We start from the raw sequence: 57,671 nt of genomic DNA on the forward strand, positions 1-57,671 counted from the left end.
CCCTTGAATTAATGCACTCAAACTGCATTTACACAGAATTATTTACAGGCTCCGAAAAGTAGTAAAGCAAGGTACAGTTATTTATTCAACCGTTCGACCTTATCTCCTTAATATAGCTGTAATTGATGAGGACTTCTTGCCTGAGCCTATTGCTAGTACGGCATTTGCAATTATTCATCCATATTGTTCAATGCCACCAAGGTATTTTCTTTGGTTTTTTCGTAGCCCTGTATTCGTTCGTTATGTCGAATCAGTTCAAATGGGAATTGCATACCCTGCTATTAATGATGGTCAATTTTTTTCCGGATTGACTCCCCTGCCACCTCTAAATGAACAGCACCGCATCGTCGCCAAAGTGGATGAGTTGATGGCGCTATGCGACCAATTGGAAGCCCAACATAACAACGTCGCAGAAGCTCACGAAAAGCTCGTGAGTCACTTGCTAGGCACCCTCACTCAATCGCAAAATGCAGAAGATTTTAGCGCTAACTGGCAACGCATCAGCGCGCATTTTGATGTGCTATTCACCACCGAAGCCAGCATCGACGCCCTTAAGCAAACACTGCTCCAATTGGCTGTGATAGGCAAACTGGTTCCGCAAGACACAAACGATGAACCGGCCAACGAACTCCTAAAACGCATACAAGCCGAGAAAGCCAAACTGATCGCAGAAGGCAAACTCAAAAAAGAAAAACTGCTTGCACCGATAAGTGAAGATGAAAAACCGTTTGAACTGCCGAAGGGTTGGGAGTTTGCAAGATTACATAAACTTGGGAAGTTGGAAAATGGTGATAGAGGAAAGAACTATCCCAATAAAGATGCTTTAGTTCAAGAAGGCGTTCCATTTGTAAACGCAGGCCATTTAGTTAATGGGTTTGTGAATAAGTCTGAAATGACTTTTATAACAGACGAAAGATATAGTTTATTGAGTGGCGGAAAGTTTACTGAAAACGATATTTTATTTTGTCTTCGTGGTTCGCTGGGAAAATGCGCAATCGTGAAGGGCATATCTAAAGGCGCAATAGCTTCATCATTAGTAATTATCAGAGTTAACTCTAATATCCACTTAGATTACTTCTACCATTATTTAATAAGTAACTTGCTTATGCAAAGTGTCAGAAAATACGATAATGGAACTGCGCAACCAAACTTGTCCTCGACTGATTTAGCAAAATTTGTTTTACCAATACCACCAGTTGCTGAACAACACCGCATCGTCGCCAAAGTCGATGAACTCATGGCGCTGTGCGACCATCTCAGCACCCGCATTCAACAAGCCCGCCAGCAACTGCAGCTAATTGCCGATGCGCTGGTGGCGCAGGCGGTGACAGCCTAGTAAATCACAACAGATAACTTTGGAAACATATTATTATGAAGCATAAAAGTCGGCTACTTGCTCCGTCAATCATTCCTATTTCATTATGGGACCCAACAAGGGATGTTTTAAAGCTGCCAGCATTAATATCAGATACTTACATCAACCTTGTAGATACAATGGGATTGCGTGAACTTGGTACTACTCGTGATCCGAAGTCCGGCCCAGTTGGTGGAATATCAAAAGAAAGTACTGAACAGCATTTTGCTCAAGCTTTTGACGGATCTGCTGCGCGAGCATTGTTAGCACTATTAGATCCAAAACTTGAAGCGGGGTCGACCTCAAATACATTTATTCGATGTACTGCTGGAAATCGCATCAGTTTAACTGATGCTCCATGCGGAGCAGGTGCCGCTTCATTTACATTTTTATCTGCTTTGGCAGAACTTAGAGCTGAGAAAATTCTACCTAGGTTACCACTTGATGTTCATCTAATTGGTGCAGAGCTGTCCATTCATGCTAGAGAGCTTGCCGCAAATATTCTTGCTCAAATAAACCCATCACTCATAGAACAGGGGATTTTTGTAAGCTCTGAATTTGTATCTTGGGATGTAACTAATCAAAATAGTAATACTGATTTAGTAACGAAGTGTATTCAAACATCCACCAAATCAGATTACAAATTACTTGTAGTAGCAAATTTCAGTGGTTTTCTAGAAAGAGAAAGCAAGAGAAAGGATGCGAAGAAACAATTGGACGAACTTTTTCGCTATGCATCAGGAGAACGTAGTTTTGCATTATGGATTGAACCACATATGAATTCTGCCACCTCTGGAGGTGGTTTGCTTTCATGGATTCATCGACAATTTACCACCATTTGGAAAGGTTTTGGTACTACGGAAGTTAATGGTGAAGATGAAAACTCATATATTTCAGAATCTCGCTTCCTATTACCTTTACAGCCATCACAAACTGCCAGGGTAGGCCTCGCGGTTGTCCCAATAATACTTGATAGAAAATCATGAAACATCAAAGTCCAGAAACCTTTGCAATTCGCACTGTGAACCAATACAGGCGACGTGATGTAATGCCATATATCGGGCTTCGCTATTATCTAGAAAATACAGCAGCACGCTCAGATAATTGGGCTAGAGATGTTGCTGTAGATCTTGTAATTCATCGAACTATTCCAAGTTATCTCAAGATTAACCATTTCAAAGATATAGATGAAAGAGGTCGGATTGGACATCGAGAAATGTTTGTTCCTGGGCCAAATGAGGCTCTATCGGAAGCGGTTTTAGTTAATGAATGCGCCCTTAGAGGCGGCCCATTTGCGCTTTCCAACCAAGTATTTAGCTACATTCCTGCTAGAGATGGAGATGCATCTGGAATATTTAAGCACTATATGCACGGCTTAAAAGCACGACATGATGCAATTTCAGATACTTGTCGAAAAGAGCCGGATGCGATTGTTAAATTTTTTGATATTAAACGTTTTTATCCTTCAATTTCTATTGAAACAGCAAGTAAAGTTTGGACCAAGTCGTCCGAAGAAGCTGGATTAAATCCAAGATTAAGTGAGTTAGGTACAAAGCTACTTTTTGATCATGGAAATGTAAATCAGAATCAAAAAGGCAAGCTTCTAACTGGACCAATGTTTAGTCATTTGATTGGCAATCTTGTTCTAGGAAAGGTGGATGAAGCTCTTACAAATGCTCCCGCGCGATACTTCCGTTATGTAGATGACGTTGTGCTTATTGGAACAAAAGAACAGGTCAGACTATCTGCAAACCTTCTGAAAAGTCTTCTTAATGACTTAGAGCTGGAGCTGCACGATGAGAATTCGCACAAAAGTTTATTAATTAGTTCTTCTGATTGGATGAAGGGCGAACTTGACTTCACTGATAGTGGTAATAAGGTGTCATGGATGACGCTAGTAGGTGATCTAAAACGACTTCTACTCTGGTATCCAAATCACACAGCAGAAATGAAAGATGCCTTTATATCTGAGGGATTTAGAATGCCATTACCTGACTATAGTGGCGCAATAAAAGATGCCGGATTTCTATCAAGTTCAAGCCGGTTGATTAAGAAAACATGGTTCTGTAATAAAATTCGAAAAATTACTCCAGCCAGCATATTAAATCAGGCGCGCATACTTAGAACTCAATATGACTCGGAGCTTGTAGAGCTTATAGATCAGCTATCAAATGCAAAAGGGTTCTCTGCCAAGCGCATATTACCGAAAGTGAGGTACCGTATTGGGCGCCTTGCCTATCTTGCGACTCCAGATAGATTAATTGCAATTACAGACATAGTTTCAGCAATACCTGCACTGTACTTTCAGTCTGAGGTTACACGTGCGATAGGCACAGGTAATATTGATAACGTAATTGCCTTGGGTACTAATGCAGCACAAGCTATAGCTCAACCGATGCGAATGTCATCCCAAAAAATAAAACTTTCTAGAGTTCCCAAAAATGATGCTGAAATGCAATCATTGGCAATTATTGCAATGAACGGTGTGTCCATTGACGTGCCATCTTCCGATCAAAATAATCACGAGCTATTTGAATTTGCAAAACATGGAGCGAGCGAACAGTTAATGCGAAGTTCTGATGCCTTTATACGGGAACTTGCATGTCTTCATGGACTCAGCAAGTCTAGACATACCGATATATTTGACAGCGCATTCGATGAGGCAGAAGATTTTGCACTTGATGCAATTGATCAAACTCAATCATCTTTGTCATTATAATTGATAGCGCAATATAAATAGCTGTTCTTGAAAAGCATTAATACAATAGTCGTACTTTTTGAGCCCTGTAATTTACACGTACTATTGCATTCAGTCAGATTACTGTCTTATTTAGGCTATATTTTATTGAACACTAGCAATAAGTTCTATAACAACCTAAAAAAAATAATAACAAATGTTGCAAATGAAAATCCGGCATATTAACTTACAACTTATGATGCTGCACACACAATAATCGCAAGTTATGCCCTCTAAATCTTTCTAAATAGTTGCTAATCGCAGCTTATGCCAGCCTCAATCGCAGGTTATGCTACCCGAATCGCAACTTATGCCTCATCCAACAACGTAAACCGAATATGCCTCCCTCGAGAGGGTCACAAGCATTTACTCTCATCACAAATTAAATAAGTCAAACAACCATAAGCCCAATATGTACTTAAATTAATAAATATTTTTTGAAAGGCTTAGAGCAAAACTTATTCTCCTTATAATTTGCATTTCTTGATGGTTTAAAGGAAAAATCACAAGTTTGCTCACAAATTATTTCTAACCCCTTGATTAACCTTATTTGTGTAATCCATACATTGCACACAAAAAATCCTATCTATGAATGCAAAAACCCAGACTTTGCTGAATCCTACAACAATTTACTCAATTGTTTAGCTCTGCATTACCCACACTTACTTTCACCACAATTCAAACAAGTTAAACACCCATCCATTACTATCGAAGCCTTGGTATTACACTTATTACAAAGCTGTGCGCCTTTTGGAAAACCTTCCGCGCTCATTTCTTCGCCTGATTTTGCGTGTTTATCTAAATACTCGGCTTTTTTCTCATCCACTAATTTTTGTTGGTGTTGATCTAAACCTGGTCTTTTCAACATGCCGATTTCTTGCAAGTGTTGCTCAACCACTTCGCCGATTTCTGCTACCAAACTAGGCACAAATTTGCCGCCTTTTTTAAAGTAGCCGCCACTTGGTTCAAACACGCTTTTAAGTTCTTCTACCAAGAAAGTGACATCGCCACCTTTGCGGAACACTGCAGACATCACGCGTGTTAGCGCAACAATCCATTGAAAGTGCTCCATGTTTTTGGAGTTGATGAAAATCTCGAACGGACGGCGATGCTCTTGCGGTGTGCCTTCGTTCATCATCACGTCATTAATGGTGATATAAAGCGCATGCTCAGTCACTGGTGTTTTGATTTTGTAGGTGTTGCCTACAAGTTTGTCTGGGCGGCTTAGTGGCTCGCCTAGTTGGATAATTGTAGCTGCGGTATCTTTTTGCGCTTGTGCATCTGCCACTGCTTTGGCTTTATCTTCTTCATTAACTAGCTTGTAGCCAATGATTTTCTTTTCAATTTTAACTGCCATTTTGTTTTCTCCTTTTTTGGTAGGAGCGGCTTGTAGCCGCGAATGATTGTTTAATCAGATTGTTTCGCGGCTACAAGCCGCTCCTACATTAAAACTTGCCGTAATAGCCTTCTTTTAGGGCATCGTACAGATTAGCCGCTGAGTGAATCTCACCATCGTACTCAATCTCTTCGTTGCCTTTTACTTCTAGCTCGGTGCCATCGTCTAGCGTGAATTTGTAAGTGGTGTTTTCTAAATCTTTTTCTGTCACCAACACGCCTTGGAAGGCTTCAGGGTTGAATCTAAACGTTGTACAGCCTTTTAAGCCTTTATCGTAAGCGTATAGATAGATGTTTTTGAAGTCTTCAAAGTCATAATCTGTTGGCACGTTAATGGTTTTTGAAATTGAGCTATCAATCCATTTTTGTGAAGCGGCTTGAATATCTACGTGCGCTTTTGCCATGATGGTTGAAGAATCCAAGAAGTAATCTGGCAACTGCTCTTCTGGTTTGTCACTAAACGGCATGGCATTTGGGTTTACCAACTCGCGGTAAGCGAGCAACTCATAAGAGAATACATCGACTTTCTCTTTAGATTTTTTGCCTTCACGAATCACGTTACGTGCATAGTGGTGCGCGAATGATGGCTCAATACCGTTACTTGCATTGTTTGCCAATGAAAGTGAGATTGTGCCAGTTGGTGCGATTGAGCTGTGATGTGAGAAACGCGCGCCCTTAGTGGCTATTTGATTACGCAAACCTTCTGGAAACTGCTGCATGTAGCGACTGTATTTACCGAGCAAAACTTTACCTGCAATTTTTTGGCCCACTTTAATGCCATCTGCCGCCATTTCTGGACGTTTTGCTAGCATATCTGCGGTGACTTCGAATTTCTCGTCCATCAGCGGAGCTGGGCCTTTTTCTTCTGCCAATTGCACGCCTACATTCCAGCCTTCTTCGGCCATCACGCGAGTGACTTCATCGGTGAATTTAAGTGAATCTTCTTCACCGTATTTCATTTTCATCATGGTGAGGCTTGAACCTAAGCCTAAATAGCCCATACCGTGACGACGTTTACGCATAATCTCGTCGCGCTGTTGCTGCAATGGCAAGCCATTGATTTCAACCACGTTATCTAACATACGCGTGAAAATCGCGACTACTTCACGGTATTCTTTCCAATCGAAATGCGCTTCGTTAGTAAATGGGTTTTTCACAAAGCGCGTTAAGTTAACCGAGCCTAACAAGCATGCGCCGTAAGGGGGCAATGGTTGTTCACCGCATGGGTTGGTGGTGCGGATATTCTCACAGAACCAGTTGTTATTCATTTCATTTACGCGGTCAATCAAGATAAAACCTGGTTCAGCAAAATCGTATGTGCTGGACATAATCACATCCCATAACCTGCGAGCTTTAATCGTTTTATACACGCGGCAGGCCACTTTTCCAGCATCTACGCCATCTAATTTAGTGAGGTATTTACCTTTAACTGGCCATTCACGCCACACCACTTGGGTTGCATCGTTGGTATTTAAGCCATCAATAATCGCTTCTTTTTCTGTTACAGGGAAAGCGAGTTTCCATTCGCTGTCAGCTTTTACCGCTTCCATGAATTCTTTAGTGATGAGGCATGACAAGTTAAATTGGCGTAAGCGACCATTTTCACGTTTGGCTTTAATAAAGTCAGTCACATCTGGGTGTGAAATATCAAAGGTTGCCATTTGCGCACCACGACGGCCACCCGCGCTAGACACGGTGAAACACATTTTGTCGTAGATATCCATGAATGACAGCGGGCCACTTGTGTAAGCGCCAGCACCAGCCACAAATGCGCCTTTTGGACGCAATGTTGAGAACTCGTAACCAATACCGCAACCTGCCTTTAGCGTTAAGCCAGCTTCGTGCACTTTGCCTAAAATATCATCCATGCTGTCTGAAATTACGCCAGACACAGTACAGTTAATCGTTGAAGTAGCAGGTTTGTGCTCTAAAGCACCGGCGTTTGAAGTAATACGGCCTGCTGGAATAGCACCACGGCGCAATGCCCATAGAAATTTTTCATGCCACTCAGCACGTTTGTCTTCTGTGGTTTCAACATCGGCCAAGGCACGAGCAACACGCGCGTACGAAGCATCGATATCAGCATCTACATATTCACCAGATTTGGTTTTTAGGCGATACTTTTTATCCCAAATATCTAGCGATACAGCCTGAATTGGAATTTCTTTTTCAGAGTCTGCTTTAGACTTGCTTGCTGATTCGACTGCTTTTAGCATGGATGATTCTCCTTAACGGTAGACTGTGCGTTAATTATTAGATGTTTACGCTAAGTCTGTGATTTACAATTAAAAACTTTTATTCTTTTTGTATTCTCGTGAAAAATACTCGGCTAAACACTATATGTTGTGTCTAGAGCAGCAATTTATGCCTTTATTTTGTGTACGTCAATAGTAATTTTTATGTATCTTTTTGCACCATTTCGGGGAGTATTTTTGACGAATGAGGCCTGTATTTGCATTGAGGTACGGTGAGCAATAACTCACGCGTGTTTTCCTAGGTTAAAAAAATATAAAATAAATTTCTCGCATTTGCCTTATGTTTATGCGTGTAAGCATTAGACAAAAACAACAAGGATAGTTTTGTGAGAAAATACGCTATGAATCGTTTTTTCTATTCGCTGCTGCTGTATTTGGTGTTGCCTTTTGTGCCACTTAAATTACTTTGGCGCGGCATCAAGCAAGCTGAATACCGTCAACATTGGTTTGAGCGTTTTGGCTTTTATTCACTCGCCGTGAAAAAACCTGTGATATGGCTGCATTGCGTTTCTGTAGGTGAAACACGCGCCGCGGCACCGCTGATTAACGCCTTGCTCACCCAATACCCGAATCATCAATTATTACTAACGCACAGCACGCCAACTGGCCGCGCCACTAGCGAGCAATTATTTGGTGACAAGGTGATGCGCGTTTACTTGCCATATGACCTGCCATTTGCCGTGAAAGGTTTTTTAAGCCACTTTAAACCTGCGCTTGGCATGCTGATGGAGACGGAACTTTGGTTTAATCTGATAGCTGGCGCTAAGGCGCGAAACATGCCTTTATTGCTGATTAATGCACGACTTTCAGAAAAATCTGCGCGTGGTTACCGCAAGTTAAGTCTCCTTGTGCATGAAGGTTTACAAAAATTATCTGCGATTGCCGCACAAACTGAGCAAGATGCTGAGCGCTTAACACAGCTTGGTGCACGCAATATTAGTGTGGTGGGCAATTTAAAGTTTGAAGTGCATCCACCAGAGAATGCAACTGCGCAAGGGCAACAGTTGCGAGATTTATTTGGTCGCAATCGCCCAGTATTTTTAGCGGCAAGTACGCGTGAAGGGGAAGAGAGCATTATTTTAGATGCTGTAACGGCGCTACAAATTCCACACTTAATGACCATTATCGTGCCACGCCATCCACAACGCTTTAACGAAGTTGAGGCATTACTGCAAGAGCGCCACTTAACTTACCAAAGGCGCTCCAAATTGGTTCAAACAGCGAATGCTGATACGCGATTTATTCTAGGCGACAGCATGGGCGAATTGTTTAGCTATTACGCCAGCGCAGATATTTGCTTGGTGGGCGGCAGCGTGTTGCCATTCGGTGGGCAAAATTTAATAGAAGCGATGCGTATGGCCAAACCAGTAATCATTGGCGAACATACCTTTAATTTTACAGAAGTGTCTGAGCGTGCCATTGCGCAACATGCCGCTTGGCGGGTGAAAAGCCCACAGGAGCTAAAACAAGCTATTCAAACTTTGCTAGACAACCCCCAACAACAGTTTGAAATGGGTCAGGCCGGGCTAGCGCTGTGTATGAGTTCGCAAGGCGCTACGCAAAAGACCTTGGCGATTATTGCCAACTATCTATAATCCATTAGCTAACGCTAAGCTCCGTGACATAAACCACTTCACAAGCGCCAGCGCCTGTGTCTTCTCGGGTGAGAGAACTGCGCCAATGCCAACCATCTGCGCGTTTTGCTTCAATTAACTGACCCTTTATACTGACAACCTGCCCAGGGCGAATTTTGCTAAGTTGTCGTTTAATACTATCGTTTGCTGGAATAATATGTGTGTTTGCCGCATGAATTTCAATTTCACGTTGCGGGATGGGAAACTCATCGACATGCCAATAAAAAAAGCGGTTGCCTTGAGTAATCTTAATTTTATTTAGCACCGCTTCATCAGACATTGGCCCCCAGCCTAAAGCTAAATCGGTTGGTGATAGTTCTGCCTCTGTGCCCATAGAGTAATCTTCAGTTGAGAGCACTCTTGCTTTAATTGAGTAGTCCGCCAGCGGCGTCAGGGTGAAACCCTTAAACTGAATATCTGCGGTTCCCGTGCTGGTTTGAATCGGTTCGGCTGATGCAATTTCACCTACGCCATGCACGACAGGGCGATGCTGGTAATGTTGGTAAGCACCAAAAGCCACCAAACACATCAACACTAATAAAAACTTCTTATTCATCGGCAGCTTTTAACGAATAAGTTTGCTAATAGCTTTAAATGCGTCACCTTTCGCAATACCTAACCACTCAAACACGATAGATTCGGTATTGCTAATAATGCAACCAGCTTCGCGCATTCTTGCTAGCGCATTGGCTTTATTGGCTGGATTGCGTGAAATAACTGCGTCTTCCGCAACAAATACTTGTTTGCCTGCACTTAGCAAGTCTAGAGCAGTTTGCAATATACAAATATGTGCTTCCATGCCAGTCAGCACAATTTGTGAGTGATCTCGCGTGAGTTGACGGCTAAAAATAGGTTCTGCCATGCATGAGAAAGTAAGCTTTTCTACTGGTTTCACGTTTGGTAGCAACGCCGTTAATTCAGGCAAGGTATGTCCTAAGCCTTGAGGATATTGTTCTGTGATGATAGCTGAGACAGCTAAAAGCTTTGCGGCTTGCGCCAATATGCCTATATTTTTAACTATAGACTGCAACTCATCTTGAGGCATAGCAGTAATGAGCCGCGTTTGCGTATCCACAATAACCAACTGACTCAAACCTGCACTTACTTTCAAAGGAATTTTTATCATAATTTTTAGCTAAATGAATTGTTGAGTGAGAGATTTCTATAAAGAGTGCGCATTGTTGCTACTCAGCATGTTTGAGCTAATGAGTAAGCACTAATTGTTGATTAATATCTAGCAAATCCGCCTCAGCTAACACGCCAGAAGACGCTTTTAAACGAATAATATTCACCAAATAGTTATAGCGGGCTTGTAACAAATCTCGTTTCGCACTGAATAGTTGCTGTTCAGCGTTCAATACATCCACGCTTGTGCGTACACCGACTTCGTAACCCAACTTTGTGGAATCGACTTGGCTTTGGCTACTGATTAATGCTTGCTCTAGCGCCTTAATTTGCGCAATGGTAGTACTTAAATTTAGGTAAGCACTTTGTGTATCAAGTGCAGCTTGCCTGCGGGCGATTTCTACATCATCTTGGGCTTTTTGCTTATTTAGCACTGCCTGACGAACTCTTGAACTGATAGATCCACCTAGATATAAGGGGATTTGCAATTGCAAACCTATCACCCCTGTTTTAAGGTCATTACCTGCGCCAAAGACTGAAGCGCTACCTGTGGCATAGGACTCGGAGACGCTGGCTACGGCATCTAGAGTTGGTAAATGTGCTGCTTCTGTACGATCGATTTCTTGATCTAAAAATTTAAGTGTATCTTGCTGAATTTGTATATTGAGATTATTTTGTTCGGCAACTTCCAACCATTTATCAATTCCCTGTACCAGAACATTGGGCTGAATATCAGCTCTTACAGTGGCTAGTTTCGGTGGCCTAATGCCTGTAATAGCCTGCACATTGCGTTGCGCAATTTGATATTCATTCACCGCAGCAATTTCTTGCGCCACGATTAAGTCGTACCGGGCTTGCGCTTCGTTCACATCAGTAATCGTAGCCGTACCCACCTCAAAATTAGCGTTAGCTTGCTCTAGCTGGCTCAAGATTGCAGTTTTTTGTGCACCTATCAAATCAATTTTGTCTTGCGCGATTAACACGTCAAAATATCTTTGAGTTGTGCGCAAAATAAGATCTTGTTGACTCAAATGCAGTTGCTTATTCGCTTGGCTTACTTGAGTGTAAGTTTGCTCCATTTGCACAAGATTTTGCTTGCGATAGATTGGTTGGCTGGCGTCAATTGCCGCTCTATAAGTTTCAAAATTAGACTTCCCAGGCGGAGAATTAGAGTTTAAATAACGAATATCCGTATGGACGGCATTTGCCTCTGCATTAAAGTTAACCGTAGGGCGATACAGCGCTTTACCTTGCTCAATAATTTCTTGTGCGGCTTGGTTGGCACTTAAAGCTGAGGCTAGAGTAGGGTCATGCAAAACGGCTTGATGATATAAATCGAGCAAAGAGATTGTGTTATCGCGTGCATTAACAGGACTTATACTTTCTGGTTGCGCTATACCAACAGGCTGAGCGGCAAATGCAGATTGCGAAATTGATAAAGTGATACAAGCTAGAAAAATTGCACGATGTAACCGCTTAACATGGTATGACCGAACTAACTTGTCCATTCAATATTCTCTTTAAAACTCAAATTTAACAGATTGCGGTGCATTTTTAAGTGGAGGCAAGCATGTTTCAAAAAGCGTTTCTTTACGGCAGCTACCTTCATTCAAACGCTGCGTAAGTGTGGCTTGCATAATAGGCATTTCGCCAACCACAGCGAACATACGACCACCAATATTCAACATTTGTTCTGCCGTAGTTGGATGTAATTGCAAAGAACCTGCAAATACTATGACATCGTAAGTTTCATCTGTTGTGTAAGCACGGAAAGCATCAAGCACATACAAAGTGACATTATGGATATTTTGCTTTTGCAAACGAACTTCTGCTTGTTTTGATAGCTCTGGAATAATTTCTATTGAATCCACATGTTTCGCAAGTTTGGCAATCAACGCAGTTAAATAACCGCTACCTGTGCCAACCAGCAATACTTTATCGGTTTTTTTAATGTTAAGCGCTTGTAAAATACGCCCTTCAATTTTAGGCGAAAGCATGGTCTGACCATAGCCAATTGGCAACTCAACATCGGCAAAAGCTAAGCCTAATTGCGAAGCTTCAATAAAGTCTTCACGATGCACTTCGCCTAGCAAATCCAGTACCACTGGGTCTAGCACTTCCCATGTGCGAATTTGCTGCTCTATCATGTTGAAACGAGCTAAGTCTATTGAGTCATTTTTAGTAATTGGTTTAGTAATTGGTTGTGTTTGTGTCATGGCAAATATTTTCCTATCAATTTCCAATATTATATCGCATGCATGTGCTGTACAAACTGTTGATTAAAAAAGCTTTAACATTGATTACTGCCCGAGTGGTAAAGCTATGCGCAATTTAGGCTTATATCTTACTTAGGGACATTATTCGTTAACGTTGGATTTTGCATTAACATGCCTATTTTGGCTGTGCATATTTTTTCGTATAACTCAAACGACACCAATACAGAACAGAAAACATCGTCGTGGCTGAAAGAATCATCTTTATGTGGCAAAAGTTGCTCTTTTTTATAATCAAAATTCTTACCCATCCAAACAATCGCGGGCACGTGCGTTTGCTCTACTGGCGCCACCATATAAGGTGCTGAATGCAAATAAATGCCATGCTCGCCTAGCGACTCGCCATGATCGCTCACATACAGCATTGCAGTAGCGCGCTCATCCTCATATTTCTTAAGAAAATCAATCACATTAGACAAAAAATAATCGGTATACAAAATGGCATTATCGTAACTATTATCGATTTCCTCCTTTGTGCAATCTTTCAATTCACCCGTGGTACATACAGGTTTAAATTTCTCAAACTCTTTTGGATACCTTTTGTAATATTCAGGCCCATGATTACCCATTTGATGAAACACGATTAAAATATCTTTATCTTTTCGCGCTTCAACATACTGCTCTAAGCCAGACAGCATACCAATATCTCGACATTCAACGTCACATACAGGGTTCAATTTTGACGTTCTAAAATCCTCAGATTTCATGCGTGTTGCAACGCCTTTAGAATCCGAATTATTATCGCGCCATAAAATTTCTACACCATGATCCGCTAACACATCTAAAGCATCTTGTTGATTCAATGCAGTTTCTTTATCGTAGGCTTTTCTACCTAGCGAAGAGAACATACAAGGCACAGACACGCCAGTAGATGTGCCACAAGAGCTCACATTAGTTAAACTCACCACGCCTTGCTTAGTTAGCAATGGGTTGGTCGGTTTATGATATCCATTGAGAGAGAATCTGTCCGCACGAGCTGTTTCGCCTACCACCATAACCATTAATTCTGGTTTCCCATCAGAGCTTACAATCTCGGCATCTTGCGCAATGTGTTTTAGGGGCACCACTTTAGCAATGTTTATTTGTTGATTCACATATTTAACAATCGAAAAAGTGGAGTAGATTGGATTTGCATAAAAACGTGTTGCTTTATGCTGCCTGATAAAAGACGCATAACCGCCTGAAAACGGTGCCATAACCACTATAAGCAATAGCAGTAATATGCCTAATATGCGCAATCTAGGCAGAATCTCAGCAAAACCTCTCACGGATTTTGGAAAATACTTAATCACTAACCATGCTGGAATAATACCCAGCAATACTGTTCTAACAACAAGACTTACCGTCAATAAGCCAGCAAACTCCTGCACATTGGTTTGCATAATATTGTCTAGCATGCTGACATCGACCACCACCCCAAACGTATCCATGTAATAAGCGGTCTGAGAAACTATAAGCAGGTAAATAGCCAAAATCCATCGTGTTGCTTTGCCGTGGCAAATCAGTAAAAAGAAAAGCGCGGTGACTATTGTGAAAAATAAACTCAGCGACAATATAAATGGCAGATTGCTTAACGTGAACGGATAGTTTTCTACAATTCTGCCAAATAGCGCTAAATTACCAGTTAGCATGATATAAGCTACGACAAGAAAAATACCGCGTGTTTGGCTGGAAATTTGGTTAAATGATGAGGTTAATTTCTGGGAAATGTTTGGAAATGAAATCATTTAATTCTTCTGAATTTATTTTTTTGCTAATGAATAAGTGTTTGAATAATAACATTAGAAACTTACGACAAACTGACAACAAAAACTTATATCTCAGTTGTAGATGCCTTCGGCGGCCAGATAAGATATTGCACAAGCAATACCATCCATACTATCCAAGCCGTCCATAAATTGTGTGACATAAAATGCGCACCGCGCATCATTTGCCCCCAGCCCATGGCAAAACCGAATAGCAGTCCTAATAACAGTCCTGCATTTGCTAACTTAGGTAGCGAGTCTCTAAACCCAAAATAGAGTGCTATCAAAGCAAACCCTCCACTGGCATGCCCACCAGGAAAACAATGTCCCACTTTTCCGCCCGCCGGGAAATGCCCAAACAGTGGTATCCAAGGTTGAGTGCCGCCATAGACCGATAAATCCCAAGGGCAGCTATGCATACTTAGACGCTTTAGAACGGAAATAGCACTGGTGGAAATCACCATAGCTACAAATAACCACAAAAACTGGCGATGGTAAACCTTAGACCAATGGCTACCATTCTGGCTCTTAAATACAAAATGCCATATTTTCAAACCGAAAATCCAAAAACCGAGCATCATTAAGCTCACCACGATCATTAAATTTCTTAGGCCTTTGTGCATCACATCGTCTAGGAATCTGTCACTCTTTAATGGAAATGCCAACGCATGTGCGTCATAAAAAGGCTGAATTAACCAAGCATCTAAATTTGTGTTTGGATATATAAAGGCTAGTAATAATCCCGCAATGACAGGTAATACTAGATGAGAAAACCAAAATGACCGCGGCAATATGCGCTGAAAGTTGATGTTATTCAATTGTGGAATGGATGGAATTAAAGTGTTAAAGAAAAGTTGGATTGGCTGCTTATTCAGCATTACCTTTATGTGACTATGTTTAATAAACTAAGTTAAGCTTACATTTAATAGTTATCAAGCAAAGACAATTGAGCTAAGTCAATTGAGCTAAGTCAAAAAATTTAGGCTCACATTTTCTGTTAGTTTGAGTTTTCGGGAGTTCACTTTTATTATAAATATATAACAACTGGAAATACCGTCACAGCCAATACCAATATGAGCCACTCCATGCCCCAGCGCTCAAGTTGACCAGTAAAATGAAAAAATAGCGTCACAATTGCCACTAAGTAATACAGAAGATACAGAATTAAAGCCATACAACCCCCGAGCTTTTATATTTGATGTAATTATTAATCTATTATAACTAATAATAATGCTCAAAACTGAGGATTTAATGCCATTTTTTGTTTCCAGCATTATTACTATAAAGTTATTAAGAAATAAGTACTTAAATTACTATTTTTAGCTGCGGTTCAAATATTATGACTTGCAATTACTAAAGAATTAGCGTAATTTTCGTTCATTGCTAGGGGTCTATATTTGAGATTAATTGTTTTAGATTAATTTAAAGCATAGTGAGAAACACCCTTTGAACCTGACGCGGGTTATGCCGCCGTAGGAAAGCATGCAATGTGTCGCTACTATATCGTGGTGTATACATACGATGCTTTTCTATGTTGAACCACTCTATAGGAAAGCACAATGAACGCCACCGATAAAAATCTACAGAAAAACCTCTCTAAATTTGTGAGTGAAACCGCGGAAATTGATCCCGCAACCAAATTACCCTTCGCTAACTCACGTAAAGTTTATGTACAAGGCTCACGCCCTGACATTCAAGTACCATTTCGTGAAATTTCATTAAGCGATACACCTTCACAATTTGGCGCTGAAAAAAACCCACCAGTGGTTGTTTACGACACATCTGGCCCATACACAGACCCAAATGTGGACATCGACATTCGTAACGGTTTGCCTGCAATGCGCGCACCATGGATTATGGAACGTGGCGATGTTGAGCAATTAGATGGTCCAAGCTCAGAGTTTGGTCATCAACGTCTAGTTGACCCTGAATTAGCCGAAATGCGCTTTAACTTGCATCGCAAACCATTACGCGCAAAAGCAGGCGCAAACGTTAGCCAAATGCATTACGCACGTAAAGGCATTATCACGCCTGAAATGGAATACATTGCAATTCGCGAAAATCAACGCCGCGAAGGCATGAGTGAGATGTTACTTAAGCAGCATGCAGGTCAAGATTTTGGCGCGAGCATTCCTAAAGTCATCACTGCAGAATTTGTGCGTAGCGAAGTAGCGTTAGGCCGTGCAATTATCCCTGTGAACATTAACCATCCAGAAATCGAGCCTATGATTATCGGCCGTAATTTCTTGGTGAAAATCAACGCTAACATTGGTAACTCTGCGCTAGGTTCTTCAATCAGCGAAGAAGTTGAAAAAATGGTGTGGGGCACACGTTGGGGTGGCGATACCGTGATGGATTTATCTACAGGTAAAAACATTCACGAAACCCGCGAATGGATTATCCGCAACTCACCAGTGCCAATCGGCACTGTGCCTATCTACCAAGCACTTGAAAAAGTAAACGGCAAAGCTGAAGATCTCACTTGGGAAATCTTCCGCGATACATTAATTGAGCAAGCAGAGCAGGGCGTGGATTACTTCACGATTCATGCTGGTGTGCGCTTGGCTTATATTCCAATGACGGCAAAACGTATGACAGGTATCGTGTCACGCGGCGGTTCAATTATGGCTAAATGGTGTTTGGCGCATCATAAAGAATCATTCTTGTACGAGCATTTTGAAGATATTTGCCAAATCATGAAGCAATACGACGTTGCCTTTAGTTTAGGTGATGGCTTACGCCCAGGCTCAATTTACGACGCCAACGATGAAGCACAATTTGCTGAATTGAAAACACTAGGCGAGTTAACGCAAATCGCTTGGAAGCACGACGTGCAATGTATGATTGAAGGCCCAGGCCATGTGCCAATGCACCTCATTAAAGAAAATATGGAGCTTCAATTAGAGCATTGCGGAGAAGCTCCTTTCTACACATTAGGCCCATTAACAACGGACATCGCACCGGGTTATGACCACATTACCTCTGGTATCGGCGCCGCCATGATTGGCTGGTACGGCTGTGCAATGCTTTGCTACGTAACGCCTAAAGAGCACTTAGGCTTGCCAGATAAAGAAGACGTGCGTGTTGGTATCATCACCTACAAAATCGCAGCTCACGCGGCAGACTTAGCAAAAGGTCACCCAGGCGCGCAAATTCGTGACAATGCGCTTTCAAAAGCACGTTTCGAATTCCGTTGGGATGACCAATTTAACCTAGGTCTCGATCCAGAAAAAGCCAAAGAATTCCATGACGAAACATTGCCACAAGAAGGCGCAAAACAAGCGCATTTCTGCTCAATGTGTGGCCCACACTTCTGCTCAATGAAAATCAGCCAAGATGTGCGCGATTACGCAGACAAGCTAGGCGTTAGCGGTGAAGAAGCCCTAGCCAAAGGCATGCAAGAAAAAGCCATTGAGTTTGTGAAAAAAGGTTCTGAGGTTTACCAAAAAGTTTAAATAAATCTCACTCCTTAGATTAGCAAGTTAAGATTAAAAGCCAGCTTTTGCTGGCTTTTTCTTTTGCTAAATATTTAAAGTTTAAGTTTATGTGTTAGCTAGAGCACATTCAATCCCAGCAATCATGGATATCATCACAAATTGTTTTTCAATCAAGTTATTCACATTTGTGATTACCTCAAGGGCTTAGAGCCATTATCTAATTATCAAACGTTCCACATCACTCTTAAGGGAGAACCTAATGCACGTATCTTTTGAAGAAGCACAACATATTATTGAAAGCGCTGTCACAAAATCTAAAGAACTAGGGGTAAAAATGTGTATTGCCGTACTAGATTCTGGCGGCAACATTAAGGCCTTTGCACGCATGGATGACGCATGGGTTGGCAGTAGCGACATTGCCATTAAAAAAGCTAAAACTGCCTGTTACTTTGCCATGCCCTCTGGCGAAATTGGCAAATTGTCCTTACCCGGCTCCCCGCTTTATGGCATTGAACACTCGAACGATGGCCTAATTACATTCCCCGGTGGCGTACCCATTGTAGATAAAGAAGGCAACCTAATTGGCGCAGTTGGAGTGAGCGGCGACACGGTTGAAAATGACCATATTGTAGCCGTAGCAGGTGCAACAAAATGCGGCCAATGCGACATGCCGAAACACCCTTGGAGAACTTAAGGCGAGATTAAATGCAATTTTAAAAAGCCAGCGCTTGCTGGCTTTTTTATTATGTATGTGACTTATAGTCCGTGGCTAATAAAGTGATTTAACTGCAATATTTGATATTCAACATAATCTAAAAGGCAAAGTTTGATGGATAGAAAAACCATTTTGAAAGAAGCCAAAAAACTAGGTTTGCCTGCGCGTGGCACTACTAAAATTTTGAGTGAGAAAATTAAAATACTCAAAACTCACCCTTTAGATTGGTCTAAATTAGAGTTCGAGTTAATTATGAACGACTTGTCGATACATCAAGATTTTAGAGAAGGTGCTATTGAGCGCGTTGAATTAATTCTAAATCAAGGCCTAAATAGCGGCATGGTGGATTCTCTAGGCAATATGGTTACAGGAAGATGTTGGACATTTAGTAGGGGCTTGATTGGTAAACCTGCATATATATTTGTATCAGGAGCCTTAGAATACCGAGGTAAATCAAACCCATATTTAAAACCAGGTAACAAGCCTCTGTTTGCGATTCTCCCTTCAAGTATAGGGCAAGATATTTTTGAAGCGATAAGAAGTTCATCTACACAAAAAATTTAATGTTTTTAGCTTGTCGAATCGCTCGTATAGATTTTTCTAAATTAATAGCTTACATCTTCAAACTGATGATAAAGGTGTTTTAAATTTGGAATGCTTATTCTAAATTGACTGCGAGGTTTGCAAGATGGTTTTTCAGTACTGGCGTTCATCAATTTTGTGCCTGGGTCAAACACGACTAAGCCACGACTTAATGCAGATGAATAAAGATTAAAGTTCGTACCTTCGCCAAGTAATGCAGGGCTTAAGTATTGGTAGCAAGGCGGCGTTACTTTATTACTTATATAAGGCACATAGTCCGCTTGTGTATCTTTTTTGTTGCACTTTGTTAATACTTCTTCAAACCCCCACGTTATCACACATCAATTTGATTTGAGTTCAAACATATCATTGCTTTATTTAGTTTATTTAACTGTCGCTTCAAACCTAGCGGGGTGAGAGAGCGAAAGCGGTTGGGAATCATAAATTCCGCGGGCAAGTCATTATGTGGGACTTTTGTAATCAAATAACAAACATGGTTGAATTGGCGAATTCCGGGTGTAATCCATTGATGCGGGTTATTTGAGCCATCAATTACTGTCCAAACACAATTCCAATCTAAGCTTTTGACCAGCTTAAAATCCTCTCCGTATGTTTCTAAGCCAATTCCTCCCCAAATGTCATCATTTGCATTTGGATGCCTATATGGCAAAAAATACTCGTAAAAAGTATCTTCGTGAAACTGCAATGCTTCATTCATAGAGAGTGACACTACAAATTATCTAAAAAAATGCTGGCTCTATGTTGGCTTATAAAAGCTAGGCTAGGCATAAAGCGTTCTGGAAAATCAATTTTCCTACCCGAGAGCGGCATTAAAACATTCTGTACGAATGTATCTTCACTTTTTATTAGCTGACTAGAAATAATAATTTTGAAATCATCATCTAACGTAATAAATCCTTTATCAAAAGCTCTATCGTGAATTGCTGAAAGACACAATCCATTGCTAGGATTTAAGCGGTTTGTTTTGTCTTTACTCCACGGCACGATATGGCTGGCGATAAGTAATTTAGGTTCTGATAGGCCTGACATGCAACAGCGTCCTTTGTAACTACTCAATACTGCACGGCGAAAAAAGTTTTGCTTAATACGTTGAGTAGTAATCACTAAGCGAGTTTCGCCAGTAAAATCTTCTGGTATTAGCAAATCGTTATCAGATTCCAATTCTGGGGTTACTTCTTTGTCTAGCTGCTTCCGCAGCAGTTGGGACTCAACAGCCAATCGCTCCCAATCCTCATGAAACTCCGCCCATACTTCACGGTCAAGTGCAGAGGCATTACCCAAACCGACTCTGCCAGTGCTTGTTATTGCTGGGTCAAGGCTGGAAATATTGAGCATTTTCATCGCTACAGCACTTGGTGTGCGGCCAATTACATTGGCTAACGAAATGACTTCTTTATTTCGGCTGTCAATTTTTCCAAATGGAATTTGGCAATAAAGATGAAATGCGAGTTTTACTTGCTCTTTTGACCAGAGCTTAGAGTTTGTCATGTTTACAGGAATTTCTACCGCTACTTGTGCGATAGATACCTCATCCTTAATAATGAATGAAGCCATTAGTTTAGCAGTAACTTCTATCATTGGAACCATAGCGGCTTCAGCCAGTTGCTGATAAGCCCTTGTATCTGAAACTGGTATTCTAAAAGTATCGGCAAAGCCCATTAGCCTTGCACATTCACGTGGCGTTAAACGGCGTGGGTTCATACCTTCACCTTGAAACACTAATATTTCTGAGCCATCTTTGTGGTAACGAGCTGACAATGTCCGCGTTACACTCTCTCCCGTTACCAAGCCAAACCCAAAGCCATTGCCTTTTAGCCGGTGTTTTTCTGCATAATTTTGTAAATAACGCCAAAGGTTATCTGTTAGCGTGTATTTGGCGTGCTGTTGATTCGCGTTATGGTCAAAAAAACGACCCTCATCCCATGGTAGCACTGGCTCAGAACCATCTGTTTTATGCAAAATATCTTTGAGCTTGTGCGTGCCTTTTTGTGGTATCTGTAGTGCATCAAAATCAAATGCTGTAGGCTCTTTAAAACCAACAATTAAAATACGCTCACGGTGTTGTGGAGTAAAGTGTGCGCCATCTATTACGCGAGTATGGATAAAGTAACCTAGCTCTTCGGTAAGCGTGCGCTTAATCACATCAAATGTGCGACCTTTATCATGAGAGACTAAATTTTTGACATTCTCTAACAAAAAGGCGCGCGGTTTCTTTGCATCAATAATTCTCGCTACATCAAAAAATAATGTGCCTTGCGTTGCATCTTTAAAGCCATGTTCTTTGCCTAGCGAGTTTTTTTTGCTAACACCTGCGATTGAAAATGGCTGACATGGAAAGCCCGCCAATAAAACATCGTGGTCAGGTATGTCATTTGCATCTACTTGGGTAATGTCACCAGCCATGGTGTGATGCCCATTAAAGTTTTGCACATAAGTTTTCTGTGCATAGCTATCCCACTCACTCGTAAATACGCATTGCCCACCTATGCCTTCAAATGCTGTGCGGATGCCGCCGATACCTGCAAAGAGGTCGATAAATGTGAAACTACCAACTTTTTCTGGACTTGATTCAAACGGCAGTAAAGCCTGCAAGGCTTTTACGGCATAAGGTTTAATAGGTACTTGGCGCAACTCCCAACGACGCACCGTCCGAACATTCATTTGCAAATTGTCTGCAATTTGGTTCTGCGTGTAAAATTTGCGAGCTTGAATTAGATAATGCCATGCGGCATCTTCATCATTCGCAGTAGTAAGAACTGTTGGCATATAAAAAATTGTATCTGGTAATAAAAGCGGACATTACGCCCTTTATTTATCCTGTAAATCAATGAACTTGCACTTAAACATTAACCTCCAAGTTATCTTATTGCTAAGCTCGCATTGATTAATAGCAACCATTCGAATTAATAGTTTAGCTACGTTTAACTACTTTTATTAGGTATTTGATTTCACGCCAGCCGCATTAAGCTAGCACTTTACATTTACCTATCTGGCTGAGTTGTGAACAATATTGAATCCAGTATCGTTGCCGACTTTAGGCAAACCCTGCTTTGGCCTGTGCAGTTAATTTCAGAGTCAAATAGCCAAAAAATCCAACGCCCTTGGGATATTCTCAAAGCTGAAAATTGCGCTTGGCAAGAAATTCAGGATGAATTTTCATTAGCTAAACAATCTTTAAGTGAAGTGCGTTATCAAGAATTTGTCACTTTTATGCCGTTTGCACAGCGTTTTCTGTATGGCGAAGGTAAGCATGGGCGTGAGTCTGGCGGTTATGGTGAATCGCCTTTGCATATATTTTCGCGCTCCGATGTCAGTCAAGTGCGCATTACACTAAAACATGAAAACGCGCCTATCGTATTAAAAGTTGCACACATTGAGCTGTATTTCTTTTTTGATATCGACGTGGCTTTTTTAGCGCTCGAAGTCACGGGGCAAAACATTAAGCTTAACCATGCGATGGATATTCTTTACCGCTTGGGGCGAACTTACCCAAACTATTGGGAAGAAAATGGCGATGCAGGCCATTGCGCAAAAAGCATTGAATGGTTAGATAAGCAAGGCAATGTGCTTTCGCGCTCAGACTACCAAGACAAAACTCGTTATTTAGCTTTTGTAAAAGACAACCATGTGCCTTGCGTTTCATTGCATTGGGAATTTTTAATGGATCCCTTGGTGCAGCATTACTCCAGTCAAGAAGGCCAAATTCGCTATCGTGAGATTGAATACCAGCGCATGCCTTTAATGGCCTATCTAGCCTTTGAGGACATTAGCACGCTCACTCGTGGAGATATGATACGTTTAGGTTTGGTGACCCAGCCTTGGGATTCTGACACTCTGCCGTTTACCGAAGAGTTTTTAAGTAATTTTGAACAAAAACATTGTTATGACCGCTATTGGGACAGCAACAAATTTGACCCTTGGAGCAGCACGCGCATTATGTGCACAGGTCAAAATTTTATTGTCGTTGGTAGCCAACACCACCGCGTATACACCAATGACAAAACTGGTATTAAGCGCAATTATCAAAACCAATATTTCTTATTATTTTTAATTGCCCATTTTCAAAAAGCCGCGCTCTTAATGCTGTCAGACCGCATGGTGCAAGCTATTAGCCGCCTCAATATTGAGGATGAAAATTCCATCAAAGCCTTTAGACAAAGTATACGCAATGTCATGGGCGTATTTTTACGCTTTACGCATCGCTACTGGTTTGAAAGCGTATCAGACCAAGCCGTGGCAAAAGATGTATTTAGCATGATGCATAAGCAATTAGACACGGTAGATCTTTTTAAAAAAACGCGCAGCCGCATTATGGATATGGCTGAATATTTAGAAGGGGAAGAGATTAAGCGCCAAGCAGACACGGTAGTAAGGCTGACAGTGGTCACCATTTTAGGCTTAATCGGCACCATGACCAGCGGCCTGCTAGGCATGAACATTTTCGACTTTAGCCAAGCAAGTAGCCTAGAAAAATTCAGCTACTTTATTGGTATTTTTATCCCGGTTGGCATACTCACGTTTTACACCGTAGTTAAATCGCGCAGACTATCGCTATTTTTAGATGCGCTTTCAAATGAAAATACTGGCTTGTTGTATAAACTAGCTAAATTGAAAAGTGTATGGTTTGGTAAGGTAGAAAATTAAGTTTATAGCTAGCAAATCTATAAGCAAACGTTTTACTTAAACCCTTTAGTTTCTTGAGAAACCATCACTGCAATATCAAAGTAAAGTGCTGGATACAACACGGACATCTCTTCTATTAACAAACTTAACGCTCTACTACGATTTTTGCCTGCATCCTGCGCCTCACTTTTCTTAGCAGCCACTTTATCGAGAATCATTTTTCTGCACCTCATTAAGATTATTGAGCATTTTTAATGCCTTTAAAAATTCTAGCGTAATAATCACAATGCAAAGACCATGCCCATATTTTTAATGGAAATAAAATAATTTAATATATTGATTTAATTGACATATTAGAAACTTATCTTAAGATCTTATGTTGAAAATTTAATATCAACGTTGATTTATCAGCAAATTTTGGAAAGTCTTATGGCTTACTTAGCTATCGTTAAGTGGCTAATATGGGGCGGCATGTTAATATAATTAGCATCATGGCTAATCTATAAGCGTAAACAATGATTGCGATTCTCGAAGCTAAACGTGCGGGGCTACTCTCAAAAAAACATTGGTTAAATAATGTGCTTGCAGGGGCAATCGTTGGGATTGTAGCTTTGCCTTTGGCAATGGCGTTTGCAATTGCATCTGGCGCAAAGCCTGAACAAGGTATTTATACTGCGATAGTGGCGGGCGGCTTAACCTCCCTATTTGGCGGTAGTCGCTTGCAGATAGCAGGGCCTACTGGGGCTTTTATCGTTATTCTTGCCGGCATTACTGCTAAGTACGGTATTGAAGGCTTGCAAGTTGCCACATTAATGGCAGGCGTCATGTTAATGTTGATGGGTTTAACGCGTCTTGGCGGAGTTATAAAATTCATTCCATCTCCCGTTATTGTTGGCTTTACCAGCGGTATTGGCGTAATCATTTGGGTTGGTCAGTGGAAAGATTTTTTTGGCTTGTCGCCAGCAATGGGCGCTGAACATTTTCATGAAAAATTCTGGAATCTAATCCAAGCGTTTCCGGGATTTCAACTGGAACCAACCTTGCTTGGCTTGTTAACACTGGCGGTGCTACTTACCTCACCTCGAATCTTAAAACGCGTTCCGTCACCTTTGGTTGCCATGGTGGTAGCAACGGCGGCTCAATGGTATTTTAATTTTGAAAATGTGGCGACCATTGGCAGCGCTTTCGGTGGGATTCCTCAAAGTTTACCGCATTTCCAATTGCCATCAGTCACATTTTCAGAGGTGCTAAAGTTAATTGGCCCAGCTTTCACCATTGCACTTTTAGGCTCAATTGAATCGTTGCTATCTGCAGTGGTAGCCGATGGTATGACTGGCACCAAACATAATTCGAATCAGGAGTTAATTGGTCAAGGCATTGCAAACATTTTTTCACCCTTATTTGGCGGCTTTGCTTCAACCGGGGCGATTGCTCGAACAGCGACTAATATTCGCAATGGCGGCACTAGCCCGCTAGCAGGTATCGTTCACGCTTTAACACTTGTGGTGATTGTATTAGTGCTGGCCCCATTAGCTTCACATATCCCGTTATGCTCTTTATCCGCGATTCTCTTTGTTGTTGCTTACAATATGAGCGAGCTACATCGCTTTTCTCATATGGTGCGAACCGCACCAAAGCCTGATGTGGCGGTATTGCTTATTTCATTCTTGCTAACGGTGTTTGGTGACTTGGTCATCGCAGTCAATATTGGCGTACTACTGGCATGTTTGCTCTTCATGAAGCGCATGTCAGAAACCTTTGTGATTGAACAACATGCAGTAGAAGATTTAAAGGTAATGCCAGAGAATGCAGACTTCAAATTTCCGCCCAAAACTGTCATATTTAATATGGAAGGGCCTTTCTTTTTCGGGGCTGCTCAGCATTTAGAAAGTGCACTGGAAGATGTGCATGGACACGCCAACATCTTGGTATTGCGCCTTGGGCAAGTGCCTTTTATTGATGCAACAGGTACCCAAGCACTTTGGGACTTACTCGACACTTGCAAACACCATAAAACAAGGTTGGTACTCAGTGAAGCACGTCCCAATGTGCTTAGAAAATTGACCTTAGCTGGGTTGTTGCAGCAATTAGGCAAAGATAATGTTATCAACCATTTGCATGAGTTACATTAAAACAATTAGGCGTGAAATATTTTCCAAATATTGCCTCATAAATTGGCTCCATTGGCTGATTAAATAAATAGAAGTGATAAGCTATATTTTGGTAAAATAGCCTTACAAATTAAATGAATAGACTATTTTGACCACGATTAAACTCAATAAAAAATCTGATGACACGCAAGTAAAGGCCAGTAAGCCGCCTGTGCGTCGTACCAATGCTGGTGTGCGCGACCGTAGCGTAGCGCCGCCTAAAGTGAATGCGCCTGTTAGAGACGAACAACCAGCTGAAAGAAACACCGAAAGACAAGAGCGTTCAAATTCAGCACCAGCCAGTGCTGGACAGCGTAACCATCGCTTTGATGGTAAGCCGCGTGAGAACTCACATTCGGATGATAGACAAAATACACGTCCAGTTTATCCAGATAGATCTGCCGAGGAAAGAGAGCAACAACCTCGCCAAGCACGGCCGCAAGGGGTTGATACACGCATTACGCCACGTCCTGATAAGAACGAGCCTCAGTATCGTCAAGCGCCACGTCGTGGCGGCAAAGTGCGCGATGGTTATGATGCAGTTAATACGCCACAGTATGGCGCTGCTGCAAAAGCAGCCTACAAATCTACTGCAATTAGCACTGAGTTACCGCGCCTTTCTAAAGTGATGGCAGAGCGCGGAATTTGCTCACGCCGTGAAGCGGATGAGTGGATTATGAATAGCTGGGTGATGGTGGATGGCGTGATTATTGATACGCTAGGCACTCGCATTAACCCAGACGCTGAAATTGTGATTAGTAGTTACGCGCATGAAGTGCAAGCCGAAACGGTGACGATTATTCTGCATAAACCGGTAGGCTACGTGAGCGGACAAGCAGAAGACGGTTACCAACCGGCCATTGTGTTAGTGCATCCAGACAACGAGTGGTTAGATGACCCTGAGCTAAATCAGCTTCACGAACGTGAATTTCAGCGTAGATATTTAAATGGCCTTGCACCTGCAGGCCGCTTAGATATTGATTCTACAGGAATGTTAGTACTCACTCAGGATGGCCGCATAGCACGCCATTTGATTGGTGAAGACTCAACGGTAGAAAAAGAATATTTGGTGCGCGTAGAAGGTACTTTAGATGATGACGGTTTAAAACGCTTGAATCACGGTTTGAGTTTAGATGGTGAAAAACTCAAACCAGCAAAAGTGAGTTGGCAGAATGAAGATCAATTGCGCTTTGTACTGCGCGAAGGTAAAAAACGTCAAATTCGCCGTATGTGCGAAATGGTAGGCTTGCATGTTGTTGGCTTAAAACGCGTGCGTATCGGAAGTGTTAATTTAGGGAAATTACCCGTCGGTCAATGGCGTTACTTACGAAATGGCGAACGTTTCTAAGGTATGCATCTAGCGGTCGTTTTGGAAGATATTTAGGGAAATTATGAGTTTATTAGATAACTTAGCAACAGCAGTAATGGGTAAGACAATGGTTGGTAGTCAAGGCAGTATGGTGCAAATTGGTATGGAAATGTTTAATCAATATGGTGGCTTAAATGGCATTTTAGACAAATTCAAACAAGCTGGTTTAGGCGATTTAGCAACTTCATGGGTTGGTAAAGGGCAAAATTTGCCCGTCACGGCTGAGCAAATTTCTAGCGTTTTAGGCAATAGCCTGATTGCTGAAATGGCCGCAAAATTTGGCATGACATCAGAAGAGTTAACTAGCAAGATTGCACAAAATTTGCCTAGCATAATCAATAAAATGACGCCAAATGGTGAAGTTCCTGCGGATTCAAGTAACTTACTCAGCATGGTAATGAAAATGCTTAAATAAGCGTTGAATGCAAATTTGGTAATTCAATAGAGCGATATATCGCTCTATTTTGAATAAAAGTATCAAATACCTCTTCCCGACAAAACTGACCTATTCTAAAACTCAAACCTGTTAAAATACCTCATGGACTTATTACTCATATTAAAAGCCTTAATCCTTGGTGTAGTCGAAGGCGCTACCGAATTTTTGCCAATTAGCAGCACAGGGCATTTAATTATTGTGGGCGATTGGCTTAACTTTAACGATGAAAAAGGTAAAGTGTTTGAAATTGTGATTCAGCTCGCAGCTATTTTAGCTGTTTGCTGGGAGTATAGACGCAAACTGATTGACACCGCTTTGCAAATTACTACCCAGAGTAAAGCGCAACAATTTGTATTAAATCTATTTTTAGCATTTTTGCCTGCTGCCATATTAGGGTTGGCTTTTCATAGCTTTATTAAAGAATATTTGTTTTCACCAATTACAGTGGCTATCGCTTTACTTATTGGTGGCTTTGCGATTTTATTCATTGAAAACCAAACCTTTAAAACACCTACGGTCAGTATTGATGATCTAACGCCTAATCAGGCATTTAAAGTTGGTCTGGCACAGTCACTCGCATTATTTCCAGGTATTTCTCGGGCGGGTGCGACTATTCTAGGTGGCATGATATTTGGTTTAAATAGAAAGACCGCAACAGAGTTCTCATTTTTTCTAGCAATTCCCATCATGTTTGCCGCAACAGTATTAGATGTTTATAAAAGCAGAAGTATTCTTTCTTTTGATGATATAGGTATGTTTGCCGCGGGTTTTGTCACAGCATTTTTATCAGCCTTAATAGCCATTCGCTTTCTATTAAAATTTGTCGCGAGCCATGATTTCAAGGTCTTTGCTTGGTATCGCATTATATTTGGCGCAGTAGTGTTGGCCTATTACTGGCATTAAAATGACACAAACCGTTAGCGGTTATGATGATTTAGTCGCAACGCTTAATCTATTTTCCGCTCCGGCTGCTATTGAGCCGCTAGCCTTTGGCACTGCAATTGATCAAGTAGGCGCCGATGCCTACACATTAACCGCAACAATTACAGTTTTGCCTTTTTTGCAGCCATTTCCATTAGGCGTATTCGCCCTTATCGGTAGCGCTGCATTTTTGGGGCTCGGTCTGCAATTATTTAGGGGCGAGCAAACTCTAAGTCTACCCAATAAACTTCGCAATTTGACGTTGAATTTGCGCACTCGACAAGTTCTAGTAAAGACTTGTTTAAAAATCATGCATTTTTTTCATCGCTTTACCAAACCACGTTTAAGGTTTTTGGTCGAAGGTAAGTTAGGCCAAAAAATGGGCGGCTTTATATTCATCGCGGTGGGCGTTATCGTTGCTATTCCGTTAGCAGGCATGCCATTTAAAAACTTATTCCCAAGTTTAGCTATTCTATTTTACTGCACCGGAGAAACTGAGCATGATGGCTTAATGGTGATTTTTTCGTTGATCTGTATTGTTCTATCTATTATTTTATATTGCATAGTGCTATATATCGCATGGAGATTTGGCGCAGCCGCGATTGATCATTTTTTTTGGAAATAGTATTAACAAAGCGCTAGTGTTAAACTTTTGTAAACTCAGTTTGAAACCTTGTATCGAGAGTCGTCATGAAAAAATTTCTTAAATATGGCCTATATTTTGTTGGCGGCTTAATCGGTCTGGTTTTAATTGCCGTAGGTATTATTTCTGCTACCTTCAATCCCAATGATTACAAGCAAAAAGTAATTGATTTGGTTCAAGAAAAAAAAGAACGCACGCTTAAGTTAGACGGCGACATTAAGTTGGCTTTTTGGCCTAAGATTGGCGCAGATTTAGGCAAGATTTCAATTTCTGAACATAAAAATAGTAAAGAATTTGCCTCCGTTAATGGAGTTAAAGTTTCACTCGCCTTACTGCCTCTACTTAAAAAAGAGTTAGTGGTAGATACTGTTTATATCGATGGCGCGCAAGCCAATATCGTTAAATATAAAGATGGCACTACCAACTTTGATGACTTAATGAGCAAGGAAGAAGAGTCTCAAGATATTAAGTTTGATATTGATGGGGTAAATGTGACTAACTCAGCCGTGAGTTATAGCGATGAAGGCACAGGCGCTAAATACAGCATTTCAAAGTTTAATCTCAAAACTGGTCATGTTGCACTGGCTGAGCCAGTTGATGTCACAACTGATTTCACCATCAATTCAAATCAACCAGAAATTTCCGCTAATGCCAATATAAAAGGCACTTTCTTGGTAGACCCTGAGACAAAACATTTTGTCGCAAAAGGTTTAGATGCTGCAATAAAAGGTGATTTACTTGGCGGTAAAAATGTAGATATAGTACTTAGCGGTGATGTAGACGCCAAACCTGAATCTCGTGAATTTTTGGTGGATAGCTTAAAACTGGTTGGTTCTGGTCAGTTTAATGATGCAAAACTGAGCATTGAGCTTAACGCACCTAAACTAAACGCCCAGAAAGATGAAGTCACTAGCAAAAAAACTACCGTGACTTTAATACAAGAAAAAGCAGGTGATACCTTTAAAGCAAATCTAGAGCTAGCTGACATTAAAGGCTCGCCAAAAGCTTTAGAAAGCAGCGGCATTACTGGCGACATCGCAGCCGTGCAAGGCAAACGTACCGTTACAGGAAAATTCTCTTCTCCGTTTAGCGGCAACCTAGAAAGCCTGATTTTCGACTTACCAAAATTGGCTGGTAACCTAGATATTAAAGACCCTAGCTTGCCCAATGGTGGCATGAAAGGTCTATTCAACCTTTCTGCGCACACTGATATTAAAAATGAACTCGCCAATAGCAAGTTTAGTTTAAATATTGATGAAACCAAGCTGAATGGTGATGTTGCGGTCACTAGCTTTAAAAAGCCAAGTATCAAATTTAACTTGAATGCGGATAAGCTAAATCTGAATAAACTATTAGCAAAATCTAGCGAATCAAAAGCGCCCAGTAGCGGAAAACCTGCAGATTTAAGCGCCATGAAAAACTTGCTATTAGATGGCAAGCTGAACGTGGGTAGTATTCAATATGAGAAATTCCAAATTTCAGGGCTGAATGTGGCTATAAAAGCTGATGGAGAAAAGCTGACCTTGAGCGGTTTGAACGTTAAAGTCGATGACAGCCAAATTAAAGGTAACTTCGGCATTAGCCACTTTGCAAAACCACTTTATACCTTTGATTTAGCTATAGATCAGCTAGATGTGGATAAATACGCATCAACCAGCAAAACAGATTCTAAGGCTAGCCGTGATAGTAAGCCTCTTGATTTAAGTGCTCTTAAAGCCTTAAATGCTGATGGAAACTTGCGAATTGGTAGCCTTAAATATGGCAAAACTAGAGCGTCAAATATCCGTATCGACTTAAAAGCCGATGGTCAGAAACTTAACTTGAATCCTGTTGCGGCTAAAATTGATGACAGCCAAGTGAATGCTAACGTTGGTATCTCAAGATTCAACGACCCAATTTATAGCTTTAACGTAAATATAGATAAGCTAGATGCTGACCGCTACATCACCAAAGGTAATTCAACGACCAAAAGTGAGGGCGATGCACATATCGATTTATCCGCATTAAAAAAGTTGAACGCTTCAGGCGAGGCGAAAATCGGCTGGCTTAAATTGGCAAATGTTAAAACTGAGAATGTGAATCTTGGTTTAAAAGCAGAAGGGGGCGTGGCGACACTTTCACCATTTTCGGCCGATTTGTATCAAGGTAGTATGAGTGGTTTGCTAAAGGTAGATGCACGTTCTACCCCTAGCATAGCCTTCAAGCAAAATATGAAAAACGTTTCGATTGGTCCGTTGTTAGTAGATTCTATTAATAATGATATGTTGTCAGGCAAGGGTGCTGTTAATGTTGATGTAACGACGGCTGGTAACACAGTGGGCGCGCTTAAGAAAGCTTTATCAGGTAACTCATCTCTAAGCCTTACCGATGGTGCGTTAAAAGGCGTGGATATTGCGGGTAGTGTTCGTGAGCTTAAAAACAAGGTTAACATCCTTAAAACTAAAGACGCCAATGCTGATAAATCTAAGAAAACTGACTTCAGTGAACTCACTGCCTCGTTCACCATTAAAAATGGCGTAGCGCATAATGAAGATTTAGCCATGAAGGCACCGATTCTAAGATTAGCTAAAGGTGACAGTCGTGGTGATATTGATATTGGCAATGAAACAATCAATTATTTAGCAAAGCCAACGATTGTTAAATCACTAAAAGGTCAGCAAGGCGCGGATTTAGACGCTTTGGCAGGTTTCGCAATTCCTCTTAAAATTACTGGCACATTTTCTAGCCCAAAATATGGGATGGATCTTGCCGCTGTTGGCGCGGCACTAGCAAAATCGAATCTGCTAGATAAAGTAGGCGGCGACAAAGGGACTGCGGTTAAAGAGTTACTTGGTGATGGCAATAAAGTAGATGCACTGAGTGACTTACTCGGCAAGAAAAAAACAACTGAAACCACAACTGCTCCTACAACGGGTGATACTCCAGCAAAACCAGCTGAAGCGCCAAAATCTGCAGAAGATCAAGCTAAAGACAAACTCAAAAAACTACTTAAATTCTAGTGTTTTGAATTGAAATAGAATTCAAGTTGTTAAGTATTTAATCAAACATGCAGTTTGTAAGAGTAAATCGTACAACCTGCATCCATATACCAGTTTCATTTAAGGCTTCACTTAATGTCTGATTTTGCAAACCGCCTGATCGCTTGGCAAAAAATACATGGGCGTCATGACTTACCTTGGCAAAATACGGTGGATCCGTACGCGATTTGGGTGTCTGAAATTATGTTGCAACAGACGCAAGTTACCGCAGTGATTGGCTATTACAGCAAGTTCATGCAACGCTTTCCAACTATCGCCAGCTTGGCAAATGCAACACAAGATGAAGTATTGCAGCATTGGAGTGGCTTAGGCTATTACTCAAGAGCGCGAAACTTACACAATGCCGCCGTGACAATAATCGATGAACATCATGGGCAATTCCCGCAGGACTTTGAAACGATTCAAATGCTGTCTGGCATAGGTCGCTCCACGGCAGCAGCCATTGCTTCATTCGCTTTTAATCAAGTACAAACCATTTTAGATGGCAACGTAAAGCGCGTACTCGCTAGGCACTTTTTAGTTGAAGGCTGGCCGAGCTCACCAAAAGTTGAAAAAGAATTATGGTTGCTCGCTGAGAAATTACTACCTGAACAAGGCATGGTAGCTTACACACAAGGCCTCATGGATTTAGGTGCAACACTTTGTACCAGAAGCAAACCAAAATGCGGCCATTGCCCATTAAACACTAATTGCAAAGCACTTAACGCACAACGCATACATGAATTACCGACACCTAAGCCGCGCAAAACCATTCCAGAAAAAAATACCACCATGCTGATATTGCGTCGAGGTGATGAAATATTGCTAGAGAAGCGTCCTTCCACTGGCATTTGGGGTGGCTTATGGAGTTTTCCTGAAGCTGAAAATAGCCAAGACACAGAAGCCATCATTCTCAATAAATATGGAATAATCGCCGAAAACGATATTACCCTAGCCAATTTAACGCACGTTTTTACGCACTTTAAGCTGCATATTTGCCCACAAATATTGCAAGTGGTAAAACAACAACCGCAAGTAAACCAAGCTGCTCATATGTGGGTAAATATTGAGGATGCCATTGGCGCTGCGATTCCAACGCCTATTCGTAAAATTCTACTGAGCATGCAAAAATAGCAAAGTCACCTTGTTTTAAATCAAGGCGAAGTAATTCTTGTCAGACTAAGATAAACTAAACGTCTTGAATACACTAACTGCTTACTTAAATTGTATTTTCACACGAATGCGCTAAATGACTGAAGAGACCAAAACTGATGATGAGGGCTTAATAGCCTCGGTTAAAAATATTGCCACAACTTTGCTGGCGCTAATTCGTACACGTCTAGAATTACTTTCTACAGATTTAGAAGAAGGCTGGATTAGACTGACTTCACTATTAGTCACTGCTTTTGTCGCACTGTTCTGCCTTTGTTTTGGCATGGTGTTGTTGTCTATATTTATCATCGTGCTACTTTGGGATACGCATAGATTACTGATATTAGGCTCATTAACAGGCATCTTTATTACGGCGGGCGTCGTGTTATGTGTGATCGCAATGCGCGCGCTCAAAGCCATGCCGCACTTATTTGAAACAAGTATTATTGAGTTGGCAAAAGACCAGAAGCGGCTTGAAGATGCTGACAAGCCAGTTTAGAAAATGAAGAAAAAACTAGCCTCGATTGTTGAACGTCGCCAACTGCTGGTAACACAAGCTGCGCAGCAACGTTCAGCCTTGGCAAAAAACTTACAGCCGCTACAAAGTAGTTTGGCGCTTGCAGATAAAAGCTTAAACATCGTACGCTATGTTAAAAAGCATCCAATACTTATCATGGGACTGGTTAGCTTAGTCGGCTTACTTAAACCAATGCGTGCGGTTACATGGCTGCGACGTAGCTGGGTTGCGGGCTTAGCAATACGTGGCTTGCGTGCGTGGTTAACAAAATCTAAGACAACTAAAACATAATAAAAAAGCGGCCTAAGCCGCTTTTTTATTTAGTGAAATCTTGCTTGCAGTATTTTATCTGCCAACATTTGAAAGCGCGGCGAACCAAACTCTTTGGTTTGTGAGCCTTCATCTGCAATATGCAATAGCTCTTCAATTGCAGATCTAAATCCCAACTCAAATAACCAGTAATCAGATTGATCAATCGCAGATTTTTTATCTGCGCTTACATCTTCACAAAGTCGCTCAAATGCTTCCATACATGCGTTATATTCAGACATATTCACTCCTGATTTATGACACTGATATTTCAATCATAGCAAATTTTAATTAAAATTTGCTAATCTTTACAACACATTGCTTATTGCTATGGAATCAAAACTGGCTATTCAAAGCAAAATTTAGAAATTAAATCTCGCCCCAGCTTTCTTCCCACATGCAATGTTTGATAGTTTTACGGTTTGCAATCAACTCATCAATTGATGGCTCATCGTTCAATGCGCGTTTAAGCGCTAATTTAATCGCTTCATAGTTGTTTTTATATAGGTCTGCTTTATCTAAAGTACCCGCTTTTTCTAATTCAATACAACCTGGATCAATCCATAGCAAAGCCACGATACATAAATCATTCACTTGGTCTTTAGGGATAATGCCTTCAATCACCGCATCTAAAATACCATCAGCCACACCTGCTTGAACCACGCCACCAAACAAACCCACATCCGTGCTGCCTTTAAGCGTCACTTTTGGCACCATCATGCAAGCTGGACGTACTAATTGGTTAATGTCACGCACCGCAAACATTGCAGTGTGGCCTTTGCTTTGCGCCATCATGTTAGCAAATGCTTGACCTACAGGGCCATCTACAGCGCCGATTAAAATTTCAGGCATAGCTGCAGTTACATCTTTACCTTCTGAATAAACAGTAGCTTCACCAGCTTTAAACACGATTTTTGACATAATTTTCTCTTTGATAACGTTAAATAAAACACTATTTTACCAAAGGCTTAGCTTTAGTTTCAATTTAATTAATAAGCCTCACTATAAATCTAATCGCATATCTACATGCGGAATATCTACATCTGTATATTCCTCGCTGGTTTGCTCAAATCCAGCTTTTAGATAAAAGTTAATGGCATGAGTTTGCGCTGACAAACAAATACTCTTACTGCCATGCTTTTTGCAGATGTTAATGGCTTCTAGTAACAAGGTTGCACCCACGCCCAAGCCACGCCAGCGCTTAATTACTGCCATGCGACCAATTTTTTCATAATGAATGATTCGTAAACACGCGATAGGCTCATCTGCAAATAGAGCTAAAAGATGCACGGCGCTATAATCAATCTCATCCCACTCGAACTCGGGTGTCACAAATTGCTCTTCAATAAAAACGGGGGTACGCACTGCGCGGAGTTTATTTTCTGCCTCTAGCCATGTCACTTGTTGAATAATGACTTTTGAGGCCATCTCTGATGAAATTTCCGTTTGACTAGATTTTGTCTGCATTTAGATAAGCTTGCGAAATTAGAATGTTCAGTGCATTATTCAGGCTATAAATTTTTGACTCATCGAAAGTGACTTATGCAACGTTATTTATCAGCACTTGCTCGCATTTTACTCGCACAAGTTTTCCTATTACAAGTGACCATGCTCATGGTTGGATTTTTTAGCAATCCAGATGGTTATGCACAATATCAAGCTGGATTAGGCAGTTTAGGTTTGCCAGGTATTTTTGCACCTTTAATTATTTTGATTCAATTAGTTGGTGGCTTAGCACTATTGGTAGGTTTTAAAACTAAGTTTTTTGCATTATTCATGGCGATTTATGCGGTGATTATTTCTGTTTTACTCCATTTGCCAGTGCTTCAATACTTAGCGATTGCAGGTGGTTTGTTAATGTTATATTTAAATCCTATCACGGCTTTCAGTGTTGATAGCATGAAAAAATAATTGGTATCTCACCAAAAAAAAGCGGCTATTAGCCGCTTTTTTATTATCTAAGACTCTGACAACTACTCGTGTTTACTCCCACTCCAGCGCTGGATAAATCGTATTCACATTGCGCCTATTGGCGATATCAAATAACACCCATTTGCCCTTTTCAGATGCCGCCGCAGTGTTCATGGCAGATTCCATACTCTCACCTTTTTTTATGCTGGCGCGTATATCTGCTAAAAGCACGGTTAAATAATGTTCCTCATTATCTAGCGCTACTATCCAGTTTTTAGTCACGGGCCCATGACCAGGAACGACTTGCTTGGCTGGGCTATTTTTCAGCTTTTGTATTTCTGTGATTAAACCCTTTATGTCACCTTCTAGCACTGGCGTGCGCTCGATAAACAACAAATCACCAGTAAATAACGTAGATGCCTTACTTTCAATGATTGAAACATCTGTATTGGTGTGAGCTACAGGGTGCGCGGTTAGCGTAAGCTTTCTATCACCCAGATCAAGCGCTAGTGTCGATTTAACGGTCATTGTTGGCTTAACGAGTTCGCTAGCTTGTGCATCCGCACCTAACAATCTGGCGTTTAATTTAGCATAGGCTTCATGACGCAATTCCATGGCATTTGCCAGTTTATCGTGACCTATAAATTGTGGTTTATCCACTAGAAAAGCGGCATTGCCATAGATATGGTCAGGGTGTACATGCGTGTTAATCACATATAGCACTGGTAAAGGCGTGACTTTGCGTATAGCTTCGTGTAACTGCTTGCCGACTTTAAAACTGCCGCCAGTATCAATCACCGCTACACCTTTGCTACCTACAATAAAGCTAGCATTACAAATGTCACCTTGATAGCCCTCATCAATATCTAAATGTACGCCGTGATGTACGTAAATTCCATCGCCCAGACTTTCAATTGCAAAGTTGTCATCATGCGCAGCTTTTACCTGCGCACAGCCCACCAACGCCAGCAGACTAAGGGTTATCATTAAAATTCGCATGTTTCATTCCTGTTGCTTAAATAATTGGATAGAATGATGTGCTATTCTGCAATCTATCGCTGTGACGCGCGTCACACAGAGCAAAAAAATTAATATACAGGAATATCACAATGATTCAAACATCTACTCGATACACCAAAACCGCCGTGATACTTCACTGGCTTATCGCTATTTTTCTTGTTGGGATGTTTATTTTAGGCTGGTTTATGACCGAAATTCCAAAAGAAGCGCCTAAACAAACGGCCTTTGATTTATTCGACTTAGGTATTTATTCTTGGCAAGTGGCCCAAGAAATCACACCTAGAGCATTTTATTTCAATTTACATAAATCGTTAGGTCTGACCATTTTTGCGCTGATCGCTATCCGTATCTTATGGCGTATTGCACACAAACCACCAGCATTGTTAACATCTTATTCTGCGTTAGAACGAAAACTCGCTACAGGAACACATCATCTGCTTTATACCTTAATGGTTGTCATACCATTAACGGGCTTAGTAATGAGCATCTACGGAAAATATAGTGTGAACTGGTTTGGAATAGAGTTAATCAAAGGCGCTGACAATAAAGGCATTCGTGATATTTTTGAAAGCACTCACGAGTTACTTGGTATTGTGCTGTTGGCATTCGTTGCACTGCATGTTGCGGGTGCTTTAAAACATAAGCTTATTGATAAAGACGAAACTTTAAAACGTATGTCACTCTAGTTAAATTGATGTGCAAATAGAAAAGCCCGATTCAATCGGGCTTTTCTATTTATTGGTGATACTGCTTGCTGTATTTTCTAACCGCTTCCAGCATCGCTGCTGCGTTTTCTGGAGGCGTCCATTGTGTAATGCCATGTCCAAGGTTGAAGATGTGTCCATGACCTTTACCGTAGCTTCGAAGTACATTTTCCACCTGCTTCTCAATCGCTTCTGGCGTTGATAGCAAAATAGCTGGGTCTAAGTTACCTTGTAAGGCGACTTTATCACCAACGCGTTTACGCGCTTGACCAATATCAACTGTCCAATCTAAGCCAAGGGCATCTGCGCCAATTTCAGCTTGCGCTTCTAACCATAAGGCGCCGCCTTTGGTAAATACTACACTTGGCACTTTGCGACCGTCATTAGTCTTAGTTAAGCCTGCAACAATCTTTTGCATGTAGTTCAGTGAAAACTCAATGTAAGCGTCATGTGACAACGCACCGCCCCACGAGTCAAATATCATCACAGCTTGAGCACCTGCGGCGATTTGCGCATTTAGGTACTGAATCACCGTTTGTGCTGTCGTCTCTAAAATATGGTGTAGTAAATCTGGGCGGGCATACGCCATTTTTTTAATCGTTAAAAAGTCTGTACCGCCTTTGCCTTCCACCATGTAAGTTGCTAAAGTCCAAGGGCTGCCAGAAAAGCCAATCAAAGGTACGCGACCATCTAGCGTTTTACGAATTTGCGCTACGGCATCAAACACATATTGGAGTTTAGCCATATCTGGCACTTCTAGCTTCAGAATATCAGCCTCTTCACGCAGTGTGCGCTCAAATTTCGGGCCTTCGCCTTCTTCAAAATATAATCCTAAGCCCATGGCATCTGGCACGGTAAGAATATCTGAGAACAAAATAGACGAATCTAATAGCGGATAACGGTCTAATGGTTGAATCGTCACTTCAGTCGCAAAATCTGGGCTTTTACATAACTGTAAAAAACTACCAGCGGTTTTACGGCTTTCTCTGTACTCTGGTAAATAACGTCCCGCTTGACGCATCATCCATACTGGCGTGTAGTCTGTTGGTTGGCGCATTAGCGCTTTTAAGAACGTATCGTTTTTTAATTCACTCATTGTATTAACCTAAATATTCAACTCATAAAAAAGGACGCAAAATAATCTACTTCGCGTCCTTTGTATCTAATCATCGTTTATAAACTTGGATTAGAAATTTCATTTGCTCTCACAACTTAGCGTGGCAATGTAGAAGAACCCATTAAGAACTCATCCACCGCTTTAGCAGCCTGACGGCCTTCACGAATAGCCCAAACCACTAATGATTGGCCACGGCGCACATCACCAGCGGCGAACACTTTAGTTTTGCTGGTTTTATAGCTGTCAGCGCCGTCAGTAGTGGCTTTTGCATTACCGCGAGCATCTTTTTCTACACCAAAAATTTCGAGCAATTTCTGCACTGGTGATACAAAACCCATCGCTAATAATACCAAGTCAGCTTTAATGGTGAACTCTGAATTAGCGATTTCAACCATTTTGCCGTTAACCCACTCAACTTTAGCGCCTTTTAAAGCGACAACTTTGCCATTCTCGCCAATTAACTCTTTAGTAGTGATAGACCAATCACGGTTTGCACCTTCTTCATGCGAGCTTGAGGTACGCATTTTGAGTGGCCAGTTAGGCCATACCAAGTTTTTATCTTCTTTTTCTGGTGGTTGCGGCATTAACTCAAATTGCGTAATGCTTAACGCACCGTGACGGTTTGAAGTGCCTACACAGTCTGAACCTGTATCACCGCCGCCAATCACCACCACATTCTTATTGCTCGCCATCACTTGGTTTTCAACAGTATCGCCAGCCACTACGTGGTTCTGCGGTGTTAAAAAGTCCATGGCATACATCACGCCATCTAGCTCGCGACCTTTTACTGGTAAGTCACGTGGATACTCAGCACCGCCCGCTAAGATCACCGCATCAAACTCAGCAAGCAAATCATCGGCTTTAACGTTTTCACCTACATTTTGATTCACACGGAACTCAACACCTTCAGCTTCCATCTGTGTCATTCGGCGGTCAATATGTGATTTTTCCATTTTAAAATCTGGAATACCATAACGAAGCAAGCCACCGATACGGCTATTTTTTTCTAACAACACAACGCTATGGCCAACACGTGCTAATTGTTGCGCAGCTGCCATACCCGCTGGACCTGAACCGACGATGGCTATTTTCTTACCTGTTTTATGCGCAGGAATTTGTGGCGTAACCCAATCATTTTCCCAAGCTTTATCGATAATCGCATGTTCAATAGATTTAATGCCGACAGGATCTGCATTGATATTGAGCGTACAGGCTGCTTCACAAGGTGCAGGGCAAATACGACCAGTGAATTCAGGAAAGTTATTGGTGGAATGCAACACATCAATCGCTGTTTTCCAATCTTGGCTATACACCAAGTCATTAAAATCTGGGATGATATTATTGACTGGACAACCTGTAGTACAAAATGGAATACCGCAATCCATACAGCGCGCACCTTGCTGCTTGGCTTCTGCATCGCTTAAATGTAATACAAACTCCTTGTAGTTTTTAACGCGGTCAGTCACTGGCAGATTTGCTTCCGCCAGTCTATCGTACTCCATGAAACCTGTTACTTTGCCCATACTAATAAGCCCCTACCCATATTTAATTTTTTGCATTGCGCATGCTATTGTTTTACCAGCAGTTATTAACCAATTAATGCTGTTATTAAGCTGCAACTAGCGCTTTATCTTCAGCGAGTTCGATTAACGCGCGTTTATATTCATTTGGCATCACTTTGACAAACTTAGTTCTGTAGTTTGCCCAATCAGCCAACATGTCACCAGCACGAACGCTACCAGTATATTTAGCGTGATTTTCAATCAATGCTTTTAGTGTGATTTCATCTGGTTGATCTAAATGATGTACTTTGTCTACGCATGCATCTGCACACTCTACTTTTTCAAGCGCAACCATGCTCATATTGCAGCGTTTTGCAAATAGACCGTCTTCGTCATATACATACGCAACGCCGCCGCTCATACCTGCTGCGAAATTTTGACCAGTTAAACCAAGCACCACAACAGTACCGCCAGTCATGTATTCGCAACCATGATTACCAACACCTTCAACCACAGCAGATGCGCCTGAGTTACGTACACAGAAACGCTCGCCTGCAACGCCACGGAAATAACTCTCACCTGTAGTTGCGCCATACATCACAGTATTACCAATGATAATATTTTCATGCGCGATACCGCGGAATGCGACTGGTGGCTTGATGATAATACGCCCGCCACACAAGCCTTTACCCACGTAATCGTTACCTTCGCCTGTTAATTCAAATGTGATGCCTTTAGCTAGGAACGCTGCGAAACTTTGACCTGAAGTACCAGTAAAGTTGACGTGTATCGTGTCATCAGGCAGGCCTGCATGGCCATAACGCGTAGCTACTTGGTTAGATAACATAGTACCTACCGTACGATTCGTATTAGAAATTGGTATATCTAATACAACTTTTGCACCAGTTTCTAAGGCGGTATTCGCCAAGCTCACTAACTTGTTATCCAACGCGTTTACTAAGCCATGGTCTTGTACATCATTATTTTTGCGTGAAACTGTTGCTGGCATTTCTGGCAAGTGGAACACTTTGGCAAAGTCTAAACCTTGAATTTTCCAGTGATCGATCCCTGCTTGCATATCTAGCAAATCTGCACGACCGATTAAGTCATCAAACTTAGCAACACCGATAGAGGCCATTAACTCACGCACTTCTTCAGCCACAAAGAAGAAGTAGTTAACCACATGTTCAGGCTGGCCAGTAAAGCGTTTACGCAATTCTGGATCTTGTGTTGCTACACCTACTGGGCATGTGTTTAGATGGCATTTGCGCATCATGATACAACCTTCAACCACTAGCGGCGCTGTAGCAAAACCGAATTCATCTGCTCCTAATAAAGCACCAATCACCACATCGCGACCTGTTTTGATTTGACCATCGACTTGTAGTACAACACGACCGCGCAATTGGTTAAGCACCAAGGTTTGTTGTGTTTCTGCCAGACCAATTTCCCATGGGCCGCCAGCATGTTTCACTGATGAAATTGGTGAAGCGCCTGTACCGCCATCATGACCTGCAATCACAATATGGTCTGATTTTGCTTTAGCCACACCAGCAGCAACCGTACCTACGCCAGTTTCAGCCACTAACTTTACTGAAATAGACGCTTTAGGATTTGCATTTTTCAAATCATGAATTAGCTGTGCCAAATCTTCAATTGAATAAATGTCATGGTGTGGTGGAGGTGAAATCAAGCCAACACCCGGCACTGAGAAACGCAATTTCGCAATGTATTCAGACACCTTATGACCAGGTAATTGACCGCCTTCACCAGGTTTAGCGCCTTGCGCCATTTTGATTTGAATTTGATCCGCAGATGCCAAATATTCAGCCGTAACACCAAAGCGACCAGAGGCCACTTGTTTGATGCGTGAGCGCATTGAATCGCCCGCTTTTAGCGGAATATCTTTCACAATGACATCGCTACCAATGACTTTCGCCATGGTCGTGTCAGTGGCAACTGGAATGAAGCGCTTCGCATCTTCACCACCTTCACCCGTGTTCGATTTACCGCCAATGCGGTTCATGGCAATCGCTAAAGTTGCATGCGCTTCCGTAGAAATTGAACCAAGAGACATCGCACCTGTTGCAAAGCGTTTAACAATCTCTTTAGCTGATTCTACTTGCTCTAGCGGAATCGCCGCCCCGACTGATTTAATCTCAAACAAGCCACGCAAGGTCATGTGACGACGCGTTTGGTCATTGATTAATTTAGCGTATTCTTTATATGTATCATATTGATTAGTGCGGGTTGCATGTTGCAATTTAGCAATGGAATCTGGCGTCCACATATGTTCTTCGCCACGCACTCTGAATGCGTACTCGCCACCTGCATCCAAGCTGTTAGCCAACACTGGGTCTTCACCAAATGCTGACAAGTGCAAACGCTCAGCTTCTTCTGCCACTTGGTCTAGGCCGATACCTTCAACATTGGTTGTAGTACCAGTAAAGTATTGCTCTACAAAAGCCGTATTTAAACCAATTGCCTCAAATTTCTGCGCGCCACAGTAAGATTGGTAAGTAGAAATACCCATTTTTGACATGACTTTATACAAGCCTTTGCCAACCGCTTTAACGAAGTTTTTAGCGGCTGCATACGGATCTTTAACATCCATGTGCTTAATGGTTTCAAATGCTAACCACGGGCAAACTGCTTCAGCGCCATAACCTGCAAGCAAGGCAAAATGGTGAACTTCACGCGCAGAGCCAGTATCGATGACCAAGCCTGCGCTAGTACGCAGACCCACATCCACTAAATGCTCGTGCGTAGCTGAACAAGCTAATAATGCAGGAGTCGCTAAGCGGTCTGCGCTGATATTTCTATCGGAAAGAATAAGAATATTGAAGCCACTTTTCACTGCATTTTCAGCGGCACTCGTAATGCTAGCAATAGCTGCCGCCATGCCAGCTTTACCTAGGCTGGCAGGATAAGTAATATCCAACACCAAAGATTTATATTGGTTTTGCGTAAGTGTTGCAATCGCTTTCAATTGCTCAAGCTCATCCAGAGTCAACACTGGTTGGCTTGCTTCTAAACGCATTGGTGGAGTAGATTCATCCACACCTAATAGGTTAGGTTTTGGGCCAATGAATGTTACCAATGACATCACCAACTCTTCACGAATTGGGTCAATTGGCGGGTTAGTCACTTGCGCAAATAACTGTTTGAAATAGTTGTAAAGTAACTTTGGTTTTGCAGATAAGACTGGCAAAGCCGCATCATTACCCATTGAGCCAGCGCCTTCTTCACCGTTTTGCACCATCGGCTGCATCACGAATTTGATATCTTCTTGGGTATAGCCAAAAGCTTGCTGCGTATCCAACAGACTAGCCGCCATTTCAAGGCCGCCATCTACTTTAGGCATATCGCTTAAGAAGTAACGTGTTTTCTCAATCCACTGTTTGTAAGGCTTAGCCTTCGCAAGCGCACTTTTCACCTCAGCATCACCGATAATACGGCCTTGCTCGGTATCAATCAGCAACATTTTGCCTGGCTCTAAACGCCATTTTTTAACGATTTTCTCTTGCGGGAATGTCAACACACCCATTTCTGACGCCATCATCACGAGGTCATCATCAGTCACTAAATAACGCGCTGGGCGCAAACCATTACGGTCTAATGTGGCACCAATCATGCGGCCATCAGTAAACGCCACGGCGGCTGGGCCATCCCATGGCTCCATCAAAGCAGCGTGGTATTCGTAGAACGCGCGACGTTCTTCATCCATCATAGCGTTGTTGTTCCAAGCTTCTGGAATCAACATCATCATCGCGTGTGGCAATGAATAACCACCAGCCACTAGCAATTCTAAACAATTATCAAAGCAAGCTGAATCAGATTGACCTTCTATAATTAGCGGCCATAATTTTTCTAAATCCTCACCAATTAGGCTTGATTTCATTGTTTCATGACGCGCGGCCATCCAGTTAACGTTACCTTTAACTGTATTAATTTCACCGTTATGCGCAATCATGCGGAATGGATGTGCTAAATCCCAAGCTGGGAAGGTATTGGTAGAAAAACGCTGATGTACTAGCGCCAAAGCTGAAACTAAAGTTTCATCGTTTAAATCTGTGTAATAAACACCCACTTCATTAGCAAGCAACATACCCTTGTAAACGATGGTACGTGAAGATAATGACGGAATGTAAAACGTGGCTTTATCTTGTAAATTCAATGCACGGACCGCATGCTCTATGCGCTTGCGAATAACAAATAACTTACGCTCAAAAACGTTTTGATCGGCAACATTTGCACCAATCATCATTTGACGCATCGTCGGCTCAACATCACGCGCTGCATCAGCAATATTGCTGTTATCCACCGGTACATCGCGCCAGCCAAGTAAGGTTTGATTTTCTTCAGCTACGATTTTGCTGATTAAGGCTTCGCAAGCTTCACGATATTTAGCATTTTGCGGTAAAAATATATTTCCCACAGCATATTGACCAGCCTCTGGAAGGCTAATGCCTAACTTTGCAGCCTCCTTACGCATAAATGCATCTGGCATTTGCATCAGCAAACCAGCGCCATCGCCCAATTTAGGGTCATAACCTGTCGCACCGCGGTGAGTAAGGTTAGTTAATAATTCCAACCCTTTTTGCACAATCTCGTGGCTCTTTTTGCCTTTTATATGCGCCACAAAACCTACACCACAAGCATCACGCTCGTTTGAAGGGCTATATAAGCCCTGTTTAGCAGGCTGATTCGAATGCAGATTGTTCAAATTTTGGTTGTTTGAGTTGCTTAAAACTGTTGCCATATTATTTAATCACAAAACATTTAGCGGAACCTTCAAGTTTACCGTGAAATGCCTATGTGTTCAATAAGATAGGGGCAAAAATTAGACTGAATTTTGTTTTTTTGTTTTTTGACGCTTCATTAGCCAATAAAAGCAAGCGCAAACTAAAATTAAAACACCCAGCCAATTCAGTGATACTGAAATGGCTGGGTGTATGAAAATAAAGTGTTCTATTTAAAGCGGCAGTTTTTACTTAATTTGTGAGAACGCCATTTTAGCGGCGGCAATAGTGATAGCAATATCTTCATCACTATGCGCGGCTGAAACAAAGCCCGCCTCAAATGCAGAAGGACCTAAATAAATGCCGCTATCCAACATGCTATGGAAGAACTGATTAAAATGCTCTTTATTTGATTGCATCATCTCATGGTAAGAAGTTGGGCATTTTTCACAGAAATATAAACCGAACATACCACCCACGCTTTGTGCATTAAATAGTACGCCAGCTTCTTTTGCCGCGGCTTTTAAGCCATCCACCAATTTTTGCGTTTGCGCGGTTAGCTTTGCGTGGAAATCTGGCGCTTGAATAAGCTCGAGTGTTTTCAAGCCCGCTGTTACGGCAACAGGGTTGCCAGACAACGTACCCGCTTGATATACCTTACCCACAGGGGCAAGGCACTGCATAATATCTTTACGACCACCAAAAGCACCCACTGGCAAGCCACCGCCGATGATTTTACCGAGCGTAGTCATATCAGGCTTGATGTTATAAAGCGCTTGCGCACCACCCAAAGCCACGCGGAAGCCCGTCATCACTTCATCAAAAATCAATACTGTGCCGTGCTTTGTGCAAAGCTCGCGCAAAGTTTGCAAGAACTCCATATGCGGCACGATTAAGTTCATATTACCCACAACAGGCTCAATAATCACACAAGCAATTTCATCACCTGTTTTATCAAACAAATCTTTTAATTGTTGTGTATTGTTGTATTCCAAAGTCAGCGTGTGCGCTGCAACGCTGGCAGGCACACCACCTGAATCTGGCTCGCCAAAAGTTAACAAACCTGAACCCGCTTTAACTAACAATCCATCTGAATGGCCGTGGTAGCAACCTTCAAATTTCACAATTTTATCGCGGCCGGTAAAGCCACGTGCTGTACGAATCGCACTCATAGTCGCTTCTGTCCCGCTACTATTTAAGCGCACCTGCTCCATACTCGGCACGAGTTTATTAATGAGCTGCGCCATTTCAAGCTCCAAACCCGTAGGCGCACCAAATGACAAGCTATTTGCCGCCGCTTCTTGTACCGCATTAATCACAGTAGGATGCGCGTGTCCAACAATCATCGGACCCCAAGAGTTGATGTAATCGATATATTCCTTACCATCCACATCCCAAAGCTTAGACCCCAAGCCTTTTTTGAAAAATATAGGCGTACCGCCCACGCTACGAAATGCGCGCACTGGTGAATTAACACCACCAGGAATAAGTTCTTGGGATTTGTCAAAAAGCGTTTGATTAATAGAGGTCATTTCGTTGCCTTAAAGTTGGATTCTTTAAATAAGTGTGTGAATTGTTGAACCGCTAATTTTACGTCATCAGCGTTAAAAATTGCATTTATCACAGCGATGGAATCGGCACCTGAGTTAATAACCGATACTGCATTTTCTAACGTAATACCGCCAATTGCGACTGTTGGAATACTTAATTGCGCTTTTGCTTGTTTGAACAACTCTAAGCTTGCTACAGGTGCATGCGGCTTGGTGCTTGAGGCAAAGCAAGCACCAAATGCCACGTAAGTTGCACCAGATTGTTGAGCGCTTAGCGCTAAATCAAAACGGTTGTAGCATGATGCGCCTAGTATTTTATTGGCGCCTAACCTTGCTTTAACTTCTGCGATGTTGCCATCATCTGCACCTATATGTACACCATCTGCATCAAGCATTAAGCAAAGTTCTACTGAATCATTAATTATGAATGGCACCTGGTAATGCTTACATAATGGCTGAATTGCGCGGGATTGATAAGTTTGTAAGTCATAGCTTGCGTTCTTGTTGCGATATTGCAATAAGCTGAGGCCGCCTTGGAGTGCGGCTTCTACTTTAGCTAGCAACAAATCGGTGTTAGCTTCGTCTGGTGTGATTGCGTATAAACCGTGAATTTTATTTGACTGCATGGATTCTTTGCTTTGCTCAGAATGACGTGACTACTTGTAGGAGCGGCTTATAGCCGCGAGCACTGGTGCTGATGACTGCCATGCTTCGCGGCTACAAGCCACTCCAACAGGTAATTTTAAATACATTAATGCGTTTTAACACTACTATCACCACCACTATTCACAACGGCATCTTCTTCATCGCGCGCCCAGAACATGCGGTCTGGAATAAACTGCCCCATACCAGGCCTGAAGCCATTTTTAAGGGTTTGCCAAGTATATTCTTGCGCTTCCATTACTGCCTCTTCCATGCTCAAACCATGTGCCATACAGGCGGCAATTGCACTGGTAAGTGTACAGCCAGAGCCATGATAGCTACCTGCCAATCGCTCCCATTTGTAGGCCTTAATAAGTTTATTTTCACCATACAATGTATTTGTGACTTCTAAACTGCGTTCGTGTGTGCCAGTGATTAGCACGTATTCACTACCCATTTCCAGTAAACGCGCAGCGGCTTCATCTAGCGAGGATAACGACACTTCATCCTCTGCATCAGCAAATGCTAATCGACGCGCTTCTAAGCTATTTGGCGTTATTAACGTAGCTTGTGGAAACAATAGTTCAATCATCGCATCCATCATGTCGTCATTGGTTAAATCATCGCCACGACCAGAGGTTAAAATTGGGTCTATCAACAATGGAATATCAGGATAATCCGCCATAATTTCAGCAATCACCGCGATATTTTCAACTGAACCTAATAGACCAAGCTTAAATGCAGAGACTTGAACATCTTCTAAAATCGCTCGCGCTTGATCGTTCACCCAATCAGCATCCATCGCCAACACGCCATCAACACCGCGTGTGTCTTGTACGGTAACGGCAGTCACCACAGAAAGTGGATGACAACCTATGCTCGCAAACGTGAGAATATCCGCCTGCAAACCCGCGCCACCGCTAGGGTCTGTGCCCGCAAAGGTTAAAACTGAAGGAGGTGCTTGATTGGCCATAATTGTTTATACGCTAAAGATTACATAATTGGAGCGGGATACGGGAATCGAACCCGCGACTAAACTTTGGGAAAGTTTCGTGATGCCATTTCACCAATCCCGCAAGAATGCATATTTTACTGTAATTTAGTTCATGCGAGTAAGTTCGATTAATACTTAATGACACGAGCCGAGCTTTAAAACTCTAATGGATCAACATCAATCGCCCATCTCACTTTAGCGGCGATGGCTTGACCTCGTAATTGACTTACCAAGTTTCTAAGCAGCTTTTGCAATGCAGCCCTATTGCTTGTTTGCATTAATACGTGGCCGCGCTCCATGCCTTTTAAGCGTTCCATTTGTGGGCGGATTGGGTCATATACTGTGACATCATTGCTAAATCCTCGCGCTAATTTGAAGGCATGATTTAAAAATTGTTGTACCAATTGAAAGTCATTCGCTTCTGCACGCAATAACGCCATAAACACATAAGGCGGGAATTGCACTTGCTCGCGCTCTTGTAGCATGGCATTGGCGTAGCTCACATAATCTTGGCTGCGCAGGGCGTTAAATAATACATGCTCTGGAAACTGCGTTTGAATAATGACTTGCCCAGCTTTATATGCCCGACCTGCACGCCCAGCTACTTGCATAAGTTGCGCAAACAGGCGCTCACTCGCTCTAAAGTCTGGGCTATGCAACGCGCTATCCGTATCAATCACGCCAACCAAGGTCAGATTTGGAAAATCATGCCCCTTGGCGAGCATTTGTGTACCCACCAAAATATCAATTTCTTGATTGTGTACTTTATCTAAAATCTCGACCAAAGCATTTTTTCGGCTGATGCTATCGCGGTCAACTCGGGCGATTCGCGCAGTAGGTAACAATTGCGCCAAGGTTTGCTCTAGCCTTTGCGTGCCGTGCCCTGTTGGGTGTAAATCTGCATTGCCGCAACTTGGACATTGCAACGGAATTTTTTGCTCATGCCCGCAATGATGGCAGCGCAGTTTTCGTTGGCCTAAATGCACCACCAAGCGGCTACTACAACGCATGCACGGCGCTATCCAATGACAAGCGGAACATAACAAAACGGGTGAATAACCACGGCGATTAATAAACAATAAACTTTGTTCTTTACGCGCTAGCCTGAGTTTTAACGCAGCAATCAATTGCGGCGTTAAACCCTGTTGCAGATTCACTTTTGTCGTATCAATACATTCAATGTTAGGCAACTGCGCCGCCGTAACCGCACGCTGATTTAAGCTAAGTAAATTATATTTATTTGCAGTTGCATTATGCCAACTCTCTAGCGCGGGCGTGGCAGAACCTAGCACAACGGGAATATTCAAACGTTTAGCGCGCACCAAAGCAATATCACGTGCATGGTAGCGCATGCTGTCTTGCTGTTTATAAGAACCATCATGCTCTTCATCAATAATAATGAGCTTTAAATTAGGTAAAGGCGTAAAAATTGAAAGCCGTGTGCCGATGATGATTTTAGAAGCGCCTGATTGCGCCATTTGCCAATGATGTAAGCGTTCACTCTCGCTCAAATTGCTGTGTAAACTGACTAATGGAATTTTGGCGAAGCGGCTTCTGAAGCGAGATTCTAGCTGTGGCGTAAGATTAATTTCTGGCACTAGCACCAATACTTGCGCATCTTTATCAGCCAAAAAATGTTGCATCAACCGAATATAGACTTCAGTTTTTCCGCTACCTGTAATGCCATGAAGTAGCCATGATTTGAAGCTGTTTGCAGCTTGCACAATCTGCTCAACGGCGTGCGCTTGCTCATCATTCAAATCTGGCTCGGTAGCTGATGGCTGCTCCAAAACGCGCAAGTCTGCCTGTACTTGTTTCGCCATTGCCCAACCATCGGCAACCAACTGCTTTGCTGATTTACGTGCGCTACTCGATATTGTATCCAGCTCAACTTCCGTCAACATTTCAGACGCTTGCAAAGCCTCAAAGACGCGGCGCGTAACCATTTGGCGCTTAGGAATTTGCTCAATGGTTTGCATGCGACCAAAATCCGTTAACTGATAGGCATATTGTTTACGTGAAACCGCTGGCGCTATTTGTCGTAACCTTGAGGGCAGGGCAGATAGCAAAGCTTGCCCAAACGGATACTGATAATAATCCGCGCTAAACTTAATCAAATTTAACGTTTCAGTATTAATTGGCAACTCATCGGCAAATACCTGCGTCACCGGCTTGAGCTTTTCTATCGGAAATTCGCTAGTTTCAGCAAAGCCCATCACAATACCAATTTGGCTTCTACGGCCAAATGGCACAAGTACGCGCTGACCAATTTGCGCAGCTTGACCACCACTTAAATAATCAAATAAGCGATCTAATGGCACATCTAAGGCAATTTTTAGGATGGATTTGGGCAAAGTTATGTTTAGAAAATCAACTGATTAAAGTAAAAATGGCGACAGTAGGTTAAAATAGCGGTTTTAGCATGTTATGCAACTATTGTGAAAACACATCTTACCCAATTACTGACCGCAGCCGCAAAAACTATTGCGCCTGAATTTGAAGCGACCATTTTACTTGAACGCCCAAAATCTGCCGAGCATGGCGATTTTGCAACTAATTTGGCTTTGATTTTAGCTAAACCGCTTAAACAAAATCCGCGTGCAATTGCCACACAAATTCTCGAAGCATTGCCAGCCAGTGACTATATCGCGAAAACTGAAATCGCGGGCGCAGGATTTATTAACTTCTTTTTAAATGCGCAATCGCAACAAGCTGTTGTGAACGACATTTTAAAAACTGGCGCGAACTTTGGTCGTAATAATGTTGGTCAAGATGAAAATGGTAAGCCTCAGAAAGTACAAGTTGAATTTGTTTCAGCCAACCCGACTGGCCCACTACATGTTGGTCATGGGCGTGGTGCGGCAGTAGGCGATTGCTTGGCGCGCCTGTTAGATGCAAACGGCTGGGATGTCACACGCGAGTTTTATTACAACGATGCTGGCGCGCAAATCGATAATCTGACGATTTCTGTATTAGCGCGCTGCAAAGGTATTCCAACCGACGATGCCAGCTTCCCAGAAAACGGTTATCGTGGCGACTATATTATGGACATCGCCAACGCGTTTCTTAACAAAGAAACTGTAACGGCAGATGACATGCAAGTGACTGCAAACGGTGATATTAGCGATGAAGATGCCGTGCGCACGTTTGCTGTAGCGTATTTGCGCCATGAGCAAGATTTGGATTTAAAAGCTTTTCAAATCAAGTTTGATGTATTTTCATTAGAAAGCGCGCTCTACTCAGAAGGTAAAGTTGATGAAACCGTTCAAGCGTTAGTTAAAAGCGGTCACACTTATGAGTTGGACAATGCTTTATGGCTAAAAACCACAGACTTTGGCGACGATAAAGATCGTGTGATGCGTAAGTCTGAAGGTGGCTACACATATTTTGTACCCGATGTCGCTTATCACTTAGACAAATGGAATAGGGGATTTGTACGTGTAATTAACGAACAAGGCGCTGACCACCATAGCACCATTACCCGAGTGCGTGCTGGTTTACAGGCTTTAGATGCAGGAATTCCAGACGGCTGGCCTGATTATGTATTGCACCAAATGGTGACAGTGATGCGCGGCGGCGAAGAGGTTAAACTGTCAAAACGCGCGGGTAGTTATGTGACGTTGCGAGATTTGATTGAAGAAGTAGGCTGTGACGCAACCCGTTACTTTTTAGCGGCGCGTCGCTCTGACTCACAATTAGTGTTTGATATTGATTTAGCAAGAGCGCAAACCAATGACAACCCTGTGTTCTATATTCAATATGCGCATGCCCGTATTTGCAGTGTATTAACCCAATGGGGCGGTGTTGCAACGCAGTTAAATGGTGTAGATTTAAGCCCGCTTAATAATCCGCATGAAACTGCACTGATGCAACGTTTAAGTTCATACCCTGAAACCGTTGCCAATGCCGCTACTGAGCTTGCGCCGCATGTAATCGCCAATTATTTAAAAGATTTAGCGAGCGATTTGCATAGTTATTACAACGAATATAAGTTTTTAATTGAAGATGAAACCGTTAAACTAGCGCGCTTAAGCTTGATTAGCGCAACACAGCAAGTGTTAAAAAATGGTTTAGATTTACTTGGCGTAAGTGCACCCGAAAAAATGTAATACAAATGCAAGGACATTAGAAAATTATGAGTAGAGATTACAAACCAAGCCCAGAAAGAACAAAAAAAAGTAGCAAAGGCAATCCTTTTTTAACGGGTCTATTAGTCGGCATTTTGTTAGGTATAGCGGCATCACTCAGCGTTGTGATGTTTATTAAAGGCGGCGATAGCCCATTTGGCGAGCAAATCGAAAAAGAGCCTAAAACGCCATTGGCGGATAAAATTATTGCGGACTCTAAAGCTAAAGCTGCAAAAGCCGCAGCAGAGAAAGAAAAACAAACAGCCGCAGATAGCAATGAAAACGGGGACGACAAAACACGTTTTGATTTTTACACGATTTTGCCGGGCAGTGAGAGTAAAGTAAGCAAAGAAGAAGAAAATAAAATCAAAGCCACAGATCAGCAACCCGTTGTTCAAAAAAGCTACTTTTTACAAGTGGGTGCTTTTCAAACAGATGAAGAAGCAGATAATTTGAAAGCTAAACTTGCTTTGCAAGGGTTTGAGGCAGTAGTTCAGACCGCAACTATCCCTGACAAAGGCATTTGGCATCGTGTGCGAGTAGGTCCGTTGAGTGATTTAGACCAAATCAATAAAACCAAAACAGACTTAATCAGCAACGGCTTTAACGCTGACTTGATTAAAGTAAATAACGAAAATCAGTAGTTAGACAAGTCACTATAAATATTGACTATAATTTCTTGGATTGAATTGTCAGCCAAACGTATAGTCACACGTTGGTATGCAAATGAGCATAGAAGTATCAAGCATTAATTTAGATAGTTAATAAAACAAAGTTAAAAGGAATGTTAAATATGAAAAAATTGTTGGCCGCATTAATGTTGTTAGCCTCATTCAATGTGTTAGCAGCAGATCCACAGCTGGGTCAAGAGTTCGATAAAACCGCAGAAATCATCAAAACAGACAATCCAGCTAAAATTGAGGTGACTGAAATATTTTGGTACGGTTGTATCCACTGCTACCACATGGATCCTATCCTTAACGCATGGGTAAAAAAATTACCAGCAGACGTAACATTCAAGCGCGTACCTGGCTTGCCTAATCCATCTTGGGCGCCTATGGCAAAAGCTTTCTATGCCATGGAAGACTTAAAATTATCTGACAAATTGCACACCGCTTTGTTTGATGCCATTAACAAAGAAAAATCACTAGATCCTACCAATGAAGCAGCAGCCATTGACTGGATGACTAAAAAAAGTGGCTTAGACAAAGCAAAAGTTGAGGCCGCATTTAAATCATTCTCAATGAATAATAAATTAAACCAAGCGGCTAATTTCTTCCGCGCAACTGGTGCAACTGGCGTGCCTAGCTTTATTATCAATGGTCAGTTCATTACATCTAGCACAATGGCTGGCGGTAATGAACAAGCGCTTAAAACGGTTGATTATATTGTAGGAAACGTTCGCGCTAGCAAAGGAAAGACTCCAGCAAAAAAGTAGTTGAAGAGTCAAACTGGTTAACGTCCTTTTTCCATAGAATGTTTAATCGGTGATTTTTACAAGATTTTAGTAACCAATTAACCCGTTTCTGCCTCTTGGTATAAACGGGTTTTTTACGTCTATAATATTTATAGTCATTCACAAACCTTTGCAACTACAGAACTTTGCACAAGGGTTCAATTTCAATTACGCTCATCATCAAGGCTACACAATGAAAGTTTTTATCACAGGCGCCTCCAGCGGCATAGGCGAGGCACTCGCCATAGAATATGCTAAACGCTATGAGAATGAAGACACCACAATCGGCATAGTTGCCAGACGTAGTGAGCACTTACAAAACCTGCAATCTAAGCTACAAAATATCTACAAAGTTAAGTGCGCCATTTACCCGCTAGATGTTCGGGACAATGTCGCACTAGCCAACGCTGCTAGTGATTTTATGCAACAACATGGCACACCAAACATTGTAATTGGCTGTGCGGGCGTGAGCCGAGGCACGTTAACCGAACATGCTGAGGACATCGCCGCCTTTCAAGCAATTATGGATATTAACGTGATGGGATTGGTGCATACCTTTCAACCGTTTATTGCCGCTATGCGTCAAGCAGGGCAAGGTCAATTAGTCGGCGTTGCAAGTGTCGCTGGCATTCGCGGTTTGCCAGGCGCAGGTGCTTACAGCGCAAGTAAAGCCGCCGCCATCAGCTATTTAGAAAGCCTACGTGTAGAAATGGCGCAACACAATATTGCCGTCACCACCATTGCACCAGGCTATATTCGCACACCGATGACAGACGTGAATCAATACAAAATGCCATTTTTAATGGATGCAGATGTATTTGCAGGTAAGTTTGCCAATGCCGTTGAAAACAAACGCCGCTTCTGTGTGATTCCATGGCAAATGGGCTGGGTGGCAAGATTTATGCGCTTAATACCACCATTTCTATGGGATTTTGCCATGAAAAAAGCGCCTCATAAGAAGCGCTTAGATTGGGATTGGTTGTAAATAATAAAAAATCACCTGCCCTGCAAGCCAATATCCATGAGGCTTTCAGGGCAAGTTATTTAAAGTTTCAGCGTGCGATTGGTTTATAACGAATACGTTTAGGTTTCGCGCCTTCTTCACCCAAGCGTTTGCGTTTATCGGCCTCATACTCCTGATAATTTCCGTTAAAGAATGTCCATTGTGATTCGCCTTCTGCGGCTAGTATGTGCGTCGCGATACGGTCTAAGAACCAGCGATCATGTGAAATCACCAATACGCAGCCTGCAAATTCTAGTAAGGCATCTTCTAGCGCACGTAAAGTTTCCACGTCTAAGTCATTTGATGGCTCATCGAGTAATAACACGTTGCCACCTGAAATAAGCGTTTTAGCCAAATGCAAGCGTCCACGTTCACCCCCTGAAAGCTGACCAACGATTTTTTGCTGGTCGCCGCCTTTAAAGTTGAAGCGACCAATGTAAGCGCGTGATGGTGTTTCGTAACGGCCGACGGTAAGAATATCTGAGCCACCTGAAATTTCGTCAAATACGGTTTTGGCATCGCTCAGTGCATCACGGCTTTGGTCTACATAGGCCATTTTAACGGTTTGGCCGATGTTTACTTCGCCGCTATCAGGGGTTTCTTTGCCTGTAATCATTTTAAACAGTGTAGATTTACCCGCGCCGTTTGGGCCAATAATGCCGACTATCGCACCTGCAGGCACACTGAAGCTCAAATTATCAATCAATAAACGGTCTTTAAACGCTTTGCTCACGCCATTAAATTCAATAACTTGGTCGCCCAACCGCTCACCTGCGGGAATAAAAATCTCCTGCGTTTCGTTACGTTTTTGGTATTCGGCACTGGCTAATTCTTCGTAGCGGGCAATACGTGATTTACTTTTGGCTTGGCGTGCTTTTGGGTTTTGGCGCACCCACTCTAACTCGGTATTCAAGGCTTTGCGACGTGAAGACTCTTGTGACTCTTCCAACGCCAAACGCGCTTGCTTTTGATCTAACCAGCTTGAGTAATTGCCTTTCCATGGAATACCATGGCCGCGGTCTAGCTCTAAAATCCACTCAGCCGCATTATCGAGGAAGTATCGATCATGCGTTACCGCCACCACAGTGCCTGGGAAGCGCACCAAGAACTGTTCTAGCCATTCCACAGACTCTGCATCCAAATGGTTGGTTGGCTCGTCTAGCAGCAGCATATCCGGCTTAGAAAGCAATAGTTTACATAAAGCCACACGGCGTTTTTCACCGCCTGATAACGGGCCAATTTTTGCATCCCAAGGCGGTAAACGCAGCGCATCTGCGGCGATTTCTAGTTGCGTAGTTAAGTCGCTACCGCTCGCCGCAATCATGTTTTCCCACTTGGCTTGCTCTTCAGCCAGCTTGTCAAAATCTGCGTCTGGTTCAGCATAAGCCGCATACACAGCCTCTAGCTTGGCTTGCGCCTCCATCACTTCACCCATGCCTGATTCAACTTCTTCACGCACGGTTTTTTCTGGGTCTAATTGCGGCTCTTGCGGCAAATAACCAATCGTCATATTGGGTTGCCATTGCACTTCGCCCTCAAACTCTTTATCCACGCCCGCCATAATGCGCAGCACGGTAGATTTACCCGAGCCATTTAAACCCAACAAACCAATTTTTGCACCTGGGAAAAAAGATAAAGAAATATCTTTAATAATAGTTCTTTTAGGAGGAACGATTTTGCTCACGCGGAGCATAGACATTACATATTGAGCCATGATGGTGATTTACTAATTTAAAAAATGAAAGCTTAACAGAAAGCAGGGATAGATGCTCGCTATCAGTCACTCAGAGCATTCCTTATGAGTAATGTAGGTATAATGTGCCAACAATAAAAGGCAGCAATTAAATGGCAATTAAATCCACAATTTACAAAATCGATCTGCAAGTTTCAGATATGGATCGTAATTACTACCAGCAACACAATTTAACCATTGCTAAGCACCCATCAGAAACCGATGAGCGCGTGATGGTGCGGGTAATTGGTTTTGTCATGTACGCCAATGAAGCATTGACGTTCGGCAAAGGCTTAAGCGATGAGGAAGAGCCAGATTTATGGCAAAAAGACCTCACTGGCGCCATCGAATTATGGATGGATGTTGGCTTACCAACTGAAAAAGATATTCGCAAAGCGGCAGGGCGTGCCAAGCAAGTGGTTGTAGTGCTTTACGGTGGACGAGTGGCGGATATGTGGTGGGCGGCTAACAGCAAAGCCTTACTTAAAACCAACAACCTCACTGTGATTAATTTACCTGAAACAAAAGAACTCGCCAATATTGCACAGAAGGGCTTTAATATCAGCTGCACCATTCAAGATGGGCAAATGATGGTGGGGCATGACGGCGGCACTTTAGACATTACGCCTGTGATTTTGAAAGCACCTAGTAGTTACTAGGCTCTTACTGATTCTGCATTATGAAGGCAATTTTTGAACTATGGCTCATGATCAACCATAATAAAGTTGTACCCTAAAAGCACTCTTAAGTCATTGATTGTT

Annotated in this window: 49 protein-coding genes, 1 tRNA gene and 1 riboswitch; of the genes, 24 read left to right on the plus strand and 26 right to left on the minus strand. The window is 42.2% G+C overall.

What is annotated here, in order from left to right; all coding sequences use genetic code 11:
* Positions 1 to 136: 136 nt before the first annotated feature.
* The 3 genes from PSV17_RS05500 to PSV17_RS05510 are packed head-to-tail and all read left to right on the plus strand — an operon-like array spanning position 137 to position 4,073.
* A complete protein-coding gene (locus PSV17_RS05500; RefSeq protein ID WP_300480426.1) occupies positions 137 to 1,336 on the plus strand; it encodes a restriction endonuclease subunit S in 1,200 nt (399 codons plus the stop codon).
* Between the two features lie 35 nt (positions 1,337 to 1,371).
* Entirely contained in the window at positions 1,372 to 2,340 is a 969-nt protein-coding gene (locus PSV17_RS05505) for a hypothetical protein (protein ID WP_300480428.1), read from the plus strand.
* Positions 2,337 to 4,073, plus strand: coding sequence for an RNA-directed DNA polymerase (locus PSV17_RS05510; RefSeq protein ID WP_300480431.1), 1,737 nt, complete (start codon positions 2,337 to 2,339; stop codon positions 4,071 to 4,073). The genes PSV17_RS05505 and PSV17_RS05510 overlap by 4 nt, the downstream gene beginning before the upstream one ends.
* A gap of 670 nt (positions 4,074 to 4,743) precedes the next feature.
* Here the strand turns inward: PSV17_RS05510 and PSV17_RS05515 are convergent.
* Together PSV17_RS05515 and PSV17_RS05520 are read right to left on the minus strand one after the other, a co-directional pair.
* Positions 4,744 to 5,448, minus strand: coding sequence for an NrdJb (locus PSV17_RS05515; RefSeq protein WP_300480434.1), 705 nt, complete (start codon positions 5,446 to 5,448; stop codon positions 4,744 to 4,746).
* Positions 5,449 to 5,536: 88 nt separating this feature from the next.
* Positions 5,537 to 7,702: an adenosylcobalamin-dependent ribonucleoside-diphosphate reductase gene (locus PSV17_RS05520; RefSeq protein WP_300480436.1), complete on the minus strand. Its 2,166-nt coding sequence runs from the start codon at positions 7,700 to 7,702 to the stop codon at positions 5,537 to 5,539.
* 380 nt (positions 7,703 to 8,082) lie between these two features.
* On the opposite strand from PSV17_RS05520, the gene waaA reads away from it, so the two are divergent.
* On the plus strand, positions 8,083 to 9,336 hold the full coding sequence (waaA, locus tag PSV17_RS05525) for a lipid IV(A) 3-deoxy-D-manno-octulosonic acid transferase (RefSeq protein ID WP_300480793.1): 1,254 nt from the start codon (positions 8,083 to 8,085) through the stop codon (positions 9,334 to 9,336).
* A 4-nt stretch (positions 9,337 to 9,340) separates the two neighbouring features.
* Here waaA and PSV17_RS05530 read toward each other — a convergent pair whose 3' ends face one another.
* The 7 genes from PSV17_RS05530 to PSV17_RS05560 form a co-directional block, all read right to left on the minus strand.
* Positions 9,341 to 9,931 (minus strand): hypothetical protein, encoded by a 591-nt coding sequence (locus PSV17_RS05530; protein ID WP_300480439.1) that lies wholly within the window; start codon positions 9,929 to 9,931, stop codon positions 9,341 to 9,343.
* 9 nt (positions 9,932 to 9,940) lie between these two features.
* Positions 9,941 to 10,501, minus strand: a complete 561-nt coding sequence (locus PSV17_RS05535; RefSeq protein ID WP_300480442.1) for an isochorismatase family protein — start codon at positions 10,499 to 10,501, stop codon at positions 9,941 to 9,943.
* A gap of 76 nt (positions 10,502 to 10,577) precedes the next feature.
* The gene (locus PSV17_RS05540) at positions 10,578 to 12,008 is read right to left on the minus strand and encodes a TolC family outer membrane protein (RefSeq protein WP_300480445.1); all 1,431 of its coding nucleotides are present in this window, start codon (positions 12,006 to 12,008) and stop codon (positions 10,578 to 10,580) included.
* Positions 12,009 to 12,020: 12 nt separating this feature from the next.
* Positions 12,021 to 12,716, minus strand: a complete 696-nt coding sequence (locus PSV17_RS05545; RefSeq protein WP_300480448.1) for a protein-L-isoaspartate O-methyltransferase — start codon at positions 12,714 to 12,716, stop codon at positions 12,021 to 12,023.
* Positions 12,717 to 12,844: 128 nt separating this feature from the next.
* Positions 12,845 to 14,500 (minus strand): phosphoethanolamine--lipid A transferase, encoded by a 1,656-nt coding sequence (locus PSV17_RS05550; protein ID WP_300480450.1) that lies wholly within the window; start codon positions 14,498 to 14,500, stop codon positions 12,845 to 12,847.
* An 86-nt stretch (positions 14,501 to 14,586) separates the two neighbouring features.
* Complete coding sequence (locus PSV17_RS05555; protein WP_300480452.1) at positions 14,587 to 15,396, minus strand: phosphatase PAP2 family protein; 810 nt, start codon at positions 15,394 to 15,396, stop codon at positions 14,587 to 14,589.
* 149 nt (positions 15,397 to 15,545) lie between these two features.
* On the minus strand, positions 15,546 to 15,692 hold the full coding sequence (locus PSV17_RS05560; protein ID WP_300480455.1) for a hypothetical protein: 147 nt from the start codon (positions 15,690 to 15,692) through the stop codon (positions 15,546 to 15,548).
* Positions 15,693 to 15,893: 201 nt separating this feature from the next.
* Positions 15,894 to 16,014, plus strand: a riboswitch (TPP riboswitch).
* 63 nt (positions 16,015 to 16,077) lie between these two features.
* On the opposite strand from PSV17_RS05560, the gene thiC reads away from it, so the two are divergent.
* The 3 genes from thiC to PSV17_RS05575 all read left to right on the plus strand — a co-directional run bounded on the left by thiC (position 16,078) and on the right by PSV17_RS05575 (position 19,234).
* Positions 16,078 to 17,973 carry a phosphomethylpyrimidine synthase ThiC gene (gene thiC, locus PSV17_RS05565; RefSeq protein ID WP_300480457.1) on the plus strand — a complete coding sequence of 632 codons (1,896 nt, stop codon included), beginning with the start codon at positions 16,078 to 16,080 and terminating at the stop codon, positions 17,971 to 17,973.
* 241 nt (positions 17,974 to 18,214) lie between these two features.
* Positions 18,215 to 18,649 (plus strand): heme-binding protein, encoded by a 435-nt coding sequence (locus PSV17_RS05570; protein ID WP_300480459.1) that lies wholly within the window; start codon positions 18,215 to 18,217, stop codon positions 18,647 to 18,649.
* A gap of 135 nt (positions 18,650 to 18,784) precedes the next feature.
* Positions 18,785 to 19,234, plus strand: a complete 450-nt coding sequence (locus tag PSV17_RS05575) for a hypothetical protein (protein ID WP_300480461.1) — start codon at positions 18,785 to 18,787, stop codon at positions 19,232 to 19,234.
* Between the two features lie 41 nt (positions 19,235 to 19,275).
* On the opposite strand, the gene PSV17_RS05580 is transcribed toward PSV17_RS05575, so the two are convergent.
* From PSV17_RS05580 to dcm, 3 genes are read right to left on the minus strand one after another with little or no spacing between them, the layout of a single operon-like run.
* Complete coding sequence (locus PSV17_RS05580; RefSeq protein ID WP_300480464.1) at positions 19,276 to 19,590, minus strand: MvaI/BcnI family restriction endonuclease; 315 nt, start codon at positions 19,588 to 19,590, stop codon at positions 19,276 to 19,278.
* Entirely contained in the window at positions 19,587 to 19,970 is a 384-nt protein-coding gene (locus tag PSV17_RS05585; RefSeq protein ID WP_300480466.1) for a hypothetical protein, read from the minus strand. The genes PSV17_RS05580 and PSV17_RS05585 overlap by 4 nt, the downstream gene beginning before the upstream one ends.
* A gap of 11 nt (positions 19,971 to 19,981) precedes the next feature.
* On the minus strand, positions 19,982 to 22,039 hold the full coding sequence (gene dcm, locus PSV17_RS05590; protein ID WP_300480468.1) for a DNA (cytosine-5-)-methyltransferase: 2,058 nt from the start codon (positions 22,037 to 22,039) through the stop codon (positions 19,982 to 19,984).
* A 234-nt stretch (positions 22,040 to 22,273) separates the two neighbouring features.
* Here dcm and PSV17_RS05595 point away from each other — a divergent pair, with 234 nt between their 5' ends.
* Positions 22,274 to 23,917, plus strand: a complete 1,644-nt coding sequence (locus PSV17_RS05595; protein ID WP_300480469.1) for a hypothetical protein — start codon at positions 22,274 to 22,276, stop codon at positions 23,915 to 23,917.
* 32 nt (positions 23,918 to 23,949) lie between these two features.
* Here the strand turns inward: PSV17_RS05595 and PSV17_RS05600 are convergent, their stop codons facing one another.
* Positions 23,950 to 24,114: a hypothetical protein gene (locus tag PSV17_RS05600; protein ID WP_300480472.1), complete on the minus strand. Its 165-nt coding sequence runs from the start codon at positions 24,112 to 24,114 to the stop codon at positions 23,950 to 23,952.
* A 297-nt stretch (positions 24,115 to 24,411) separates the two neighbouring features.
* Between PSV17_RS05600 and PSV17_RS05605 the strand changes: the two genes are divergently transcribed.
* The 9 genes from PSV17_RS05605 (at position 24,412) to PSV17_RS05645 (ending at position 34,392) form a co-directional block, all read left to right on the plus strand.
* Positions 24,412 to 26,028: a SulP family inorganic anion transporter gene (locus tag PSV17_RS05605; RefSeq protein WP_300480475.1), complete on the plus strand. Its 1,617-nt coding sequence runs from the start codon at positions 24,412 to 24,414 to the stop codon at positions 26,026 to 26,028.
* A 127-nt stretch (positions 26,029 to 26,155) separates the two neighbouring features.
* The gene (locus tag PSV17_RS05610) at positions 26,156 to 27,394 is read left to right on the plus strand and encodes a pseudouridine synthase (protein WP_300480477.1); all 1,239 of its coding nucleotides are present in this window, start codon (positions 26,156 to 26,158) and stop codon (positions 27,392 to 27,394) included.
* 43 nt (positions 27,395 to 27,437) lie between these two features.
* The gene (locus PSV17_RS05615; protein WP_300480479.1) at positions 27,438 to 27,830 is read left to right on the plus strand and encodes a YidB family protein; all 393 of its coding nucleotides are present in this window, start codon (positions 27,438 to 27,440) and stop codon (positions 27,828 to 27,830) included.
* A 123-nt stretch (positions 27,831 to 27,953) separates the two neighbouring features.
* Positions 27,954 to 28,754, plus strand: coding sequence for an undecaprenyl-diphosphate phosphatase (locus PSV17_RS05620; RefSeq protein ID WP_300480481.1), 801 nt, complete (start codon positions 27,954 to 27,956; stop codon positions 28,752 to 28,754).
* Between the two features lies 1 nt (position 28,755).
* Positions 28,756 to 29,397 (plus strand): exopolysaccharide biosynthesis protein, encoded by a 642-nt coding sequence (locus PSV17_RS05625; RefSeq protein WP_300480484.1) that lies wholly within the window; start codon positions 28,756 to 28,758, stop codon positions 29,395 to 29,397.
* 65 nt (positions 29,398 to 29,462) lie between these two features.
* The gene (locus PSV17_RS05630; protein WP_300480487.1) at positions 29,463 to 32,414 is read left to right on the plus strand and encodes an AsmA family protein; all 2,952 of its coding nucleotides are present in this window, start codon (positions 29,463 to 29,465) and stop codon (positions 32,412 to 32,414) included.
* A gap of 114 nt (positions 32,415 to 32,528) precedes the next feature.
* Entirely contained in the window at positions 32,529 to 33,566 is a 1,038-nt protein-coding gene (gene mutY, locus PSV17_RS05635) for an A/G-specific adenine glycosylase (protein WP_300480488.1), read from the plus strand.
* A gap of 115 nt (positions 33,567 to 33,681) precedes the next feature.
* Positions 33,682 to 34,083, plus strand: coding sequence for a phage holin family protein (locus PSV17_RS05640; protein WP_300480491.1), 402 nt, complete (start codon positions 33,682 to 33,684; stop codon positions 34,081 to 34,083).
* Positions 34,084 to 34,086: 3 nt separating this feature from the next.
* Positions 34,087 to 34,392: a YqjK-like family protein gene (locus tag PSV17_RS05645; protein ID WP_300480493.1), complete on the plus strand. Its 306-nt coding sequence runs from the start codon at positions 34,087 to 34,089 to the stop codon at positions 34,390 to 34,392.
* Between the two features lie 29 nt (positions 34,393 to 34,421).
* Here the strand turns inward: PSV17_RS05645 and PSV17_RS05650 are convergent, their stop codons facing one another.
* The 3 genes from PSV17_RS05650 to PSV17_RS05660 all read right to left on the minus strand — a co-directional run bounded on the left by PSV17_RS05650 (position 34,422) and on the right by PSV17_RS05660 (position 35,877).
* Positions 34,422 to 34,652, minus strand: coding sequence for a hypothetical protein (locus PSV17_RS05650; protein WP_300480494.1), 231 nt, complete (start codon positions 34,650 to 34,652; stop codon positions 34,422 to 34,424).
* Positions 34,653 to 34,779: 127 nt separating this feature from the next.
* Positions 34,780 to 35,331 carry a formaldehyde-activating enzyme gene (fae, locus tag PSV17_RS05655; protein ID WP_300480497.1) on the minus strand — a complete coding sequence of 184 codons (552 nt, stop codon included), beginning with the start codon at positions 35,329 to 35,331 and terminating at the stop codon, positions 34,780 to 34,782.
* 81 nt (positions 35,332 to 35,412) lie between these two features.
* The gene (locus PSV17_RS05660) at positions 35,413 to 35,877 is read right to left on the minus strand and encodes a GNAT family N-acetyltransferase (protein ID WP_300480499.1); all 465 of its coding nucleotides are present in this window, start codon (positions 35,875 to 35,877) and stop codon (positions 35,413 to 35,415) included.
* Positions 35,878 to 35,952: 75 nt separating this feature from the next.
* Between PSV17_RS05660 and PSV17_RS05665 the strand changes: the two genes are divergently transcribed.
* The gene (locus tag PSV17_RS05665) at positions 35,953 to 36,321 is read left to right on the plus strand and encodes a DoxX family protein (RefSeq protein ID WP_300480500.1); all 369 of its coding nucleotides are present in this window, start codon (positions 35,953 to 35,955) and stop codon (positions 36,319 to 36,321) included.
* A 72-nt stretch (positions 36,322 to 36,393) separates the two neighbouring features.
* Here PSV17_RS05665 and PSV17_RS05670 read toward each other — a convergent pair whose 3' ends face one another.
* On the minus strand, positions 36,394 to 37,320 hold the full coding sequence (locus tag PSV17_RS05670) for a quinoprotein relay system zinc metallohydrolase 2 (RefSeq protein ID WP_300480502.1): 927 nt from the start codon (positions 37,318 to 37,320) through the stop codon (positions 36,394 to 36,396).
* A gap of 110 nt (positions 37,321 to 37,430) precedes the next feature.
* Here PSV17_RS05670 and PSV17_RS05675 point away from each other — a divergent pair, with 110 nt between their 5' ends.
* Positions 37,431 to 38,027, plus strand: a complete 597-nt coding sequence (locus PSV17_RS05675) for a cytochrome b (protein WP_300480504.1) — start codon at positions 37,431 to 37,433, stop codon at positions 38,025 to 38,027.
* A 49-nt stretch (positions 38,028 to 38,076) separates the two neighbouring features.
* Here the strand turns inward: PSV17_RS05675 and hemE are convergent, their stop codons facing one another.
* The 8 genes from hemE to PSV17_RS05715 all read right to left on the minus strand — a co-directional run bounded on the left by hemE (position 38,077) and on the right by PSV17_RS05715 (position 50,946).
* Positions 38,077 to 39,141, minus strand: coding sequence for a uroporphyrinogen decarboxylase (gene hemE / locus PSV17_RS05680; RefSeq protein ID WP_300480506.1), 1,065 nt, complete (start codon positions 39,139 to 39,141; stop codon positions 38,077 to 38,079).
* A gap of 116 nt (positions 39,142 to 39,257) precedes the next feature.
* A complete protein-coding gene (locus PSV17_RS05685; RefSeq protein ID WP_300480508.1) occupies positions 39,258 to 40,685 on the minus strand; it encodes a glutamate synthase subunit beta in 1,428 nt (475 codons plus the stop codon).
* An 85-nt stretch (positions 40,686 to 40,770) separates the two neighbouring features.
* On the minus strand, positions 40,771 to 45,426 hold the full coding sequence (locus tag PSV17_RS05690; protein WP_300480511.1) for a glutamate synthase-related protein: 4,656 nt from the start codon (positions 45,424 to 45,426) through the stop codon (positions 40,771 to 40,773).
* 228 nt (positions 45,427 to 45,654) lie between these two features.
* On the minus strand, positions 45,655 to 46,938 hold the full coding sequence (gene hemL, locus PSV17_RS05695) for a glutamate-1-semialdehyde 2,1-aminomutase (RefSeq protein WP_300480513.1): 1,284 nt from the start codon (positions 46,936 to 46,938) through the stop codon (positions 45,655 to 45,657).
* Complete coding sequence (thiE, locus tag PSV17_RS05700; RefSeq protein WP_300480515.1) at positions 46,935 to 47,582, minus strand: thiamine phosphate synthase; 648 nt, start codon at positions 47,580 to 47,582, stop codon at positions 46,935 to 46,937. Before thiE ends, hemL begins: the two co-directional genes overlap by 4 nt.
* A 125-nt stretch (positions 47,583 to 47,707) precedes the next feature.
* Positions 47,708 to 48,571 (minus strand): bifunctional hydroxymethylpyrimidine kinase/phosphomethylpyrimidine kinase, encoded by an 864-nt coding sequence (thiD, locus tag PSV17_RS05705; protein ID WP_300480517.1) that lies wholly within the window; start codon positions 48,569 to 48,571, stop codon positions 47,708 to 47,710.
* Between the two features lie 29 nt (positions 48,572 to 48,600).
* Positions 48,601 to 48,674, minus strand: a tRNA-Gly gene (locus PSV17_RS05710).
* 73 nt (positions 48,675 to 48,747) lie between these two features.
* On the minus strand, positions 48,748 to 50,946 hold the full coding sequence (locus PSV17_RS05715; RefSeq protein ID WP_300480519.1) for a primosomal protein N': 2,199 nt from the start codon (positions 50,944 to 50,946) through the stop codon (positions 48,748 to 48,750).
* A gap of 84 nt (positions 50,947 to 51,030) precedes the next feature.
* Between PSV17_RS05715 and argS the strand changes: the two genes are divergently transcribed.
* The 4 genes from argS (at position 51,031) to PSV17_RS05735 (ending at position 55,160) form a co-directional block, all read left to right on the plus strand.
* Positions 51,031 to 52,701 carry an arginine--tRNA ligase gene (gene argS, locus PSV17_RS05720; RefSeq protein ID WP_300480522.1) on the plus strand — a complete coding sequence of 557 codons (1,671 nt, stop codon included), beginning with the start codon at positions 51,031 to 51,033 and terminating at the stop codon, positions 52,699 to 52,701.
* Between the two features lie 26 nt (positions 52,702 to 52,727).
* Entirely contained in the window at positions 52,728 to 53,363 is a 636-nt protein-coding gene (locus PSV17_RS05725; RefSeq protein WP_300480525.1) for an SPOR domain-containing protein, read from the plus strand.
* A gap of 149 nt (positions 53,364 to 53,512) precedes the next feature.
* Positions 53,513 to 54,157: a thiol:disulfide interchange protein DsbA/DsbL gene (locus PSV17_RS05730; protein ID WP_300480527.1), complete on the plus strand. Its 645-nt coding sequence runs from the start codon at positions 53,513 to 53,515 to the stop codon at positions 54,155 to 54,157.
* Between the two features lie 211 nt (positions 54,158 to 54,368).
* The gene (locus tag PSV17_RS05735) at positions 54,369 to 55,160 is read left to right on the plus strand and encodes an SDR family oxidoreductase (RefSeq protein WP_300480530.1); all 792 of its coding nucleotides are present in this window, start codon (positions 54,369 to 54,371) and stop codon (positions 55,158 to 55,160) included.
* 67 nt (positions 55,161 to 55,227) lie between these two features.
* Here PSV17_RS05735 and ettA read toward each other — a convergent pair whose 3' ends face one another.
* The gene (gene ettA / locus PSV17_RS05740; protein ID WP_300480532.1) at positions 55,228 to 56,892 is read right to left on the minus strand and encodes an energy-dependent translational throttle protein EttA; all 1,665 of its coding nucleotides are present in this window, start codon (positions 56,890 to 56,892) and stop codon (positions 55,228 to 55,230) included.
* A gap of 131 nt (positions 56,893 to 57,023) precedes the next feature.
* On the opposite strand from ettA, the gene PSV17_RS05745 reads away from it, so the two are divergent.
* Complete coding sequence (locus PSV17_RS05745) at positions 57,024 to 57,569, plus strand: YaeQ family protein (protein ID WP_300480534.1); 546 nt, start codon at positions 57,024 to 57,026, stop codon at positions 57,567 to 57,569.
* The last annotated feature ends 102 nt before the right edge of the window (positions 57,570 to 57,671 follow it).

The organism is Methylotenera sp., assembly GCF_029946165.1.
GTDB lineage: Bacteria > Pseudomonadota > Gammaproteobacteria > Burkholderiales > Methylophilaceae > Methylotenera.

Coding starts and splice junctions, on each gene's coding strand:
- PSV17_RS05505 (WP_300480428.1), top strand. CDS start 1,372: ATGAAGCATAAAAGTCGGCTACTTGCTCCGTCAATCATTCCTATTTCA.
- PSV17_RS05510 (WP_300480431.1), top strand. CDS start 2,337: ATGAAACATCAAAGTCCAGAAACCTTTGCAATTCGCACTGTGAACCAA.
- PSV17_RS05515 (WP_300480434.1), bottom strand. CDS start 5,448: ATGGCAGTTAAAATTGAAAAGAAAATCATTGGCTACAAGCTAGTTAAT.
- PSV17_RS05520 (WP_300480436.1), bottom strand. CDS start 7,702: ATGCTAAAAGCAGTCGAATCAGCAAGCAAGTCTAAAGCAGACTCTGAA.
- waaA (WP_300480793.1), top strand. CDS start 8,083: ATGAATCGTTTTTTCTATTCGCTGCTGCTGTATTTGGTGTTGCCTTTT.
- PSV17_RS05530 (WP_300480439.1), bottom strand. CDS start 9,931: ATGAATAAGAAGTTTTTATTAGTGTTGATGTGTTTGGTGGCTTTTGGT.
- PSV17_RS05535 (WP_300480442.1), bottom strand. CDS start 10,501: ATGATAAAAATTCCTTTGAAAGTAAGTGCAGGTTTGAGTCAGTTGGTT.
- PSV17_RS05540 (WP_300480445.1), bottom strand. CDS start 12,008: ATGGACAAGTTAGTTCGGTCATACCATGTTAAGCGGTTACATCGTGCA.
- PSV17_RS05545 (WP_300480448.1), bottom strand. CDS start 12,716: ATGACACAAACACAACCAATTACTAAACCAATTACTAAAAATGACTCA.
- PSV17_RS05550 (WP_300480450.1), bottom strand. CDS start 14,500: ATGATTTCATTTCCAAACATTTCCCAGAAATTAACCTCATCATTTAAC.
- PSV17_RS05555 (WP_300480452.1), bottom strand. CDS start 15,396: ATGCTGAATAAGCAGCCAATCCAACTTTTCTTTAACACTTTAATTCCA.
- PSV17_RS05560 (WP_300480455.1), bottom strand. CDS start 15,692: ATGGCTTTAATTCTGTATCTTCTGTATTACTTAGTGGCAATTGTGACG.
- thiC (WP_300480457.1), top strand. CDS start 16,078: ATGAACGCCACCGATAAAAATCTACAGAAAAACCTCTCTAAATTTGTG.
- PSV17_RS05570 (WP_300480459.1), top strand. CDS start 18,215: ATGCACGTATCTTTTGAAGAAGCACAACATATTATTGAAAGCGCTGTC.
- PSV17_RS05575 (WP_300480461.1), top strand. CDS start 18,785: ATGGATAGAAAAACCATTTTGAAAGAAGCCAAAAAACTAGGTTTGCCT.
- PSV17_RS05585 (WP_300480466.1), bottom strand. CDS start 19,970: ATGAATGAAGCATTGCAGTTTCACGAAGATACTTTTTACGAGTATTTT.
- dcm (WP_300480468.1), bottom strand. CDS start 22,039: ATGCCAACAGTTCTTACTACTGCGAATGATGAAGATGCCGCATGGCAT.
- PSV17_RS05600 (WP_300480472.1), bottom strand. CDS start 24,114: ATGATTCTCGATAAAGTGGCTGCTAAGAAAAGTGAGGCGCAGGATGCA.
- PSV17_RS05605 (WP_300480475.1), top strand. CDS start 24,412: ATGATTGCGATTCTCGAAGCTAAACGTGCGGGGCTACTCTCAAAAAAA.
- PSV17_RS05615 (WP_300480479.1), top strand. CDS start 27,438: ATGAGTTTATTAGATAACTTAGCAACAGCAGTAATGGGTAAGACAATG.
- PSV17_RS05620 (WP_300480481.1), top strand. CDS start 27,954: ATGGACTTATTACTCATATTAAAAGCCTTAATCCTTGGTGTAGTCGAA.
- PSV17_RS05625 (WP_300480484.1), top strand. CDS start 28,756: ATGACACAAACCGTTAGCGGTTATGATGATTTAGTCGCAACGCTTAAT.
- PSV17_RS05630 (WP_300480487.1), top strand. CDS start 29,463: ATGAAAAAATTTCTTAAATATGGCCTATATTTTGTTGGCGGCTTAATC.
- mutY (WP_300480488.1), top strand. CDS start 32,529: ATGTCTGATTTTGCAAACCGCCTGATCGCTTGGCAAAAAATACATGGG.
- PSV17_RS05640 (WP_300480491.1), top strand. CDS start 33,682: ATGACTGAAGAGACCAAAACTGATGATGAGGGCTTAATAGCCTCGGTT.
- PSV17_RS05645 (WP_300480493.1), top strand. CDS start 34,087: ATGAAGAAAAAACTAGCCTCGATTGTTGAACGTCGCCAACTGCTGGTA.
- PSV17_RS05650 (WP_300480494.1), bottom strand. CDS start 34,652: ATGTCTGAATATAACGCATGTATGGAAGCATTTGAGCGACTTTGTGAA.
- fae (WP_300480497.1), bottom strand. CDS start 35,331: ATGTCAAAAATCGTGTTTAAAGCTGGTGAAGCTACTGTTTATTCAGAA.
- PSV17_RS05660 (WP_300480499.1), bottom strand. CDS start 35,877: ATGCAGACAAAATCTAGTCAAACGGAAATTTCATCAGAGATGGCCTCA.
- PSV17_RS05665 (WP_300480500.1), top strand. CDS start 35,953: ATGCAACGTTATTTATCAGCACTTGCTCGCATTTTACTCGCACAAGTT.
- PSV17_RS05670 (WP_300480502.1), bottom strand. CDS start 37,320: ATGCGAATTTTAATGATAACCCTTAGTCTGCTGGCGTTGGTGGGCTGT.
- PSV17_RS05675 (WP_300480504.1), top strand. CDS start 37,431: ATGATTCAAACATCTACTCGATACACCAAAACCGCCGTGATACTTCAC.
- hemE (WP_300480506.1), bottom strand. CDS start 39,141: ATGAGTGAATTAAAAAACGATACGTTCTTAAAAGCGCTAATGCGCCAA.
- PSV17_RS05685 (WP_300480508.1), bottom strand. CDS start 40,685: ATGGGCAAAGTAACAGGTTTCATGGAGTACGATAGACTGGCGGAAGCA.
- PSV17_RS05690 (WP_300480511.1), bottom strand. CDS start 45,426: ATGGCAACAGTTTTAAGCAACTCAAACAACCAAAATTTGAACAATCTG.
- hemL (WP_300480513.1), bottom strand. CDS start 46,938: ATGACCTCTATTAATCAAACGCTTTTTGACAAATCCCAAGAACTTATT.
- thiE (WP_300480515.1), bottom strand. CDS start 47,582: ATGCAGTCAAATAAAATTCACGGTTTATACGCAATCACACCAGACGAA.
- thiD (WP_300480517.1), bottom strand. CDS start 48,571: ATGGCCAATCAAGCACCTCCTTCAGTTTTAACCTTTGCGGGCACAGAC.
- PSV17_RS05725 (WP_300480525.1), top strand. CDS start 52,728: ATGAGTAGAGATTACAAACCAAGCCCAGAAAGAACAAAAAAAAGTAGC.
- PSV17_RS05730 (WP_300480527.1), top strand. CDS start 53,513: ATGAAAAAATTGTTGGCCGCATTAATGTTGTTAGCCTCATTCAATGTG.
- PSV17_RS05735 (WP_300480530.1), top strand. CDS start 54,369: ATGAAAGTTTTTATCACAGGCGCCTCCAGCGGCATAGGCGAGGCACTC.
- ettA (WP_300480532.1), bottom strand. CDS start 56,892: ATGGCTCAATATGTAATGTCTATGCTCCGCGTGAGCAAAATCGTTCCT.
- PSV17_RS05745 (WP_300480534.1), top strand. CDS start 57,024: ATGGCAATTAAATCCACAATTTACAAAATCGATCTGCAAGTTTCAGAT.